The organism is Plantactinospora sp. B6F1, assembly GCF_040120695.1.
Classification (GTDB): domain Bacteria; phylum Actinomycetota; class Actinomycetes; order Mycobacteriales; family Micromonosporaceae; genus Plantactinospora.
The window spans coordinates 57,672-114,876 of sequence record NZ_JBEEAC010000020.1 but is presented as its reverse complement, the minus strand read 5'-3'; the positions used below and the strand labels follow the sequence as shown (position 1 = coordinate 114,876).

At 71.9% G+C, this 57,205-nt stretch carries 50 protein-coding genes and 1 tRNA gene (2 of these 51 only partly in view); 15 read left to right on the top strand and 36 right to left on the bottom strand.

All coding sequences use genetic code 11. The annotated features are described in order from the left end of the window. A protein-coding gene (locus tag ABNF97_RS23600; protein ID WP_349339823.1) for a DUF7873 family protein crosses the window boundary here: on the top strand, positions 1–18 show its end. The gene continues 729 nt to the left of window position 1, outside the view; 18 of the gene's 747 nt are visible here — the last part of the coding sequence; its start codon lies off the left edge, out of view; its stop codon occupies positions 16–18. 608 nt (positions 19–626) lie between these two features. Here ABNF97_RS23600 and ABNF97_RS23595 read toward each other — a convergent pair. Next, positions 627–878 (bottom strand): SCO4848 family membrane protein, encoded by a 252-nt coding sequence (locus tag ABNF97_RS23595; RefSeq protein ID WP_130460541.1) that lies wholly within the window; start codon positions 876–878, stop codon positions 627–629. Between the two features lie 281 nt (positions 879–1,159). Continuing rightward, a complete protein-coding gene (locus ABNF97_RS23590) occupies positions 1,160–1,768 on the bottom strand; it encodes a VTT domain-containing protein (RefSeq protein ID WP_207230377.1) in 609 nt (202 codons plus the stop codon). A gap of 220 nt (positions 1,769–1,988) precedes the next feature. On the opposite strand from ABNF97_RS23590, the gene ABNF97_RS23585 reads away from it, so the two are divergent. Continuing rightward, positions 1,989–2,192: a cold shock domain-containing protein gene (locus ABNF97_RS23585; RefSeq protein WP_130460543.1), complete on the top strand. Its 204-nt coding sequence runs from the start codon at positions 1,989–1,991 to the stop codon at positions 2,190–2,192. On the opposite strand, the gene ABNF97_RS23580 is transcribed toward ABNF97_RS23585, so the two are convergent. From ABNF97_RS23580 to ABNF97_RS23560, 5 genes are all read right to left on the bottom strand, one after another. Next, entirely contained in the window at positions 2,173–3,498 is a 1,326-nt protein-coding gene (locus ABNF97_RS23580) for an MFS transporter (RefSeq protein ID WP_349339822.1), read from the bottom strand. The genes ABNF97_RS23585 and ABNF97_RS23580 overlap by 20 nt on opposite strands. A gap of 78 nt (positions 3,499–3,576) precedes the next feature. Further along, positions 3,577–4,149: a helix-turn-helix domain-containing protein gene (locus ABNF97_RS23575; RefSeq protein WP_130460545.1), complete on the bottom strand. Its 573-nt coding sequence runs from the start codon at positions 4,147–4,149 to the stop codon at positions 3,577–3,579. A 405-nt stretch (positions 4,150–4,554) separates the two neighbouring features. After that, positions 4,555–5,424 (bottom strand): N-acetylmuramoyl-L-alanine amidase, encoded by an 870-nt coding sequence (locus ABNF97_RS23570; RefSeq protein WP_130460546.1) that lies wholly within the window; start codon positions 5,422–5,424, stop codon positions 4,555–4,557. Positions 5,425–5,574: 150 nt separating this feature from the next. Beyond that, positions 5,575–6,432 carry a transglycosylase SLT domain-containing protein gene (locus tag ABNF97_RS23565; protein ID WP_130460547.1) on the bottom strand — a complete coding sequence of 286 codons (858 nt, stop codon included), beginning with the start codon at positions 6,430–6,432 and terminating at the stop codon, positions 5,575–5,577. 133 nt (positions 6,433–6,565) lie between these two features. Next, a complete protein-coding gene (locus ABNF97_RS23560) occupies positions 6,566–8,047 on the bottom strand; it encodes a VTT domain-containing protein (RefSeq protein WP_130460548.1) in 1,482 nt (493 codons plus the stop codon). Between the two features lie 134 nt (positions 8,048–8,181). On the opposite strand from ABNF97_RS23560, the gene typA reads away from it, so the two are divergent. The 4 genes from typA (at position 8,182) to ABNF97_RS23540 (ending at position 13,216) form a co-directional block, all read left to right on the top strand. Beyond that, positions 8,182–10,050: a translational GTPase TypA gene (gene typA, locus ABNF97_RS23555; protein ID WP_349339821.1), complete on the top strand. Its 1,869-nt coding sequence runs from the start codon at positions 8,182–8,184 to the stop codon at positions 10,048–10,050. 21 nt (positions 10,051–10,071) lie between these two features. Beyond that, positions 10,072–10,929: a serine hydrolase gene (locus ABNF97_RS23550; protein ID WP_130460550.1), complete on the top strand. Its 858-nt coding sequence runs from the start codon at positions 10,072–10,074 to the stop codon at positions 10,927–10,929. A 24-nt stretch (positions 10,930–10,953) separates the two neighbouring features. Next, on the top strand, positions 10,954–12,048 hold the full coding sequence (locus ABNF97_RS23545; protein ID WP_349339820.1) for a mandelate racemase/muconate lactonizing enzyme family protein: 1,095 nt from the start codon (positions 10,954–10,956) through the stop codon (positions 12,046–12,048). Between the two features lie 235 nt (positions 12,049–12,283). After that, a complete protein-coding gene (locus ABNF97_RS23540; protein ID WP_349339819.1) occupies positions 12,284–13,216 on the top strand; it encodes a C40 family peptidase in 933 nt (310 codons plus the stop codon). 121 nt (positions 13,217–13,337) lie between these two features. Here the strand turns inward: ABNF97_RS23540 and ABNF97_RS23535 are convergent, their stop codons facing one another. The 3 genes from ABNF97_RS23535 to pnuC form a co-directional block, all read right to left on the bottom strand. Next, a complete protein-coding gene (locus ABNF97_RS23535; protein WP_130460553.1) occupies positions 13,338–14,336 on the bottom strand; it encodes a TerC/Alx family metal homeostasis membrane protein in 999 nt (332 codons plus the stop codon). 297 nt (positions 14,337–14,633) lie between these two features. After that, positions 14,634–15,734 (bottom strand): AAA family ATPase, encoded by a 1,101-nt coding sequence (locus ABNF97_RS23530; RefSeq protein ID WP_165436579.1) that lies wholly within the window; start codon positions 15,732–15,734, stop codon positions 14,634–14,636. Positions 15,735–15,736: 2 nt separating this feature from the next. Further along, positions 15,737–16,396: a nicotinamide riboside transporter PnuC gene (gene pnuC, locus ABNF97_RS23525; RefSeq protein WP_130460554.1), complete on the bottom strand. Its 660-nt coding sequence runs from the start codon at positions 16,394–16,396 to the stop codon at positions 15,737–15,739. Between the two features lie 106 nt (positions 16,397–16,502). On the opposite strand from pnuC, the gene ABNF97_RS23520 reads away from it, so the two are divergent. Further along, positions 16,503–16,802, top strand: coding sequence for an antibiotic biosynthesis monooxygenase family protein (locus ABNF97_RS23520; protein WP_349339818.1), 300 nt, complete (start codon positions 16,503–16,505; stop codon positions 16,800–16,802). 320 nt (positions 16,803–17,122) lie between these two features. On the opposite strand, the gene ABNF97_RS23515 is transcribed toward ABNF97_RS23520, so the two are convergent. Genes ABNF97_RS23515 through ABNF97_RS23490 form a run of 6 tightly spaced genes read right to left on the bottom strand, consistent with a single transcriptional unit; the run spans position 17,123 to position 23,719 of the window. Then, positions 17,123–18,025 (bottom strand): STM4011 family radical SAM protein, encoded by a 903-nt coding sequence (locus ABNF97_RS23515; protein WP_349339817.1) that lies wholly within the window; start codon positions 18,023–18,025, stop codon positions 17,123–17,125. Next, positions 18,022–19,407 (bottom strand): STM4012 family radical SAM protein, encoded by a 1,386-nt coding sequence (locus ABNF97_RS23510; RefSeq protein ID WP_349339816.1) that lies wholly within the window; start codon positions 19,405–19,407, stop codon positions 18,022–18,024. Before ABNF97_RS23510 ends, ABNF97_RS23515 begins: the two co-directional genes overlap by 4 nt. Beyond that, positions 19,404–20,246: an STM4013/SEN3800 family hydrolase gene (locus tag ABNF97_RS23505; RefSeq protein WP_130460557.1), complete on the bottom strand. Its 843-nt coding sequence runs from the start codon at positions 20,244–20,246 to the stop codon at positions 19,404–19,406. Before ABNF97_RS23505 ends, ABNF97_RS23510 begins: the two co-directional genes overlap by 4 nt. Next, a complete protein-coding gene (locus ABNF97_RS23500; protein ID WP_349339815.1) occupies positions 20,243–21,775 on the bottom strand; it encodes an STM4014 family protein in 1,533 nt (510 codons plus the stop codon). The genes ABNF97_RS23505 and ABNF97_RS23500 overlap by 4 nt, the downstream gene beginning before the upstream one ends. A 16-nt stretch (positions 21,776–21,791) precedes the next feature. Next, the gene (locus tag ABNF97_RS23495; RefSeq protein ID WP_130460558.1) at positions 21,792–22,793 is read right to left on the bottom strand and encodes an STM4015 family protein; all 1,002 of its coding nucleotides are present in this window, start codon (positions 22,791–22,793) and stop codon (positions 21,792–21,794) included. Continuing rightward, complete coding sequence (locus ABNF97_RS23490; RefSeq protein ID WP_349339814.1) at positions 22,790–23,719, bottom strand: STM4015 family protein; 930 nt, start codon at positions 23,717–23,719, stop codon at positions 22,790–22,792. The genes ABNF97_RS23495 and ABNF97_RS23490 overlap by 4 nt, the downstream gene beginning before the upstream one ends. 343 nt (positions 23,720–24,062) lie before the next feature. On the opposite strand from ABNF97_RS23490, the gene ABNF97_RS23485 reads away from it, so the two are divergent. Continuing rightward, the gene (locus tag ABNF97_RS23485) at positions 24,063–24,842 is read left to right on the top strand and encodes an SDR family oxidoreductase (RefSeq protein WP_130460560.1); all 780 of its coding nucleotides are present in this window, start codon (positions 24,063–24,065) and stop codon (positions 24,840–24,842) included. Positions 24,843–24,906: 64 nt separating this feature from the next. On the opposite strand, the gene uvrB is transcribed toward ABNF97_RS23485, so the two are convergent. The 3 genes from uvrB to rpsA form a co-directional block, all read right to left on the bottom strand. Continuing rightward, the gene (uvrB, locus tag ABNF97_RS23480) at positions 24,907–27,018 is read right to left on the bottom strand and encodes an excinuclease ABC subunit UvrB (protein ID WP_130460561.1); all 2,112 of its coding nucleotides are present in this window, start codon (positions 27,016–27,018) and stop codon (positions 24,907–24,909) included. Positions 27,019–27,319: 301 nt separating this feature from the next. Then, complete coding sequence (gene coaE / locus ABNF97_RS23475) at positions 27,320–28,519, bottom strand: dephospho-CoA kinase (RefSeq protein WP_130460562.1); 1,200 nt, start codon at positions 28,517–28,519, stop codon at positions 27,320–27,322. A 211-nt stretch (positions 28,520–28,730) separates the two neighbouring features. Continuing rightward, the gene (gene rpsA, locus ABNF97_RS23470; protein ID WP_130460563.1) at positions 28,731–30,239 is read right to left on the bottom strand and encodes a 30S ribosomal protein S1; all 1,509 of its coding nucleotides are present in this window, start codon (positions 30,237–30,239) and stop codon (positions 28,731–28,733) included. A 330-nt stretch (positions 30,240–30,569) separates the two neighbouring features. Here rpsA and ABNF97_RS23465 point away from each other — a divergent pair, with 330 nt between their 5' ends. Genes ABNF97_RS23465 through ABNF97_RS23450 form a run of 4 tightly spaced genes read left to right on the top strand, consistent with a single transcriptional unit; the run spans position 30,570 to position 32,622 of the window. Continuing rightward, positions 30,570–31,418 carry a class I SAM-dependent methyltransferase gene (locus ABNF97_RS23465; RefSeq protein ID WP_349339813.1) on the top strand — a complete coding sequence of 283 codons (849 nt, stop codon included), beginning with the start codon at positions 30,570–30,572 and terminating at the stop codon, positions 31,416–31,418. 28 nt (positions 31,419–31,446) lie between these two features. Next, positions 31,447–31,923, top strand: coding sequence for a Uma2 family endonuclease (locus ABNF97_RS23460; RefSeq protein ID WP_349339812.1), 477 nt, complete (start codon positions 31,447–31,449; stop codon positions 31,921–31,923). Between the two features lie 59 nt (positions 31,924–31,982). Next, a complete protein-coding gene (locus ABNF97_RS23455) occupies positions 31,983–32,195 on the top strand; it encodes an HVA1 family protein (RefSeq protein WP_130460565.1) in 213 nt (70 codons plus the stop codon). Then, positions 32,188–32,622, top strand: a complete 435-nt coding sequence (locus tag ABNF97_RS23450; protein WP_130460566.1) for a DUF3140 domain-containing protein — start codon at positions 32,188–32,190, stop codon at positions 32,620–32,622. The genes ABNF97_RS23455 and ABNF97_RS23450 overlap by 8 nt, the downstream gene beginning before the upstream one ends. A 134-nt stretch (positions 32,623–32,756) precedes the next feature. On the opposite strand, the gene polA is transcribed toward ABNF97_RS23450, so the two are convergent. The 8 genes from polA to ABNF97_RS23410 all read right to left on the bottom strand — a co-directional run bounded on the left by polA (position 32,757) and on the right by ABNF97_RS23410 (position 42,726). Further along, positions 32,757–35,444, bottom strand: coding sequence for a DNA polymerase I (polA, locus tag ABNF97_RS23445; protein WP_130460567.1), 2,688 nt, complete (start codon positions 35,442–35,444; stop codon positions 32,757–32,759). Positions 35,445–35,602: 158 nt separating this feature from the next. Beyond that, positions 35,603–36,313 carry an ATP-binding cassette domain-containing protein gene (locus ABNF97_RS23440; RefSeq protein WP_130460568.1) on the bottom strand — a complete coding sequence of 237 codons (711 nt, stop codon included), beginning with the start codon at positions 36,311–36,313 and terminating at the stop codon, positions 35,603–35,605. After that, positions 36,303–37,229, bottom strand: a complete 927-nt coding sequence (locus ABNF97_RS23435; RefSeq protein ID WP_130460569.1) for an ATP-binding cassette domain-containing protein — start codon at positions 37,227–37,229, stop codon at positions 36,303–36,305. Before ABNF97_RS23435 ends, ABNF97_RS23440 begins: the two co-directional genes overlap by 11 nt. Continuing rightward, positions 37,222–38,367, bottom strand: coding sequence for an ABC transporter permease subunit (locus ABNF97_RS23430; protein WP_130460570.1), 1,146 nt, complete (start codon positions 38,365–38,367; stop codon positions 37,222–37,224). The genes ABNF97_RS23435 and ABNF97_RS23430 overlap by 8 nt, the downstream gene beginning before the upstream one ends. Continuing rightward, entirely contained in the window at positions 38,364–39,305 is a 942-nt protein-coding gene (locus ABNF97_RS23425) for an ABC transporter permease subunit (protein WP_130460571.1), read from the bottom strand. Before ABNF97_RS23425 ends, ABNF97_RS23430 begins: the two co-directional genes overlap by 4 nt. 63 nt (positions 39,306–39,368) lie before the next feature. Then, positions 39,369–40,526 (bottom strand): ABC transporter substrate-binding protein, encoded by a 1,158-nt coding sequence (locus tag ABNF97_RS23420; RefSeq protein ID WP_130460572.1) that lies wholly within the window; start codon positions 40,524–40,526, stop codon positions 39,369–39,371. Between the two features lie 224 nt (positions 40,527–40,750). Continuing rightward, positions 40,751–42,064 carry a hypothetical protein gene (locus tag ABNF97_RS23415; RefSeq protein ID WP_349339811.1) on the bottom strand — a complete coding sequence of 438 codons (1,314 nt, stop codon included), beginning with the start codon at positions 42,062–42,064 and terminating at the stop codon, positions 40,751–40,753. A gap of 41 nt (positions 42,065–42,105) precedes the next feature. Next, positions 42,106–42,726, bottom strand: coding sequence for a response regulator (locus ABNF97_RS23410; protein ID WP_130460574.1), 621 nt, complete (start codon positions 42,724–42,726; stop codon positions 42,106–42,108). A gap of 86 nt (positions 42,727–42,812) precedes the next feature. Between ABNF97_RS23410 and ABNF97_RS23405 the strand changes: the two genes are divergently transcribed. After that, positions 42,813–42,886: transfer RNA gene (locus tag ABNF97_RS23405), tRNA-Leu, on the top strand. Between the two features lie 60 nt (positions 42,887–42,946). Here the strand turns inward: ABNF97_RS23405 and ABNF97_RS23400 are convergent. The 3 genes from ABNF97_RS23400 to ABNF97_RS23390 form a co-directional block, all read right to left on the bottom strand. Further along, complete coding sequence (locus ABNF97_RS23400) at positions 42,947–43,654, bottom strand: alpha/beta hydrolase (protein ID WP_349339810.1); 708 nt, start codon at positions 43,652–43,654, stop codon at positions 42,947–42,949. 200 nt (positions 43,655–43,854) lie between these two features. Continuing rightward, positions 43,855–45,090, bottom strand: coding sequence for an ArgE/DapE family deacylase (locus ABNF97_RS23395; RefSeq protein ID WP_207230379.1), 1,236 nt, complete (start codon positions 45,088–45,090; stop codon positions 43,855–43,857). Between the two features lie 34 nt (positions 45,091–45,124). After that, on the bottom strand, positions 45,125–46,879 hold the full coding sequence (locus ABNF97_RS23390) for a serine hydrolase (RefSeq protein WP_349339809.1): 1,755 nt from the start codon (positions 46,877–46,879) through the stop codon (positions 45,125–45,127). Between the two features lie 117 nt (positions 46,880–46,996). Here ABNF97_RS23390 and ABNF97_RS23385 point away from each other — a divergent pair, with 117 nt between their 5' ends. After that, positions 46,997–48,595, top strand: a complete 1,599-nt coding sequence (locus ABNF97_RS23385; protein WP_349339808.1) for an N-acyl-D-amino-acid deacylase family protein — start codon at positions 46,997–46,999, stop codon at positions 48,593–48,595. Positions 48,596–48,772: 177 nt separating this feature from the next. Next, the gene (locus ABNF97_RS23380; RefSeq protein ID WP_349339807.1) at positions 48,773–49,882 is read left to right on the top strand and encodes an alanine racemase; all 1,110 of its coding nucleotides are present in this window, start codon (positions 48,773–48,775) and stop codon (positions 49,880–49,882) included. A gap of 143 nt (positions 49,883–50,025) precedes the next feature. Here ABNF97_RS23380 and ABNF97_RS23375 read toward each other — a convergent pair whose 3' ends face one another. The 6 genes from ABNF97_RS23375 to ABNF97_RS23350 form a co-directional block, all read right to left on the bottom strand. After that, positions 50,026–50,763 (bottom strand): ABC transporter ATP-binding protein, encoded by a 738-nt coding sequence (locus ABNF97_RS23375; RefSeq protein WP_349339806.1) that lies wholly within the window; start codon positions 50,761–50,763, stop codon positions 50,026–50,028. Then, a complete protein-coding gene (locus ABNF97_RS23370; protein ID WP_349339805.1) occupies positions 50,760–52,658 on the bottom strand; it encodes a dipeptide/oligopeptide/nickel ABC transporter permease/ATP-binding protein in 1,899 nt (632 codons plus the stop codon). The genes ABNF97_RS23375 and ABNF97_RS23370 overlap by 4 nt, the downstream gene beginning before the upstream one ends. Then, positions 52,658–53,590 (bottom strand): ABC transporter permease, encoded by a 933-nt coding sequence (locus ABNF97_RS23365; protein WP_349339804.1) that lies wholly within the window; start codon positions 53,588–53,590, stop codon positions 52,658–52,660. The genes ABNF97_RS23370 and ABNF97_RS23365 overlap by 1 nt, the downstream gene beginning before the upstream one ends. A gap of 4 nt (positions 53,591–53,594) precedes the next feature. Then, the gene (locus ABNF97_RS23360; RefSeq protein WP_349339803.1) at positions 53,595–55,190 is read right to left on the bottom strand and encodes an ABC transporter substrate-binding protein; all 1,596 of its coding nucleotides are present in this window, start codon (positions 55,188–55,190) and stop codon (positions 53,595–53,597) included. Positions 55,191–55,313: 123 nt separating this feature from the next. Further along, entirely contained in the window at positions 55,314–56,816 is a 1,503-nt protein-coding gene (locus ABNF97_RS23355; protein WP_130460582.1) for a helix-turn-helix domain-containing protein, read from the bottom strand. 5 nt (positions 56,817–56,821) lie between these two features. Continuing rightward, positions 56,822–57,205, bottom strand: the 3' end of a protein-coding gene (locus ABNF97_RS23350) for a leucyl aminopeptidase (RefSeq protein ID WP_349339802.1). It continues 1,146 nt past the right edge of the window; 384 of the gene's 1,530 nt are visible here — the last part of the coding sequence; the start codon falls outside the window, past its right edge; its stop codon occupies positions 56,822–56,824.

Genomic DNA, 57,205 nt, shown 5'->3' with positions numbered 1-57,205 from the left:
GGCTACCTCTTCGGGTAGCCTCCCAGACACCCCCGTGGAGCGGGGGGTGGCGCGAACTGCGCCGAGACTGAGACTGACTCGTCAGACTCATCAGAGGTGGCGGTTCCAGTGGAGGTTCGAGTCCTCCCCTCGGCACTCCGAGCCGAGGTAGCCCAACCGGTAGAGGCAGACCGACACCGAGCAGGCTGAGACTATCGCTCCAGGCTCAGCACCCCCACCGATCGCCAGATCTACCGACCACGACCATCTCGACGAGATGCTGGTTCGAGTCCAGTCTGCCGCTCTACCTGCGGCGGTCGCTTAATGGCAAAGCGCGTCGACTGTAGACTGATCGTGGATCTTAAATGTCGCTGGCGTGCGAACGGGTGGAACCTCAGGACCCCCGGGGTCGGGCATACCCCGGGGGTCCGCCAAATTCTCCGAAGGCGCCGCCCGGCGGCGGAGTCGGTCAGCCTCGATGCCATCCACCGTGGACACCATGGACGCGGGCGTTGGCTGCTCGGCCGCCACTTCGATGGTGGCGGTGTGCCCGGTTCGACACCGGGGTCCATGACTCGCCGGCCGGCGGTGATGATGACGGGGGAACGCCGGCCGGCGCCACACCGCTTTCCGGCGCCGGCCCTTGTTCAGGAGCGGGGAGTCCGTGCGGTCCACCAGGCGCGCACGCCGAGTACGCCGACCGTGGTACCGATGGCCAGGGACGCCCCGATCAGCAGGGCGTGCACCCACAGGAAACTGGTCGGGCTGCCCTGCCCGATCTCCCCGGTCGACCAGGCGCGGGCGTCGTTCCAGATCGCGACGGCGAACCGCGGCCAGATCGCCCAGGTCCAGACGCCGACCAGGATCAGGAAGCCGGCCCAGCGCCGCGACAACACCATGGCAGCCCAGTATGCCAGCCAGGCCCCGGCCGGCCCGAGCCGCCAACCTCACCGGGACCGGCCCGGGCCGGCGGCCTCGCCCGGGCCGGTCCCGGCGGCCGGTCACCCCCCCCGACCGGCCGCCGGTCCGGCCCCGGTTGCGTGATCACGCCCCCGACCGGCTACTGCCCCCGACCCCGTCGGCCCCCGTGCGCGTGATCCGCGTTCCCCCCGGGTGGCGCCGGCCGGTCGCCCAGCCGCCCGGCGCCACCCGCATCCCCCGACCGCCGAGAACCGCCCGGTCAGCCCTCGACCGTCGAGGCGAGTCGGCGGCGTACGCCCAGCAGGACGAGGCCGCCGAAGAGCATCCCGAAGCCCACCGTGCCGAGCAGCGCGAACGACTCGCCGGGCAGCAGCCCGCCGACCGACCGGGCCAGGAGGCCGAGCACCATGTAGAGCCCGGCCCAGAGCACCGCGCCGACCGCAGCGAAACCCAGGAACCGCCGGTACGACATCCGCAGCCCGCCGGCGGCCAGCGGCAGCAGCGCGTTGAGCACCGGCAGGAACGGCGCCACCATCACCATCCGGCCCCCGCCACTGCCGAGCATCCGCTCGGCGGCTGCCCAGCGCTCCTGCCCGATCCACGCCCCGGTACGGCTGCGCCGCAGTCGGGCGCCGAACCGCCGGCCGGCGAGGAAGGTGAGCGACCAGCCACCGAGACAGCCGGCGATCACCGCCAGGAACGCCCCCAGGCTGGCCGGTCGACCGACTCCCACCGCGGCCAACACCGCGACGTCACCGGGCACGAGTACGCCGAGCAGCGGAATCGCGTCCAGCATCATGACCCCGCCGAGTACCGCCAGGAAGACTCCTGACGGCAGCTCCCCCACCTGAACCAGCCAGTCCGCCACGTCAGGAACGTTACGGCCGGAACCCTCCCCGGACATCCGGGTCGAGCCCTGGTAAGTGGCACGGGCAACCCTGACTGGTACTAGGGGTGGGTCCGTCGTCCGGCGTAGGCCGGAGGTTTGCACGACTCCTGGCTTCCGCCCGCGCGGAGTACCGAGGGAAGCTACTGTCGGTGACGTGCAGGGCACGCCACGCACCAGGCGCGCCGCTAAGGAGACACCCATGGCAAGCGGAACCGTCAAGTGGTTCAACTCGGAAAAGGGCTTCGGCTTCATCGAGCAGGACGGCGGAGGGCCGGACGTGTTCGTCCACTACTCCGCGATCGCGACGTCCGGCTACCGGGAGCTCAACGAGGGGCAGAAGGTCGACTTCGACGTCACCCAGGGCGAGAAGGGCCCGCAGGCGGCTAACGTTCAGCCGCACTGAGCAGCTCGCGACGCGCCGGCCGGGCCGGCAGCTCCGCGGTGTGCTTCGGCAGCTCCGCAACGCACGCCGGCACCTCTTCGGTGTGTTCCCGATCGGGCAGGTCGCGGCGCTGGCGCAGCGGGCCGATCAGCAGGATCAGCCCGCTCAGCGCCAGCCCGGCGGTGATCACCCACATCGCCGGGCGGAGGCCGAGCGTCGTACCGAGCGCGCCGCCGAGCACGGCACCGAGCGGGATGGTGCCGAGGTTGACCACCTGCATGGTCACGCTGACCCGGCCGAGCAGCCGGTGTGGCACGTACGCCTGGCGGAAGCCGGTCTTGATCACGTTGCCGGCGACCACGCCGGCGCCGATCACCACTCCGGCCAGCACCAGCAGCCCGAGCCGAGCCCCGGGGGCGGTCATCGGGATCAGCAGCCCGAACGGTTCCGCGCCGAGGGCGCAGAGCAGCAGCGCGCGGGCACTGCCGAGGCGGCGGGACAGCGCGGTGGCGATCGCGGCGCCGACGACTCCGCCGAGGCTCATCACGGCGACCAGGCCGCCGACGGTGCCCGGACCCACCCCGACCTCGCGGACCAGGAAGACGACCAGCAGCGCCTGATAGCCGATCAGGCCGAGATTGCTGACCGCACCCCAGACGGTGAGCACCCGCAGGTAGGGATCGCGGGCGGTGAACCGTACCCCCTCGGCGATCTGCCGGCCGAGGCCCGCCGCCGGATCGGCGCGGCGGCGCGGCTCACGGCGGCGGATCGACAGCAGGCAGGCGGCCGAGCCGAGGAAGCCGATCACGTCCACCAGCAGCGCGGTCGCCGCGCCGACCAGGTTGGCCAGCAGGCCGGCCATGCCCGGACCGGCCACCTGGGCCACCGCCTCGGTGCCCTGGAGCTTCGCGTTACCCTCGGCCAGGTCGGTCCGGTCCAGCAGGGTGGGCAGGTAGACCAGGTACGCGGTCTTGAAGAAGACGCTCACCGTGCCGCCGGCCAGCGCGACGGCCAGCAGGTGCCCGATGCTGAGTACGCCGAGCCAGCCGGCGACCGGCACGCTGGCGAAGAGCAGCGCGGCGGCCAGGTCGCAGGTCACCATCACCGGCCGGCAGCGCAACCGGTCCACCCAGGCGCCTGCCGGCAGACCGACCAGCAGCCAGGGCAGCCACGCGGCGGCGGTCAGCAGCGCCACCTGTAAGGTGCTGGCTCCGAGTGTGGCGACCGCCACCAGGGGCAGCGCGACACTGGTGACGCTGGCGCCGAAGGTGCTGCCGGCCTGTCCGATCCAGAGCAGCCGGAAGTCTCGTTGCCGGAGCAAACTCATCTCTTCTCCGCGTCTCGCTCGCCCGTACCGGGCCGGCTGGGCTGGCTCAGGGCTGGGCTGGCTCAGGGGTGGGCTGGTTCAGGGCTGGGCCGGGATGCTGTGGGCGAAGAAGAAGACCGGCTCGCGGGGCTGCCCGTCGTCGGGGAGCTCGCGGTCGCCCCACCGGGAGAGCAGTGCGAGCAGTTCGGTTTCGAACTCCGCCAGTTCGGCGGGGGTGAACCGCAGCCAGCGGTCGGTGGAGAACGCCGCGTCTCCCCAGATGGCCCGCTGGTCGTCGCCGGCGGCGTGCCAGTCCCGGACCAGCCCGACCTGACGGTCCAGGTTCAGCGACACGGCGGCCTGCTGTACGGCCTCCCGGGACGGGTCGTCGGCGAAGTCGGCGCTGGACCAACGCAGCCCGGCCGAGACGAGCCGCCACCACCGCTCCCGGCGGTCCCGGGCTAGTTCCGGTGCCTCCTCGACCAGGTTGGCGGCGGCGAGCACCTTCAGGTGATGGCTGACGTTCGCGACCGCCTGCCCGGTGCGCTCGGCCAGCGCGCTGGCCGTGGCCGGGCCGTAAACCTTGAACACGTCCATCAGGCGGCGGCGGAGCGGATGGGACATGGCGGCCAGCACTCGGGAGTCGGTGACCTGACGGATTTCTCTGCTCATGCGCCCACGCTGTCATACGCAACAGCAATTGCGCAAGACATGTTGCGCAATCGCCGTTGCGGATAGCTTCGCCGGTCGTTCGCCCGATCGCCGGCAAGGCGGCCATGGAGCGGGATCTGCTCGCCGCCGGGGCGGTCCTGCCGACCATCCTGCTGCGGGCCGGTGCGATCCACGGGCCGCACACCGTGCACCCCGCGAGTGACACTTCGTGAAACGCGCCCTGGACAACCGGCCGGTACGCGTGCCGCGCACGATCGGGACCGGGACCTTCCTGCCCGACCTCGCGCAGAACCACCGCACCGACTACTTCGACTGCCCGCCGAGGGCGCCTGGTTGCGCCGCCGCACCATCGGCTGACCGGGGCGCCGGGCAGCTACCGACCGCGCCGCCGGGGTGGACAGACCCTCAGGTCGCCGTGAGCTTGGCGGCCAGTTCCTCGACCCGGTCGCCGAACACCGCCCGCAGCGCGGCCGCCGCGTCGTCGAGGTCCTTGGAGCCCAGCCCGGCGAGCACCCCGTCGATGATCTCCTGCTCGTTGACCCAGTCCTTGCCGAGCATGGTCATCTGGTTCGCCTTGACCTCGGTCAGCATCCCCTCGATGTTGTAGAAGTGCTGCCGGATGTCGGTACGGCCGCTGCCGTCCGGTTTCTGCGCGCCCTGCCAGAGGATGTAGTTGACGTCCTTCGCGTACTTGAAGAGTTGCTCCTGCTCCCTGTCGGACAGTGCCGGCATGATGTTCTCCCCTCCGGACGATGCGGCGACGTCGCGCCGGAACTGGTTCATGTTGAAGCTCGGGTCCGTCTTGACGCTGGAGTGGCCGTAGCCACCCGGCTGGTGTTCCTTGTGGCCGGCGATCCCCCAACCGGTACGGTCGCGCAGCGCCGCGACGCCGCGCACGTAGGAGTCGTACTGCCGGGCGGTCCACGGCTCGCCGAGCGCGTGCTGCGCCTCGATGCCGACCAGGCCGGAGTTGCCGACCCCCTTGAACGGCCCGGCCCAGCCGACCCGGACGTGGTTGCACCGGCCGGAGGCGATCACGTGCCAGTGCCCGGTACGGGAGAGGTAGAGCTGGGCGATCGGCGGCGGTGCCGTCGCGGAGCCGTTGAGCAGGACGTAGATCTCACCGGCGTCGGTGGAGTGCAGGGAGCCGCGGGTCTCGTGGCACATGATCCCGTGTGGATCGAAGGACGTGGAGCCTCGACTTCGCCAACCGCCGACCTCGTGGACCGTCAGACCGGCGGACCGGAGCACGTCGGCGAGCCACAGCAATCGCATCGATCAGTCCCCCCTACTCGGAGGCAGGTGTTCACTACTGACCGTATCCGCGACATCGATCGGAGTCCAGTCGTCCAAGCTGCCAATCTGACCAAAAGCAATGGTCAACCCATCCGAGGTTGGGAAGGGACGGCTAGCCGGCCGACGACCTCAGAAGGCCAGACACTCACACTCCGTCATCAACGCGCGAACGTTCCGGACGTACTGCGGGTTGGGGATCTTCAACCCGTCGTCGGTCACCACCGCACCCGGCCCGAAGTTGTACGCCGAGATCACCGCGTTGAGCAGGCAGGAGTTGAGTGCGCTGCCGCAGTCCTCGGCGGAGACCCCGTAGTCGCTCTCGAAGAAGGCGTCGCCGATGTACTTGATCAGCCAGGCCAGGTAGTTCGCGCCGAGCGTGGCGTTGTCCCGATAGGCGTCGATGTCGTACGACTGGTCGAAACGCTGGTTGACGAAGGCCGCGGTGTCCGGCATGACCTGCATCAGCCCCACCCCGCCGTCGCAGGCGATGATGTTCGACTGCCAGCCGCTCTCCTGCCAGGCGGTCGCCTTGACCAGGTCGACCGGCACCCGGATGTCCGGAGCCGAGTTCGGCCAGTAGATTCGGCCGGCCGCCTCGGTCAGTGCCTGCTTGACCTGGGCCCGGCTGGCCTGGCTGCCCTCGTAGCGCGGCTTGGTGCAGCCGGCCTCGGGCTTCGGCGGCGGCGGGGGCAGCTTCGTCTCGGTCGGCGGCTTCGGGACCTTGCGCGGCCCCGGCTTCTTGCTGGGGGTGCGCTTCGGCGTCGCCGAAGGGGTCGGCCGGACGCCGAGCCCCGCCACGGCCGGCGGCTCCGGCTCGGTCGTCGGCTCGTCGGCCGCACCCGGCTGCGCGACGGCGGACGGGTCCACCTCCGCGACGACGGTGGTGCCGTCGCCGCCCGGCTCGCCGTTGGCACAGGCACCCACGGCGGCCAGCGTCAGGACCACCACCCCGGACAGCAGTCCCGTCCTGCGTAGCCAGTCAGTCATCCAGTCCCCCCAGTTTCCCGGCCGCACCATAACAGGCACGCCGGCCGCTCAGGGGACATCGACCACCACGGTGGCTCGTCCACTGGTGGCGGACCTGGCCCACGGTGGGCGGACCTAGCCCACGGTGGCGGACCTAGCCCACCGGTGACCGGGCCTCGCCCATCGGCGGCTCTGCCTCGCCCATCGGTGTCCGGGGCTCGCCCGTGGGCGTCCGGGGCTCGCCCTTCGACGGCTGGACCCGGTCTTCCTTCAGCGGCCCGGCCGAGGTCCCGGCGGCCCGCACCGCGCGGTCCCGGCTCGCCCAGGCGACGATGAAGACCGCGGTCCAGAGCACCCCGAGCAGCACCGAGGTGACCGTCTCGCTCGCCGAACTCCAGCCGACGTAGAGCCGGGCCGCACCGATGGTCACCACCCCGACCGCCGCCACCGTCCAGGCCGCCACCGCCATCGGCCAGCGGCTCTGCCGGGCCAGCAGCCAGGCGAGCGTACAGAAGCTCGCCGCGACCACCGCGTTCTGGGCCGGCAGCAGCCGGACGGGTGCGCTGCTGGTCGGCCCGGTCACGTCGGTGACCAGGACCAGCACCAGCAGCGGTACGAAGGCGCCGACCGTACCGAGCACGCTGAGCAGGTCGACCCGCCACGGTCGGGTACGCCAGCCGACCACCGCGGCGGCCAGCGCCACCACCAGGATCAGCACCGGCCCGCGCAGCGCGCCGATCGCCGCGTGCGCCAGCTCGGCCACCCCGTCGGTACGCCGGGACGCGAACCACTCCGCTATCGCGCTGTCGACCACCGACAGCCCGCTGTGCGTGATCACCAGGTCGAGCAGCCAGGCCAGGGCCAGCCCGGTGACGAAGAGCAGCGCCAACCCGGCGGCCAGGTTCGCCAGCAGCGTCCAGCCCGGCCCGATGTGCATCGACAGCACGAAGAACAGCACCCCGTACCGCCGGGCCAGCCAGCGCAGCGGCGGCCGGGCGACGGCCCGGGACAGCAGCGAGCGGACCGGATCCGGGTTGCGGCCGAGCCAGCGGCCGACCAGCACGATGGCCACGATGAAGACGATCAGCAGCAGTACGGCGCCGGTCGCCCTGCCGAGGCGCTGGGAGACCGTCTCGTAGGACTCCCCGGCCAGATAGCCGGCCAGCACCGAGCTGCCGACCCAGGTCACCACCCCGGCCAGGTTCCACGGCCCGAACCGCCGGTACGGCATCCCGGCGCTGCCGGCCAGCCGGGGCACCAGGGTCCGGGCGAAGGCGACCCAGCGGGCCGCGAAGACACCGCGCCCACCCAACCGGGCCAGCATCGCGTCGGCCCTCACCCAGCGCCGTGCCCCGATCCGGCTCCCCCAGCGGCCCGCCCGCAACCGGGGGCCGTGCCGCCGGCCGCTGCGGAACGCCAGCGTGTCGCCGAGGGCCGCTGCGACAACCATCACCACCAGCGCCGGGCCGAGCCGCAGCAGTCCGGTGTACGCGAGGAAGCCGACCAGCAGCAGGGTCGCCTCGGCCGGCATCACCAGGCCGACGATCACGGCCGTCTCGGCGGCCACCAGCAGCGCGGCGGCCAGGTAGACCAGCACCGGTGGCAACTCCCGCACCACCGTCAACACGTCATGCACGCCCGCCCCCCGAACACCACGGCCAGCATGCCAGCCACGCGGTCGGCCGGCACAGGGATTCCCGCGGAGACGGGGGTCGACTCAGGGGGAACCCGGACGTCGGCCCGGATCACGCGGGCGGGAGGATGGAGCGCATGCAGACCCGCGGGGACCTTCGTAACGTCGCAATCATCGCCCACGTCGACCACGGCAAGACCACGCTGGTCGACGCCATGCTGCGGCAGTCCGGCGCGTTCTCGGCCCGGGCCGAGCCGGCCGACCGGGTGATGGACTCCATGGACCTGGAGCGGGAGAAGGGCATCACCATCCTGGCCAAGAACACCGCCGTGCGCTACCTGCCGGCGGACGGTTCGGACCCGGTCACCATCAACATCATCGACACCCCCGGGCACGCCGACTTCGGCGGCGAGGTGGAACGCGGGCTGACCATGGTCGACGGGGTGCTGCTGCTGGTGGACGCCAGCGAGGGCCCGCTGCCGCAGACCCGGTTCGTGCTCCGCAAGGCGCTCCAGGCCCGGATGCCGATAATCCTCGTGATCAACAAGGTGGACCGGCCGGACGCCCGGATCAAGGAGGTGGTCGACGACACGTACGAGCTCTTCCTGGACCTGGACGCGGACGCCGAGCAGATCGACTTCCCGATCGTCTACGCCTGCGCCCGGGACGGGATCGCCTCGCTGACCCAGCCCGCCGACGGCACCCTGCCGGCCGACAGCAGCTCGCTGGAGCCGCTGTTCCGCAGCCTGCTCGACACCATCCCGCCACCGGCCTACGCCGAGGACGCGCCGTTGCAGGCGCACGTGACCAACCTGGACGCCTCGCCGTTCCTCGGCCGGCTGGCGCTGTGCCGGGTCCGCCAGGGCACCATCACCAAGGGCGAGACCGTGGCCTGGTGCCGCACCGACGGCACGGTGGAGCGGGTCCGGGTCTCCGAACTGCTGATGACCGAGGGGCTGGAGCGCAAGCCGGCCAACTCCGCCGGGCCCGGCGACATCATCGCGGTCGCCGGCATCCCCGAGATCATGATCGGCGAGACCCTGACCGACCTGGAGGACCCCCGGCCGCTGCCGTTGATCACCGTCGACGAGCCGGCGATCTCGATGACCATCGGGACCAACACCTCGCCGCTGGTCGGGCGGGTCAAGGGCGCCAAGGTCACCGCCCGGATGGTCAAGGACCGGCTGGACCGGGAGCTGATCGGCAACGTCTCGCTGCGGGTGCTCCCGACCGACCGGCCGGACGCCTGGGAGGTGCAGGGCCGGGGAGAGCTGGCCCTGGCCATCCTGGTCGAGCAGATGCGCCGCGAGTCCTACGAGCTGACCGTCGGCAAGCCGCAGGTGGTGACCCGGGAGATCGACGGGAAGACCTGCGAGCCGGTGGAACGGCTCACCATCGACGCCCCGGAGGAGTACCTCGGCGCCATCACCCAGCTGCTGGCCACCCGGAGGGGCCGGATGGAGCAACTGGTCAACCACGGCACCGGCTGGGTCCGGATGGAGTGGCTGGTCCCGGCCCGCGGGCTGATCGGCTTCCGCACCGAGTTCCTCACCGACACCCGGGGCACCGGCATCCTGCACCACGTCTTCGAGTCGTACGAACCCTGGTTCGGCGAGTTGCGCACCCGGAACACCGGTTCGCTGGTCGCCGACCGGCCCGGGGTGGCCACCGCGTTCGCGATGCTCAACCTCCAGGAGCGCGGCACCCTCTTCGTCGAGCCGTCCACCGAGGTGTACGAGGGCATGCTGGTCGGCGAGAACTCCCGCTCCGACGACATGGACGTCAACATCACCAAGGAGAAGAAGCTCACCAACATGCGCTCCTCGACCAGCGAGGAGACCGAGAAGCTGATCCCGCCGCGCAAGCTCTCCCTGGAGCAGGCGCTGGAGTTCTGCCGCGAGGACGAGTGCGTCGAGGTGACCCCGGTGGCGATCCGGCTGCGCAAGGTCGTACTGGACGCGCCGTCCCGGGCCCGGGCCGCCGCACGCCGCAAGCACGCCGGCTGAGTCAGGTCGTACGCTGCCCAGATGCCCTGGGAAGCACTCGACACCGAACTCGCCGCCGTCGCCGGTACCGTCTCGGTCTACGCGGGGCGGCTCGGCCGCCCGCCCGCGTACACCCGGCTGCCGGACGTTCCGCACTACGCGGCCAGCACCATGAAGGTGGCGGTACTCGCCGCGCTGTACCGGGCCGCCGAGGCCGGCGCGGTGGACCTGAACGCGGCGGTACCGGTGGTCAACGAATTCGACTCGGCCCGACCGGGTGCGGGCCGGTTCTCCTGCGCCGCGGAGTACGACAACGACGAGGCGGTCTGGGCCCGGCTCGGCGGCACCGCGCCGCTGGGCTGGCTCGCCGAACGCATGATCGTCCGGTCCAGCAACCTCGCCACCAACCTGGTGCTGGGGCAGGTCGGGCTGCCCGCCGTCGCCAAGGTCTGGGCGGACAGCGGTGCCCGGCACAGCCGCACCGAGCGGGGCATCGAGGACTTCGCCGCCCGGGACGCCGGCCTCGACAACCAGGTCACCGCCGCCGACCTGACCGGGCTGTTCGGCGGGATCGTCCGGTCCCGGCTGGCCTCCCCCGACACCTGCGCGGCGATGCTGGACGTGCTGCTCGGCCAGGAGCGCGGCGAGGACCTGGCCGCCGGGCTGCCGCCGGGGACCCGGATCGCGCACAAGAACGGCTGGGTACGCGGCGTCCGGCACGGCGCCGGAGTGGTCTTCCCGGACGACGCGCCCCCGTACGCCGTGGTGGTCTGCACCAGTGCGCCGCCGGACGGTGCCGCCGGGCCGTCCGACGACCGGGACGAGCGGGCACGCCGCCTCGTCGCCCGGGTGTCTGCCCTGGTCTGGGCGGCCCGGCACGGTCTGGGGACCGTCCGCTGATCTGACGGTCGATATGGTGCCTGCATGTCGATCGCCTCGGTACGCACCCACCGGCTCTCCGCTCCGCTGCACACGCCGTTCGTGACCGCACTGCGCCGTACCTCCACTGTAGAGACCCTGGTGGTGGAGGTGGTCGATGCCGACGGGCGGTCCGGGTTCGGCGAGGCACCGCAGGTGTGGCAGGTGACCGGGGCGTCGATCGGCGGTGCCCGGGCCTGCGTCGAGGAGGTGTTCGCCCCGCTGCTGACCCGGCGGAACCCGGACGACCTGGTGGCCCGGTGCGCGGAGGTACGGGCTGCGGTGGCCGGCAACGAGGCGGCGAAGGCTGCGGTGGACGTCGCACTGCACGACCTGGCGGCGCGGCGGCTCGGCATACCGCTGGTGCGGCTGCTCGGCGGGACGTCCCGCCGGGTCGCCACCGACGTCACCCTCTCCGCCGGGGACGCGGTCGAGTTGGCCGGCACCGCGAAGCAGCGGATCGCCGACGGCTTCGAGGTGCTGAAGGTGAAGGTCGGCACGGACCCCGCGGGTGACCTGGCCCGGGTCCGGGCGGTACGCGCCGCCGCCGGTCCGCAGGCCCGGATCCGGCTCGACGCCAACCAGGGCTGGACGCCCCGGGAGGCGGTCCGGGTGATCCGCGGTGTCTCCGACGCCGGGCTCGACGTGGAGCTGGTGGAGCAGCCGGTGCACGCCCGGGACATCGCCGGGCTGGCCTGGGTGGCCGACCGGGTGGACGTGCCGATCCTGGCCGACGAGTCGGTCTACGGGCTGCGCGACCTGGTCGAGGTGATCCAGCGCCGGGCCGCCGACCTGGTGAACGTGAAGCTGGCCAAGTGCGGTGGACTGGGGACGGCCCGGGCGCTGCTGGAGCTGGCCGCCGCGCACGGCCTCGGCACGCTGGTCGGCTCGATGATGGAGAGTCAGATCGGGATCGGCGCGGCGGCCAGCCTGGTGGCCGCGTACGGCACCAGCGCCGTGTCGGACCTGGACGCGGCCTGGTGGCTGGCCTGGACGCCGGTGCAGGGCGGTATCCGGTACGAGAACGCCACCGTGGTGCTGCCGGACGCTCCCGGTCTCGGCGTCGTCGGCCTGCACGGGACACCACCACCCACCCCCTGACGCCGCCCGTCACCCATCACCCGTCACGCCTCACCCGCACCCGTCCCGCGTCGCCCGTCACGTGTCATCCGCACCCGTCGCCCGTCACGCGTCAGCCGTCGGTCACGTCTCCCTTCTCGCGCCCGACCGCCGCGCGCCCACCGGTCATGAAGGCAACATTCAGAGGCTTGTTGCAGGGCGGCGCTTATTTTCATAGGGTTTCGGGCGGGAGCGGGCGAGGACGGGTGGTACTGACATGGCGGTGCGCTCGGGGCACGAGGCCGTTGTCCGGGTCGCCGTCGCCACCCTGTGGGCGGGCCCGGAGACTGTTCGTCCGGTGGACGCACCGGCCCTGTCCCGCCGGACCGACATCGCCGGCTGGATCTCCGGGATGAGCGCCGACCAGCGGGTCGGCGACTGCGTGCTCAGTCAGCTCCTGCTCGGCGAGCGGGTGCTGGTCGAGCAGGTCCGGCCGGACGGTTGGGTCCGGGTCGTCGCGGTGGAGCAGCCGGCGGCCAGGCTCGACCCTCGGGGTTATCCGGGCTGGCTGCCGCTGGACCAGCTCGTCGCGCCGGCCGATCCGGCACCGGCGGACCTGGTCGTCTCGGCGACGGTCACCCGGCTGCACGACGCACCGTTCGGTGCGGTGGTGCTGCCCGACGTGATCCTGGGTACCCGGCTGACCTGCGCGGGACCGGTCCGCGCCGGCTGGCGGCCGGTCCGGGTCCCCGACCAGGAGCAGCCCCTCTGGGCGCCCGACACCCACCTCGCCCCGGCGCCGAACCAGCCACCGAGCGCGACCGAGGTGCTCACGGTGGCCAGCCAACTGCGGGACGTGGTCTATCTCTGGGGCGGCGTCTCGGCGTACGGCATCGACTGCTCGGGCCTGGTGCACCTGGCCTGGCGGCGCTTCGGCGTACGCCTGCCCAGGGACGCCGACGACCAGGCGGCGGCGACGGTTCCGGTGCCGCTCGGTGCGGAACGCCCCGGCGACCTCTACTTCTTCGCCCGGCCGGGCCGGCGGGTCCACCACATCGGCATCGTCACCGCCCGTCCCGGCCCGGACGGCGACCGACGGATGCTGCACGCCTGCTACACCAAGCGGCGGGTGCTGGAGGAACCGATGCCCGCTGACCGGACCGCCACCCTGGTCGGCGCGCACCGGGTCACCGACTCACTCCCGGCCTGAGCCGCTGGCCCCGCGGCCGTGCCCTTCCCCTGCGGTCCAGACGGACCGCAGGGGGAAGGGGGAAGGCCGCACTCCTCTGAGTTGCCGCTCCGGCGCCCTACCTCAGCCGACCGCGCCCACCTCAGCCGACCGGCAGCTTCTGCGTGGTCCGGCCGTCCCGGCTGGACTTGATCAGGCTGGCCACCGTCGCGATCGCCAGGGTGCCCAGGATGACGGTGAGGGAGAGCCAGATCGGGATGTGCGGCGCCCAGCCGACCGGCTCGCCACCGTTGACGAACGGCAGATTGTTGCCGGCCAGCGCCTCCAGCACCAGTTTGACGCCGATGAAGCCGAGCACGACGGCGAGCCCGATGTTGAGGTAGACCAGCCGGTCGAGCAGTCCGCCGAGCAGGAAGTAGAGCTGCCGCAGCCCCATCAGCGCGAAGACGTTGGCGGTGAAGACCAGGTACGGCTCCTGGGTGATCCCGAAGATCGCCGGGATGGAGTCGAGCGCGAAGACCAGGTCCGTGGTGCCGATCGCGATCAGCACGATCAGCATCGGGGTGAAGAGCCGCCGGCCGTTCTCCCGCACGCTGAGCCGGGCGCCGGAGAAGTCCCGAGAGACCGGCAGCGCCCGCCGGCTCCAGCGGATCAGCACGTTCTCCTTGAAGTCCTCCTCGTCCGGCTCACCCTGCCGCAAAAAGTTGATCGCCGTGTAGATGAGGAAGGCGCCGAAGATGTAGAAGACCCAGGAGAACTGGTTGATCAGGGCCGCTCCGGCCGCGATGAAGCCACCGCGCAGCACCAGCGCCAGCACGATACCGATCAGCAGCACCTTCTGCTGGTACTGCCGGGGTACGCCGAATCGCGACATGATGATCACGAACACGAAGAGGTTGTCCACCGAGAGGCTGTACTCGGTGAGCCATCCGGTGTAGAACTCCCCGGCCACGGTGAGATTGGTGGTCAGGGCCAGGCCGACCCCGAAGACGATCGCGAGGCCGACGTAGAAGGCGACCCAGAGGCCGGACTCCCGCAGACTCGGCTCGTGCGGTCGCCGACCGACGATCACTAAATCAAGTAGTAGGACCGCGGTCAGCACGACCAGCGAGACGACCCACACCCAGGTGGACACGTTCAAGACACTCCTCCGGCAGGCACACGGCACCGCCGTCAGCACGCGAAAGACGCGCATCAGGCGATGCAGACGATGGTGACTGTCGGAGGTCTCTTCCGCCATCGCCACGCGGAGACGCCGCAACGACAACCTACGGTGCCGGGTCCTCGTAACCGGTCTGCCGGCCGACGACCGTGTTGACGACACCGTCGCGAAGGAATACTCCCCTCCTACAGGGGCCATTGTTCACCATTCCCTGCCCCGCGCGCATCTCCCCCGGTCGGGCTATCTGGATCACTGACCCTAAGCCATCCTAGGAACCTAGGTGCTATGCCGGGGCAGCAGCGGGTCGGCGAGCGGCCAACCGACCGCCAGGATCCGGTCGCAGGCCAGGATCGCCGTCCGCAGCCGGTCCGGAAGCGGACCGGTGAGTTCGATCACGGGTACGCCGGATTCGGCCAGCACCGCACGAAACCGCTCGGTCATCCAGCCGCGCAGGTGCGCCCCGTCCCGCAGGCCGTCGTCGGCGAACGGCACCCCGCGATGGTCGGTCAGCAGATAGAGATCGGGCCGACGGGCGGCGGCCCGGACCCGGGGTGAGGTCGAGCCGAGATACCGCTCCTCCCACACGGCGGTGGCCCGGGCGTCGGTGTCACAGAAGAGCAACGGCCCACTGCGCCGCGCGGCGGCGTCCTCGGCGGCCTGCTGCTCCCGCACCACCGTCTCGAAGTCCGCCCGGTCCCAACCAACGTCGAAGATCGTCGCCTCGGGCTCGGTACGGCGCAGCCGGGCCAGCTTGGCGGCGGTGAGTTCCCGGCCGTACTCCGGTACCCAGCAGGTGCGGTAGTGCCCGGCCAGCGCCCTGGCGACGGTGGTGGTACCGGTGGACTCGGCGCCCACCACGACAATCCGGCGGACGAACCAGGCCCGGACCGGCGGGCTGAGCATCGCCCAGTGCGCTACCGGATCGGCCCGCACCGCCGTGCCCGAGACCGGTACGGCGACCCGGGCCGGATCGACGGGTACGTCCACCGCGTCGAACCGGCGGGCCAACTCCGCGCCGTACGCCTCGGAGGAGAAGACCGCGTCGACCCGGGCCGGCCCGACCGCCGCCCGGAACACCGCGCAGTGCGCGTCCCAGGCAGCCGGGTCGGCGTAGTCGACCGGATGGTCGTCGTACCGGCCGACGAACCGGACGTGCCGGTCGGCGGCGTGCACCTCACGCAACCAGTCCAGCCGCAACTCCAACGGCACCGACTCCCGCCGGGACGGCGCCACCACCACGGTGACCGCGGCACACCGGCGGGCCGCCTCGGCGATCAGCGCGTGGTGCCCGGCGTGCGGCGGATAGAACTTCCCCACCACCAGGCCGTGCCCGAACTCCGGCCGGCCACCGGCGAAAAGGTCCCGACCGTCCCGCACGGTCACGGGGTGGCCGGGGCCGGACCGGGCGCTACCGGCCGGACGCCGACGGCCGCGAGCCGGCGCAGGTCGGCCCGCCAGTTCCGCAGCCCGATCACGCAGAGCCCGAGGAAGACGACGTACAGCCCGGCGGTGAGATGGAGTTCCTTGTAGACGTAGAGCGGGATGTAGACGAGATCGGCGGTGATCCAGATCCACCAGCTCTCCACCCGCTTGCGGCACTGGCCGTACGTCGCCATCAGGGAGAGCGAGGTGGTCACCGCGTCCGGCAGCGGCACGGTCGAGTCGGTCGCCCGGTCCAGCAGCAGCCAGAGCAGCAGCGTCAGTACCGCGCCGGCGCCGACCAGCAGCAGCCACTCCCGCCGACCCGTCCGGCCGACCACCAGCCGGCTCCGCTCGGCGCCGCCGAACAGCCACGCCCACCAGCCGTACAGGCCGAGTCCAACGTAGACGATCTGGAGACCGGCGTCGGCGTACAGGCCGGCGGTCCAGAAGAGCAGCATCAGCAGCAGCACGTTGGCGATGCCGACCGGCCAGTTCCAGATCTTCTGTCGGGTCAGCAGCCAGACGGTGAGTACGCCGGTCGCGAAGCCGAGCAGTTCGGCCCGGCTGGTCGGCGTGCCCGCCACGGTGAACGCGGTACCGGTGAGCCAGTCGAGCATGGCGCGCCCCCCAAAGATCCTTCGGAGTTCCCACCGTAGGTACCGGCGCTCGGGACGGGTATACCCCGATCGACCGGACCGGGCCCATCCGTGCCATCCTGCGCTGATGGTGCTGGAGGTTGCGCTGATCGAGGTGCTGGCCGGTCAGGAGGAGGCGTTCGCCGAGGCGTACGCCAAGGGTCATCAGACGCTGGCCGGCACCCCTGGATGCCGGTCGATCCGGATGACCCGGGGCATCGAGTCGCCGTCCCGGTTCGTGCTGCTGGTCGAATGGGACTCGGTCGAGGCCCACCTGGAGAACTTCCGGGCCACCGAGCGGTTCACCACCTGGCGCTCGCTGATCGGCCCGTACTTCGCCGCCCCGCCGGTGGTCGAGCACTTCACCGACGTGCCAACGCCGGCCTGACCGCCGACCCGACGAAAACTGTCGTACGCCGCGGCTAGCCTGCCGCGAGACAGGGGTCTCTCTGAGCGGCAGTTCTCGGAGACGCCGGTTCTCGGAGGCGGCAGTTCTCGGAGGCGGCGGATGTGTCGGCGCGGCGACGTCGACCGATCCGAACACCGGCACCGCCGGCCCCGGCGGGTTCGGGGCCGCCGGGTCCGGCGGGTTCGGATCGGGTTCTGCGGGTCCGGATCGGGTCCGGGTCGGGATCGGATCGGGTCCGGGTCGGGGTGGATCGGGTCCGGGTCGGGATCGGGTCGGGTCGGATGCGGATCCCGGTCGGATCATCGGACGTCGAGCCCGGCAGCCCTCGGTTCAGCCAGCGCGCCGGCCGGCACGCCCCACCGGGCCGGAATCCGTTCCAGCACTCCTTCGGCGAAGACCTCGTACAGTGGCAGGGTTCGCAGGTGGACGTACCCGATGTGGCAGTCGCAGGCGGCGTTCGGACACGGCCGGGGACGCAACGCGGCGCGGTACGACCCGTCGTAGAGATTGCCCAGCGGTGTCTCCACGAAGTGGCAGCGCCGCACGGAGCCGTCGCCACGCACCGAAATCACCGTCTCGCCGGCCCGACACGGCGCACCGGCCGACGGATGCGGCCGCACGCTGTAGCCGAACAGCGGGTCGAGGGCGGTCCAGGCCGCCTCCTCGGCAGCCGTGTAGGAATGCCCCTCGGCCGCGTTCACCCACAGATAGACGTCGGCCGGCAGCGCCGCCCGGACCGCCGCCGCCTCGGCTCGGTGCTCCGGTAGCCCGACCACGCCGACCGAGTACCGCACCCGCAGCTCGGTCAGCCGGGCACAGCGCCGCAGGAAGGTCTCCCTGCGTACCTGGCCGGGGTGGTAGGTGGCCCAGAGCGCGACCGTACGCCGGTCGGCGGCGGCCAGCCAGTCCAGCCGGCAGGCCAGGTTCGTCTGGATCGCCACCCGCTCCAGGTGCGGCAGCCGGGAGAGCGCCACCAGCGCGTCCCGGTACCAGGACCGGGCCAGTCCCTCGCCCCAGGGCGTGAAGAGCACCGACAGCCGGTCGCCGTCGGGATTGCGGGTCGCCCAGTCGACGAAGCGGCCAAGCGCGGCCCGATCGGCGGCGAGTTCGGCCCGGCTGTCCCGGCGCTTCGCGAACGGGCAGTAGGGACAGTCGTAGTTGCAACTCGCCAGCGGACCGCGGTAGAGCACCGAGAGGTTCATCGGAGCGGGTACTCGGCCATCGCCCGGCGGACCTGGCCGGAGACCAGCCACGGCCCGATCGCGTCGGAGCGTTCCAGTCCGGACTCGGTCAACCCGATCCGGGCCGGCCCCGAGGTCAGCCAGCCGCGCTCGGCGAGGCGGTCGAGCTGCGGAAAGTCGTCGTCGACCCGGCTGCCGAAGCGGTCGAGATAGCCGGCCGGATCGAACCCCTCCGCCCGGAGCAGCGACTTGACCAGCCAGCGGCGGCGCTGTTCCACCGGGTCGAGCCGGAAGCCGACCTCGGCGACCTCGAAATCGGTGGCGGGCCGGCACAGGTAGTCCTCGATGATGCTTCGGACGTGCCGGACCCCGACCGCGTAGTCGAACGAGTAGTGCAGGTCGGTCGTGTAGGACCGGGCCCCGCAGCCCAGCCCCACCATGCCGTCGTCCTGGCAACAGTAGTCCGGCCCACTCTGCTCCGTCGGGCCGGACATCGGCCCGGGCCCGTCGGCGCTGAGCCCCGGACCGTCGGAGACGCGCTCGGCACGGCGGAAGTGTCGTAGCGACAACTGCTGGTAGCCGGCGGCCCGCAGCGCGTCCCGGCCCTGCCGGTACAGCGCCAGCCGCTGCGCGTCCCAGGCCGGGTCGGCACCGCCCGCCGCGCCGGTGATCCGGCCGAGGCCGGTGAGCGGGCGGACGTAGAGCGGATAGAGAAACACCTCCTCCGGAGACCAGCACAGCGCAGCGGAGATCGACTCGGTCCAGGTCGTCGCGGTCTGCCCGGGAATCCCGTAGATCAGGTCGACGTTCAGCTCCGGGATGTCGTGCGCCCGGATGGTGTCCAGGGCCCGTTCGACCTCCACCCGGCGCTGCGGTCGCCCGGCCGCCCGCGCCTCGCTGTCCAGGAAGCTCTGCACCCCGATGCTGACCCGGGTGGTGCCACGCTCGGCCAGAACCCCGATCCGATCGGCGGTGGCGGTGGCCGGCGAGGTCTCCACCGCCACCGGCACCGTGCCGAGCCGGGCGCCGAAGCCGGCGAGCAGGTCGAAAACCGCGGTCAACTCGGCAGCGTCCAGATAGGTCGGGGTGCCGCCACCGACCGCGACCCGGGCGTACCCGACGCCGTCGCCGAGTGCCTCCCGGACCCGCTCGGCCTGCCGGGCCAACTGGTCGAGATAGCCGCGCACCTGCTCGGCGGGCGGGTTCGAGCGGGTGAAGAGGTTGCAGAAGCCGCAGCGCATCTCGCAGAACGGCAGGTGCAGATAGAGGAAGAGGGCGTCCCGCCGCTGGCCCGCCCAGACCTCACGCAGCGCCGGGCGGGGCCGCAACGGCCGGTACGCCGTCTTGTGCGGGTACGCGTACAGATAGCCCTGGTACGGCGACCCGTCCAGTGCGCCGGTCACCCCGACTGTTCCGGCCCGGGCCAGTCGCCGGGCTTGCCCCAGTCACCCGGTTCGAGAACGAACTGCCCGTACGGCACCGTCCACACCACCTCGTGACCGAGCCGGTGACCGCTGTGCCCCTCCTCGCCGTACGCGGTGCCGTGGTCGGAGCAGATCAGCACCAGGCAGGGCCGGTCTCGGGAGGTGGCGAGGGCGAAGAGCCGCCCGATGTGCCGGTCGACGTACTCCAGCGCGGCAGCGTGGCTCTCCCTGGTGTCCCGGTCCGCTCCGGGCAGGTAGTGCCGGTTCGGCTGGTGGATCGCCGCGACGTTGACGAAGAGGAAGAGCGGCCGGTCCTCCGGCGCCGTCGGCAGGACGGTGGCGATCCGATCGAGCTGTGCCTCGAAGCAGCGCGGTGCGGAGACGCCGAACTCGGGCTCCCAGTGCGCCTCCGCGAAGAGGGCGGGCAGTACGCCACCCAGCGGGGACCTGCCGTTGAAGAAGCCGACCCCGCCCACGCAGACGGTGTGGTAGCCGGCCCCGGCGAGTGCCCGGACCACGTCGGGGGCGTCGAAGGTCCAGGTCTGCTCTCCGGTCGTCTCGCTGCCGGGGAAGGCCGCCGCGAAGAGCCGGGGGTGCGGCCCGGGTGTGGTCGGGGTGGGCAGGAAGCCGGCGAAGAACGCCTGGTGCGCCGCGTAGGTGAAGCTGGCCGGGCTGTGCCGCCGCTCCCAGACCCCGCCTGGCAACGCACGGGCCAGGTTCGGTGTGCGCCCGGCGGCGGCCAGTTCCTCGGCCACGTCGTAGCGGAGTGTGTCCAGGGTGACGAACAACAGGTCGTGGCTGCCGATCATCTCCTTCATGCCGCACTCCCCACCTTTCTGTCACGTCCCGGGTTCTCATGCTGCCCGGTGCCACCGTCGTCCGCTCGCCGGGGGCCCCGCCCGGCTCGCCCGTCCCACCCGACTCGCCCGTCCCACCCGGCTGTCGACCCGGGCGCTACCCCCGCTGTCGGCCCGGGCGCTGCCACTGCTTCCGGCACCGGTGTCGGCCCGGGCGGTGTCGTCGATGCCGGCGCGGGTCCCGGCGTCGGCCCCGGCTCGCCTGCCGACTCCGGCGGCGTCGGTGCGCTGGCTCGCCACCGGGCGAACCGACCGGTCCGCAGCGCGTGCAGTTCGGCCGCGTAGCTGTCCCGGCCTGCCGGGTCGACCAGCCCCGGCAGCAGGTCGCCGAAGGCGTTCACCTCGGCCACCGCGTGCCGCCGCCAGCCCGTGCCGATCAGCAGGTCCACCCCGACGTGCAGGCTGCCCGGAAAGCAGGCGGCGGCCCGGACGCAGGTCTGCAGCGCGGCGCCGTAGGCGGGTTCGCCCATCGCCGCCCGCAGCGCGGCCAGGTCCGCCCGGGCGTTGCCGAGGTGCAGGTTGGTCAGTGGACCGGAGCTGGCCCGGACCACCACATGTTCCGGTCGACCGGCCACCACCAGCACCCGCAGGTCGATCGTCCGGTCGCTCAGCCCGGCCTTAGGAAACCAGCGCTCGACGTGCAGCCCGTCCGGGGCGAGCCGGTCGACGATCGCCGCGACCTGCCGTTCGTCGGTGTAGTCGCGGACCCGCAACGAGTTGTAGAGCCGGCCGTCGGCGGTCAACTCGACCGAGGTGGTAGCGCGGATCCGGCCCGGCGCCACCTGGAGGGCGAGCACTCCGGAGGCGGACGAGCCGTGCGCCGGCTTGACGAAAACCCGGGACCAGCCGGCGGCGCGCATCGCCGCGCGCAGCTCCGGGTAACCGCCGGAGGCACCCGTCCAGGCAGCCGATCCGGCCGGACCGGCCAATGTGGACGCCGCGGCCGAGGCAGGCGGCCCCGGTGGCGCGTGCGGCGCAGCCGGCACGGACGCCAGCTGCGGCACCGGCACCCCGGACAGCGGATGCGGCACGGACGGCCCGGACAGCGGATGCGGCACGGACAGCACCGGGGGCAGTGCCGGCGGCACCGGTACCCGGGCTGCGGCCAGCCGGGCGTGACAGGCCCGCTTGTCGAACATCGCGAGCACGTCAGCGGGATCGTTCAGCAGGGTCGCTCCGGCGGACCGGGCGGCCTGGTCGAGCCGGCCCAGGGCGGCGCGGAATCCCGCGTACCAGGCGGCGAGGCCGACGATCTCGCCGTGCTCGGCGGGCCGGTCCGCCCCGCGCAGCAGCCGGTCGACCTCGGCGTCCTCCCCTGGCGAGTCGATCCGGACCACCGCCGCCCGGGGCAGCCGGACCGGACCGGCCGCCAGCCGCCGCCAGGGCAGCACCGCCACCGGTACGGCTGCCTCGGTCGCGGCGGCCCGGAACAGCGCCACCCGGCGGTTCTCCGGGTTGCCGACGACCACCAGCGGGGCCCTGCCAGTCATCCGTCGATCATGCCAGTCACTCGTCGACGGCCACGTACCGGTCGTCGTACTCGTCGGGCAGCATGACCTCGGTGAGATCCACCTCGACGCCCGGCAACTCGGCCACCAGCCGGTCGGCCATCTCAGCACTCAGGTAATGATGATGCAGATCCAGCCGACGCAGGTGCGTCAACGGCTGCCCGGCCAACAACGCCGCCGCCCCCTCGTCGGAAAGAACCCCCAACGACAGGTCCAACTCCCGCAACCGCGCCACCACCGGCGCACCCGCCACCGCCACCGCCACCCGATCGGCAATCTCCGCATTACGCAAACCCAACGACCGCAACGACGGCAACCGCTCCCCACCCAGGATCGGCGCCAGATCCTCCACACTGGTGTCCCCGCCCCAACGGTCCGTGCCGAGCCAGAGTTCCAGGTGCGCCAGGGCCGGGAAGTCGGAGTCGGCGATGCCCCGGACGACCCCGGCCGACAGACCCGCCGACTCCACCACCAGCGTCCGGAGCGCGCCGTGCCGGACGGCATCGAAGGCCAGCCCGTTACGGCCCGCGGCGTCGGCGTCGCCGCTGCGGATCCGCAGGATCTCCAGCCCGGGGTACGCCGCCAGCAGCGCCGCGACGTCACCTTGGCAGATCCAGGACAACTCGCACTCCTCCGCCGGGATGTCGCCGAGAAAGAGCGCCCGCAACCCGGTCAGCCGGTCGGCGGCGGCGCAGAGCTGACCGATCGGTGCCGCGTTCATCGCCGCGTAGCCCCAGCTGCCGATCACCAGGGCGCGCACCCCGGCCGGATCGACCAGCTCCAGAAACTGCTCGAACGCGTGCCGGAACATCGACGAGGGGCCGTAGTCCCAGCCGTCGTCGTCCTCCCACGCCTCGATTCGCCAGGCGACCGCGCCGGGCTCGGTCGGCAGCTCCGCCTCGGGTACCAGGCGCGGCGGCTCGTCCGTCCAGCTCTGGCTCAGCCCGAAGACCGGCAGCCCGGCGAACTCGGTGGCGTGACCGGTGAAGCTCGTCCTCACTCCGACACCGCGATGTACCGGTCGTCGTCCTGGTCGGAGGGTTGTACGTCGGAGAGGTCCAGCTCGACGCCCGGCAGCTCGGCCACCAGCCGGTCGGCCATCTCAGCACTCAGGTAATGATGATGCAGATCCAGCCGACGCAGGTGCGTCAACGGCTGCCCGGCCAACAACGCCGCCGCCCCCTCGTCGGAAAGAACCCCCAACGACAGGTCCAACTCCCGCAACCGCGCCACCACCGGCGCACCCGCCACCGCCACCGCCACCCGATCGGCAATCTCCGCATTACGCAAACCCAACGACCGCAACGACGGCAACCGCTCCCCACCCAGGATCGGCGCCAGATCCTCCACAGTGGTGTCGCCACCGTACTGGTCGGTGCCGAGCCAGAGTTCCAGGTGCGCCAACGCCGGCAGGTCGCATTCGCCGATCGCCCGGACCACGTGCCCGGGCAGGCCACCGGCCTCGATCGCCAGCTCGCGCAGTGCGGTGTGCCGGGTCGGGGTGAGGGTCAGCCCCTGGGTCGCACCGCGGATGCGCAGAATCTCCAGCCCCGGGTACGCCGTCAGCAGCGGAGCGGGATCGGCCTGGGTTATCCAAGAGATCTCCGACTGCTCCGACACCATCTCACCCATGAACAGTGCCTTCAGCCCGGCAAGTCGCGGCGCCAATCCGGCCACCAGTTCGACGGGGGCGCTTTCCTCGTACGCCTCGCCCCAGTCGCCGACGATCAGCGCGGTGACCTTGGCGGGGTCGACGGCGGCCAGGAACCGCTCGACCAGGTCGGCGAAGTCTCCGTCGCGGGTCGGGAAGTCGGTGAGACTGAGCCGCCAGGCGACCGCATCCGGCGCCACGTCCGGCAGTCGGGCCGGATCGAAGTCGACCACGGGCAGGTCGGCGAACTCCGTGATGTGTGCATAGATCGTCATTGCGGCTCCGGTAGCGCTCGGGGGCGGCAGAACCCTAACAAGGCGAACCGACAACCGGTCGCCCGACGCGGCACCGACAGCCGCGACCTCCGGCACGCCGCCTACCGACCGGTCGACCTCCCGGTCGTCGTAGCCGCGCCCGCCCGTCGCACACAGCGCGCCCGGCACCCGGAGCGCCTGGCACCCGGAGCGCCCGGCGCACACAGCGCCCGGCACACGGAACGCCCGGCATGCCGTGCCGCCGCCCCGCCGCGATCAGTTCGGCCAGTTGGCGGGCGCTGCCGGCCGCCGCACCGACGATTCCCGCTCGCCGGGATCGCGCGGATCGGGTTGACTCTGCGGCATGGGGGAACGGGTCGCCTTGATAACCGGAGTCAGTCGTCGGGCGGGCATCGCCGCGGCGGTCGCCCGACGGTTCGCCGCCGCCGGCTACCGGCTACAGCTGACCGGCCTGCCCGGGTACGACGAGGCGCAGCCCTACGGCGGCGATCCCGACGGCGTCCCCGGGCTGCTCACCGAACTGGAACAGGTGACCGGCGACCCCGACACGACCCGGTACCTGGCCGCCGACCTTGCCTCGCCGACCGCTCCGGCCGAACTCGTCGAGACGGCGGTACGCGCCCACGGCCGGCTCGACGTACTGGTGGCGGCGCACGCCTACTCGACCCACACCCCGCTGGGCAAGCTCGACGCGGACGAGGTCGACCGGCACCTCGTCGTCAACGTGCGGGGGACCCTGCTGCTGGCCGAGGCGTTCGCGGCGGCGTTCCGGGCCGGCTCCGGCGGCCGGCTGGTGCTCTTCTCCAGCGGGCAACGGCTCGGCCCGATGCCGGGCGAACTCGCGTACGCGGCCAGCAAGGCCGGGGTGGAGAACCTGACCCGGCAGTTGAGCCCACTGCTGATGCCGAGGGGCATCACGGTGAACTGTGTCAACCCCGGCCCGACCGACACCGGCTGGGCCGCGCCCGAGGAGATGGCCGCGGGCGGGTACCTCTTCCCGGGCGGCGAGTGGGGCCGGCCGGACGACGCCGCCCGGCTCGTCGAGTGGCTCTGCTCGCCGGACGGTCGCTGGATCACCGGCCAGGTGATCGACTCCGAGGGCGGCTTCGACCGGTACGCCTGACCGGCGGAGCGCCCGGTAGGGCCGGCCACCGGTGGCAGCCCGACGGACCTGTCCCGACCGCTGGTCAGTTCACCCCGGCGGCGTCCATGCCGCGCAGCTCCTTCTTCAACTCGGCTACCTCGTCGCGGATCCGGGCCGCGAGTTCGAACTGCAACTCCCGGGCGGCGGCAAGCATCTGGTCGTTGAGTTCCTGGATGAGCTGAGCCAGCTCGGCCCGGGCCATCCCCTCCCGGGCCGGCGCGGCACCGACCCGGCCCCGACTGCGGGTCTCCGGGGTCGGCGCCTTGCCCCGGGACATCTGCCGCACCGCGCCGCCGACCCGGGTGGTGGCTCCCTCGGTGTCCTCGGCCTCCCGGTAGATGTCGTCCAGGATGTCGTGGATCTTCTTGCGCAGCGGCTCCGGACTGATCCCGTGCGCCTCGTTGTGCGCCACCTGCTTGGCCCGGCGCCGGTTGGTCTCCTCGATCGCCTCGGCCATGGACGGGGTCATCTTGTCCGCGTACATGTGCACCTGGCCGGAGACGTTCCGGGCGGCCCGGCCGATGGTCTGGATCAGGGACCGACCGCTGCGCAGGAAGCCCTCCTTGTCGGCGTCGAGGATCGCCACCAGCGACACCTCGGGCAGGTCCAGCCCCTCCCGCAGCAGGTTGATCCCGACAAGTACGTCGTAGTCGCCCTTGCGCAGCTCGCGCAGCAGCTCCACCCGGCGCAGCGTGTCGACCTCGGAGTGCAGGTAGCGCACCCGGATGCCGTGCTCCAGCAGATAGTCGGAGAGATCCTCGGCCATCTTCTTGGTCAGCGTGGTGACCAGCACCCGCTCGTCCCGCTCGGTACGCAGCTTAATCTCGTGCATCAGGTCGTCGATCTGCCCCTTGGTGGGCTTCACCACCACCTCCGGGTCGACCAGACCGGTCGGCCGGATCACCTGCTCGACCACCTCGCCCTGGGCCTGCTCCAGCTCCCATGGGCCGGGGGTGGCGGAGAGGAAGACCATCTGGCCGACCCGGTCCAGGAACTCGTCGAAGCGCAGCGGTCGGTTGTCGGCGGCGCTGGGCAACCGGAAGCCGTGGTCGATCAGCATCCGCTTACGCGAGGCGTCGCCCTCGTACATGCCGCCGATCTGCGGGATCGTGACGTGCGACTCGTCGACCACCGTCAGGTAGTCGTCGGGGAAGTAGTCCAGCAGGCAGTGCGGCGCGCTGCCCGGGGACCGGCCGTCGATGTGCATCGAGTAGTTCTCGATGCCGGAGCAGAAGCCGACCTGGCGCATCATCTCCACGTCGTAGCTGGTGCGCATCCGCAGCCGCTGCGCCTCCAGCAGCTTGCCCTGCCGCTCCAGCTCGGCCAGCCGTTCGGCCAGCTCGGCCTCGATGCCGGCGAGCGCCCGCTCCATCCGCTCCGGGCCGGCGGTGTAGTGGGTGGCCGGGAAGATCAGCAGGTGGTCGACCTCCCGGACCACCTCGCCGGTCAGCGGGTGCAGGTAGTAGAGCTTCTCCACCTCGTCGCCGAAGAACTCGATCCGGAGCGCCAGCTCCTCGTACGCCGGAATGATCTCCAGCGTGTCGCCCCGGACCCGGAAGGTGCCCCGGTTGAACGCCATGTCGTTGCGGGTGTACTGCACGTCGACCAGCCGGCGCAGCAGCTTGTCCCGCTCGACCTCCTGGCCGACCTGGATCCGCACCGACCGGTCCAGATATTCCTGCGGGGTGCCCAGGCCGTAGATCGCCGAGACGGTGGCGACCACCACCACGTCGCGGCGGGTCAGCAGGGACATCGTGGTCGCGTGCCGCAGCCGCTCGACCTCCTCGTTGATCGAGGAGTCCTTCTCGATGTAGGTGTCGGTCTGCGGGATGTACGCCTCGGGCTGGTAGTAGTCGTAGTACGAGACGAAGTATTCGACCGCGTTGCGTGGCAGCAGCTCGCTGAACTCCTTGGCGAGCTGGGCGCAGAGTGTCTTGTTCGGCGCCAGCACGAGGGTGGGGCGCTGCAGCCGCTCGATCAGCCAGGCCGCGGTCGCGCTCTTGCCGGTGCCGGTCGCGCCGAGCAGCACCGTGTGCCGCTCGCCCCGGCGGACCCTGCGCTCCAGGTCGTCGATGGCGGCCGGCTGGTCACCCGACGGCTGGAAATCGGAGACCACCTGGAAGCGGCCGTCGAGCCGCGGAATGTCGAGCGCCATGACCTCAACCGTACGCCGATGGTGTGACAGGCTGCCGGGCCACGGTGGGTACACGATCGGCTTCGATACGGTCATTGTGTGGCAAAGATCACCGCGCTACCGTTCTAGGGTAGGCCGCTCGCGGCGGCCGACCGGGTCTGCGACACCAACCGCCACACCGGCTGGGTCGCATCCGGCGCAGGGGTTGCAGCCCCGGCTCAGGCCGGCGAGCGCACCGATGCGGTCGCGCGAGAGCGCAGACCGGCCGCCGCGAGCGCCCTTTGCGTCTCTGCCCGGTCACCCGCTGCCCGCCTCCGCCCGCTCACGACCCCTCCTCCGGCGGTGGCCGCCAACCGCTGCCCGCCGCCCACTCCTCGGCATGGCGGTGCTCCAGATCGAACCAGGGCTCCTTCGCCTCGGCGTAGGCGGCGAGATCCGGGCCGGCCGCCGCCAGCCGCCGCTTCACGGCCAGGTAGTCGGCCCGGCGTTCCGGGTCCACCCGCAGGTGGTCACGCATCAGCAGGGCGAACCGCCAGCCGGGCGAGCCGATCTCCCGGACGTGCAGGTTGACCAGCCGGCCCGGGTCGGCGCTGCCGTGCAGGCGCTTCTCCCACCGCGAGGCCCCGCCCGGATGGCGCGGGTTGTCCCACCACTGCCCGGGACAGCGCGGGAAGCCGGCGTCGGCGAGCCGGTCGGCCAGGGCATCGGCCTCGGCCAGCGACGCGACGCCCAACTGGAGGTCGACGACGTCCTTGGCCGCCAACCCGGGCACCGAGGTCGAGCCGACGTGGTCGACACGTACCTCGGCCGGGGCGACGGCGTGCCGGATCCGGGCTGCCAGCCGCCGGTACTGGGCCGGCCAGCTCGGATCGGGCTCGACCAGGTGGGCCCGGCTCGCCCGTACCGGTCGACGCTCCCGAAGGTTCCGTTCGTACGGCGTCAGCCGGTCCCGCCACAGCGCGTCCACCTCGGCGTGCAGCCCGGCCAGCTCACCGTCGTTGTCCAGCAGTACGTCGGCGGCGGCCGCCCGTAGTTCGTCGCCTGCCTGGGCCCGGATCCGCCGCTCCGCCTGCTCGGCCGTCATGCCACGGCCCCGGACCAGCCGCTCGACCCGGGTCGCCTCGGCGGCCCGTACCACCAGCACCAGGTGGTACGTCGGGGCGAGCCCCACCTCGACCAACAGCGGTACGTCGTTGGCCACGATCGCGTCCGGAGCGGCGCCATGGATCAGTTCGGCGCTGCGCCGGCGTACCCGGGGGTGGATGATCGCCTCCAGCCTGGCCCGCGCCGACGGATCGGCAAAGACGATCTCGCCGAGCACCGCCCGGTCCAGGCTGCCGTCCTCCGTACGCACCCGGTCACCGAACGCGGCCACCACCTCGCGCAGCCCGTCGGTACCGGGCTCCACCACCTCTCGGGCGATCCGGTCGGAGTCGACCACCACCGCACCGAGGCTGGCCAGCCGGGCCGCGACGACGCTCTTCCCCGATCCGATCCCACCGGTGAGTCCAACCTTCAGCACCTGCCCAGTCAACCCGATCGACGGCCACCGGCCAAGATCTTTGGATTCCGCGACCGGTTCGGAGAGGAGAGGAGAGGCGACGCGACGCGACCACCGGGACAAGGGAGGCCGCGGCGAGCAGGGGGCCGCCGGGAAAAGGGAAAGCCCGCTTCCCCGGGCCGGGCGCGCCGGTCCTGGAAGCGGGCTTCCGCCTCGTGTTACCTCGTGTCGACTACTTGCCGCCGGCGAGCTTCTCCCGCAGTGCGGCGAGCGCCTCGTCGGTGGCGAGGGTGCCGGCCGGCTCCTCCGCCTGGCGAGCCGGCGCGGTGCTGGTGGACGAGGTACCGCCACCGCCGCCGCCACCGGTGGCGGCGGTCGCCGCCGCCGGGTTGGCCGCTGCCTCGGCGTCGGCCGCCCGGGAGTTCTGCACCTGCTTGGTGTGCGCCTCCCAGCGGTTGCGGGCCTCGGCGTACTGCTGCTCCCAGGCCTCCCGCTGCTTGTCGAAGCCCTCGAGCCACTCCCCGGTCTCCGGGTCGAAGCCCTCCGGGTAGATGTAGTTGCCCTCGTTGTCGTAGGTCGCCGTCATGCCGTAGAGGGTGGGGTCGAAGTGCTCCTCGCCCTCGACGAAGCCCTCGTTGGCCTGCTTGAGCGAGAGCGAGATCCGCCGCCGCTCCAGGTCGATGTCGATGACCTTGACCATGACGTCCGAGCCGACCTGGACGACCTGCTCCGGGATCTCCACGTGGCGCTCGGCCAGCTCGGAGATGTGCACCAGGCCCTCGATGCCGTCGTCGACCCGGACGAACGCACCGAACGGCACCAGCTTGGTGACCTTACCCGGCACGATCTGCTGGATCGCGTGGGTGCGGGCGAACTGCCGCCACGGGTCCTCCTGGGTCGCCTTCAGCGACAGCGAGACCCGCTCGCGGTCGAGGTCGACGTCCAGCACCTCGACCTCGACCTCCTGGCCGACCTCGACGACCTCGGACGGGTGGTCGATGTGCTTCCAGGAGAGTTCGGAGACGTGCACCAGGCCGTCCACGCCGCCGAGGTCGACGAAGGCGCCGAAGTTGACGATCGAGGAGACGACGCCCTTGCGGACCTGGCCCTTCTGCAGCTTGTTGAGGAACTCGGTACGCACCTCGGACTGGGTCTGCTCCAGCCAGGCCCGGCGGGACAGCACCACGTTGTTGCGGTTCTTGTCCAGCTCAATGATCTTGGCTTCGAGCTCCCGACCGACGTACGGCTGGAGGTCTCGCACCCGACGCATCTCGACCAGGGACGCGGGCAGGAAGCCACGCAGCCCGATGTCCAGGATGAGGCCGCCCTTGACCACCTCGATGACGGAACCGCGGACGACGCCGTCCTCGTCCTTGATCTTCTCGATCGTGCCCCAGGCGCGCTCGTACTGGGCCCGCTTCTTCGAGAGGATCAGCCGCCCCTCCTTGTCCTCCTTCTGGAGGACGAGGGCCTCGATGTGGTCACCGACCGACACCACCTCGGCGGGGTCGACGTCGTGCTTGATCGACAACTCGCGCGAGGGGATGACGCCCTCGGTCTTGTAGCCGATGTCGAGCAGGACCTCGTCCCGATCGACCTTGACGACGGTGCCTTCGACAATGTCGCCGTCGTTGAAGTACTTGATGGTCTCGTCGATCGCGGCGAGGAAAGCTTCCTCGGAACCGAGGTCGTCGACGGTGACCTTGGTGGCGCTCGAGGGGGCCTCGATGCTGCTCGTCATGTGGGCGGTTGCTCCGGTCGGATGGATGTCACAGCAGGTTTGTGTCGCGGTGACCCGTTTACGCCTGCGGATCCGTCGCCGGAGACTCCGGGCGGTCGCTGCGCGGACCGCTGGGAAGTATCCGGCGACCGCGGACCTGCTCCCTGCCGAGGCACACGATCCGCGAGCGCATCGAACAGCTTACCGTGCGCATTACCACAGCATGCAAGCCCTCCCCGCACGTGATGAGATCCGCTGTCCACTGCTCGGGAAGATCGCCCGGATGGCGTAGATTTCCGTGGCCGGGCCCCGGCCGGTAGCGGCGCCGGTGCCGGGCATTAGCGTGGCGGAGTGCCCGAGAACACCCTGACCGACGCGGCGGCCGAGGACGACCCGCCCGCAGTGCTGCGACGTCCGGTCAGCGACGGGGAGAGCCGGTGGGCCAACCGCCGCTGGTGGGACGCGGACGCCGACGACTACCAGGCCGAACACGGCGCCTTCCTGGGCGAGGTGGACTTCGTGTGGTGCCCGGAGGGACTGCGCGAGGCCGAGGCCCGGCTGCTCGGCGAGTTGGCCGGCCGGCGGGTGCTCGAACTCGGCTGCGGCGCCGCCGCGGCGGCCCGCTGGCTGGCCGCCGCGGGCGCCCGGCCGGTCGGGCTCGACCTCTCCGCCGGCATGTTGCGGCACGCCGCGCTCGCCGCCGCCACCTCCGGGGTACGCGTGCCGCTGGTCCAGGCCGACGCCCTCGCACTGCCGTTCCAGGCGGCCAGCTTCGACATCGTCTGTACCGCCTTCGGCGCGATCCCGTTCGTGACGGACTCGGCGGCGGCGCTGCGCGAGGTGTACCGGGTACTCCGTCCCGGCGGCCGGTGGGTGTTCTCGGTCACCCACCCGATGCGGTGGATCTTCCTGGACGACCCGGGTGAGGGCGGGCTGGTCGCCATACACTCCTACTTCGACCGCCGCCCCTACGTGGAGCAGGACCGCACCGGCACACCGACCTACGTCGAACAGCACCGGACCCTCGGCGACCGGGTACGCGAGATCGTCGGCGCCGGCTTCGTACTGCGCGACGTGCTGGAGCCGGAGTGGCCGGACGGGCACGAGCAGGTCTGGGGGCAGTGGAGCCCGCTGCGGGGCCGGCTCTTCCCGGGCACCGCCATCTTCGTCTGCGACAAACCGGACAGCAGGTCCGCCTGACGCCGGCCCGGCTCACTATGCTGACCCCGTGAGCGCCGAGCCGGTAGCCGAGATGCCCGGGCCATGGCAGCCGGACCCGGTCCGGCAGCGCCAGGCCGGCTACACGCTGGAAGACCTGCTACACCTGCCGCCGGACGCCCCCCGGGTCGAACTCGTCGACGGAGTCATCCGCGTGGTCCCCTCCCCCACCCTGGGCCATCAGAACATCGCCGGCCTGCTCTGGTCGTGGTTGCGCGCGCATGTGCCGGCACACCTGCGGGCCGCCCAGGCGGTGGGGGTGGCGCTCGGCACCGACTTCACCCGGGAAGCGGAATACGCGGCGGCCGGCATCGCCTGCTACTGGCGGGTGGAGCAGGACCCGGTCCGGGTGCACGCCTACCGGCTGGCCGACCGGCCCGGGCGCAGCGGCAACCGGGAGTACGAACTGCTCGCCGAGGCCGACGAACTGCTTGAACTGGCCCAGCCGTTCCCGATCAAGCTGGCGGTCGGCGACATCACCCCGTAAGTCCCTTTCCCTCCGGCCGCTCACCGGTTATCGCGCAGAAGCATCGGGTAGGCCGTCGTATGCCGGAGCGAAGGAAGCTACGCAGGGGCGACCGGGTCAGTTGGCGCAGTCACGGTTCGAGCGCGCACGGCACGGTCCAGGAGGAGATCACCGAACGGACGTACGCCGCGAAGCGTACGGTCGCCGCGTCGAAGGAGAATCCGCAGTACCGGGTCCGGACCGACGAAGGTCGGGACGCGGTACACAAACCGGAGGCGCTGCACGATGAGTAGCCGACCGGACGACGGCCGCGAGACCGTTCGGGAGTTCCGGGACGCGGTCAACATGAACCCTGGCGAGTTGAACCGCTGGCTGGCCACCGACGACTCGAAGGCGGCGGGCTGGCGCAGGGGCGGCAGGGGCGGCGAGTCCGTCGGACACGAGTCCGGGCGGCGGATCGTCGACCTGCTACGCAAGCGGGCGAACCAGTTCACCGACCGCGACTTCGCGCACATGCGCAAGGTCGTCGGGTACGTCCGGCGGCACATGGCTCAGCGGCCGGCCGGCGACGTACGCAACACCAGGTGGCGCTACTCGCTGATGAACTGGGGTCACGACCCGCTCAAGGCGCCGCTGCCGGCGGTCGGCGGGCCGTCCCGGAAGGCCAGGCAACGGCACCGGGACGCCGAGCACTCCTCGGGCCGGAACCAGCGCCGCTGAGACGTCGCGACACCGACCGGCGCGACCAGCGGCCGAACACGACCAGCAGCCGACGCCAGCGGGCGGCAGATCAGCGGCCGGCGCGACCAGCAGCCGGCGCGATCAGTGGTCGGCGCGACCAGCAGCCGGCGCGATCAGTGGTCGGCGCTGTTCCAGTCCGAGCCGACGCCGACGGAGACCTCCAGCGGTACGGCCAGCGGGTAGGCGCCGCCCATCTCGCGCCGGACCAGCGCCTCGAGGTCGGCCCGCTCGCCCGGGGCCACCTCGAAGACGAGCTCGTCGTGCACCTGGAGCAGCACCCGGGAGCGCAGGTCGGCGGCGCGCAGCGCGGTGTCGACGTGCAGCATCGCGATCTTGATGATGTCGGCGGCCGAGCCCTGGATCGGGGCGTTCAGCGCCATCCGCTCGGCCATCTCCCGGCGCTGCCGGTTGTCGCTGACCAGGTCGGGCAGGTAGCGCCGCCGGCCAAGGATGGTCTCGGTGTAGCCGTCCAGCACCGCCTTCCTGACCACGGTCTGCAGGTAGTCCCGGACCCCGCCGAAACGGCTGAAGTACTCCTCCATCAGGGCCCGGGCCTCGTCGGCGGCGATGCCGAGCTGCTGGCCGAGACCGAACGCGCTCAGCCCGTACGCCAGGCCGTAGTTCATCGCCTTGATCTTGCGTCGCTGATCCGGGGTCACCTCGGCCAGCGACACCCCGAAGACCGAGGACGCGGTCGCGGCGTGGAAGTCGGCGCCGGAGTTGAAGGCCTCGATCAGCGCCGTGTCGCCGGAGAGGTGCGCCATGATCCGCATCTCGATCTGGCTGTAGTCGGCGGTGAGCAGGCAGTCGTAGCCCTCCCCCACCACGAACGCCCGGCGGATCCGCCGCCCCTCCTCGGTGCGGATCGGGATGTTCTGCAGGTTGGGGTCGGTCGAGGAGAGCCGGCCGGTCGCCGCCACCGTCTGGTGGAAGGTGGTGTGGATCCGGCCGTCGTCGGAGACCGACTTGAGCAGGCCGTCGACTGTCGACTTGAGCCGCGCGACGTCCCGGTGCCGCAGCAGGTGCTCCAGCAGCGGGTGCGGCTGCTGGGCGTAGAGCCACTGCAGCGCGTCGGCGTCGGTGGTGTAGCCCGTCTTGATCTTCTTGGTCTTCGGGAGGTTGAGTTCGGTGAAGAGGATCTCCTGTAGCTGCTTCGGCGAGCCGAGGTTGAACTCCCGCCCGACCACGCCGTACGCCGCCTGGGCCACCGCCTTCACCTCACCGGCGAAGTGCGCCTCCAGCTCGGACAGGTAGTCGGTGTCGGCGGCGATGCCGGTGCGCTCCATCCCGGCCAGTACGTCGACCAGCGGCAGCTCCACCTCGGCGAGGAGCCGGGCCGACTGCTCGCCGTCCCGGGAGAGTTCGACGGCGATCGCCTCGGCGAGATCCAGGGTGGCCCGGGCCCGGAGCATGAGGTTCTGCTCCACCTCACCGTCGTCGCCGAGCCCGTCGAGGGTGAGCTGGCCGGTCTCCGGGGCGTCGGCCCGAAGCTCCCGGTGCAGGTAGCGCAGCGCCAGGTCGGCCAGGTCGTAGGAACGCTGGTCCGGCCGGGCCAGGTAAGCGGCGAGCGCGGTGTCCCGGACGACGCCGCGCAGTGCCCAACCGTGCGCGGCGAACGCCAGCAGGGCCGGCTTGCTGTCGTGCAGCACCTTGGGCCGTTCCGGATCGGCCAGCCAGGCCGCGACCGCGGCCTCGTCGGCCTGCTCCAGGCCGGTCGGGTCGAACCAGCCGGCGGTGCCGCTGCCGGTCGCCAGGGCGAGCCCGGTGAGCGCGCCGGTGCCCCGGCCGAAGGTGCCGGCCACCGCGACGCCGACCGGCGTGCCGGCCCCGGCGTGCTCGGCGAGCCAGCCGGCGACCTCACCGGTGCCGAGAACCTGTCCGGCCAGGTCGAATCCCGCCTCCGCCTCCGGCTCCACCGCTTCCAGGTATTGGTAGAGGCGGTTGCGCAGGATGCTGAACTCAAGGGTGTCGAAAACCTGGTGCACCGCCTCGCGGTCCCAACCCGGCCAGCGGGTGTCCTCCGGCCGCAGCGGCAACTCGAGATCGGACACCAAACAGTTGATCTCGTAGTTCCGGATCACGTCGGCGAGCCGCTCGCGCAGGCTCTCCCCGGCCTTGCCCTTGATCTCGTCGGCCCGGGCCACCACGCCCTCGACGCCGCCGTACAGGTTGATCCACTTGGCGGCGGTCTTCGGGCCGACCCCCGGCACACCCGGCAGGTTGTCACTGCTCTCCCCGACCAGGGCGGCCAGGTCCCGGTATCGCTCCGGGCCGACGCCGTACTTGTCGGTGACCGCCCGCGGGTCCATCCGGGCCAGGTCGGAGACGCCCTTGCGGGGGTAGAGCACGGTGATCCCGTCACCGACGAGCTGGAAGGCGTCCCGGTCACCGGTGCAGATCAGCACCTCCATCCCGGCGTCGCGGGCCTGGCAGGCGAGGGTGGCGATCACGTCGTCCGCCTCGTAGCCGGGCTTCTCCACCACCGGGACGCGCAGCGCCGCGAGGACCTCCTTGACCAGGCTCACCTGGCCCTTGAAGTCGGTTGGGGTCTCGCTGCGACCGGCCTTGTATTCCGCGTATCGGTCGGTCCGGAAGGAGTGGCGGGAGACGTCGAAGGCGACGACGATGTGGGTCGGCCGCTCGTCCCGGAGCACGTTGATCAGCATCGAGGTGAAGCCGAAGACCGCGTTGGTCGGCTGGCCGGTGGTGGTGGAGAAGTTCTCCACCGGGAGGGCGAAGAAGGCCCGATAGGCCAGGGAGTGACCGTCGAGCAGGAGCAGGCGCGGCGTGGAGGCTGTCACGATAGGCGACTCTAGTCGGCGCCACCGACAGACCGGGCATCCGCCGGTCGTACGCCGTCCTGGAACGGCCGGCCCGCGCCCCGACCGGAACCGGCCCGCGCACCAGGAAGCCCCGGTCGCCGGGCGGCCGGGGCTCCGGGTGGCTGGTTCGCCAGCGGTCAGGCGACGCCCAGGTACGCCTCCTTGACCGCCGGGTCGTGCAGCAGCTCCTGCCCGCTGCCCTCCTTGACGATCCGCCCGGTCTCCAGCACGTAGCCGCGGTGCGCCCGGGAGAGCGCCTGCTGGGCGTTCTGCTCCACCAGCAGCACGGTGGTGCCCTGCCGGTTGATCTCGGTGATGATGTCGAAGATCTGCTGGATCACCATCGGTGCCAGACCCATCGACGGCTCGTCCAGCAGCAGCAGCTTCGGCCGGCTCATCAGCGCCCGCCCCACCGCCAGCATCTGCTGCTCACCGCCGGAGAGGGTGCCGCCCTGCTGCTTGCGCCGCTCGGCGAGCCGGGGGAAGAGGCCGAAGACCCGCTCCAGGTCGGCGGCGATGCCGGCGCTGTCCCGCCGGGTGTACGCCCCCATGTCCAGGTTGTCCAGCACCGTCATGCCGGGGAAGATGCCCCGACCCTCCGGCGACTGGCAGATGCCCCGACCGACCCGCAGGTCGGCCCGGAGGTTGGTGACGTCCTCGCCGGCGAACCGGATGCGCCCCTCGGCCACCGGCCGCAGGCCGGAGATGGCCCGCATCGTGGTGGTCTTGCCGGCACCGTTGGCGCCGATCAGGGCCACGACCTCGCCCTCGTCGACGTGCATGGTGATGCCGTGCAGCGCCTCGATCCGGCCGTACCGCAGGGTCAGGTTCTCGATCTCAAGCAGCATCTGCCGGCACTCCCAGGTAAGCCGCGATCACCTTCGGGTCCTCCCGCACCTCGGCGGGCAACCCTTCGGCGATCTTCTTGCCGAACTCGAGTACGACGATCCGGTCGGTGACGCCCATCACCAGCCGCATGTCGTGCTCGATCAGCAGCACCGTGTAACCGAGGTCGCGGATGCGCTGGATGAGCTGGAGCAGCTCCTCCTTCTCCGCCGGGTTGAAGCCGGCGGCCGGCTCGTCCAGGCAGAGCAGCTTCGGCTCGGTGGCGAGCGCCCGGGCGATCTCCAGTCGCCGCTGGTAGCCGTACGGCAGGTTGCGGGCCAGCTCGTTGGCCCGGTCCTCGATGCCGACGAACCGGAGCAGCTCGTGCGCCTTGCGCTCGCCGGCCCGCTCCTCCAGCGTGTGCCGGGAGATGCCGAAGATCTTGGCGCAGGTACGCCGTACCTGCTGCCAGGCCCGGACGAGGTCGTTGTCCGAATCGACGACCGGCAGTTCCTCCGGCTTCGGCCGGATCCGGTAGAGCCGGAACAGCACCCCGGGCACGCTGGTGAAGTGCTGGGAGTCCGTGCCCACCATCACGTTCTCCAGCGCGGTCATCTCGGGGAAGAGCCGGATGTTCTGGAAGGTCCGGGCGATGCCGAGCCGGTTGATCTGGTGCGGCTTGCGACCGCTGACCCGCTGCCCGTCGAAGAGCACCTGTCCGGAGCTGGGACGGTAGACCCCGGTCATCGCGTTGAAGCAGGTGGTCTTGCCGGCCCCGTTCGGTCCGATCAGCCCGAGGATCTCACCCCGGTAGATCTGGAAGCTGACGTCGTCGAGCGCCACCACACCGCCGAAGCGCAGGGTGAGATGGTCGACGTCGACCAGTATCTCCCGCTGCCGCGGGATCGGGCCCTTGACCCTGAGCTCGTCCTCAGGCATTGACGGACGCCTCCTTCCTGCGGTCCTGCAGCTCGCGGCTGCGCCGGCGGCTGGGGATCAGACCCTGCGGCCGGAGCAGCATGATCAGCACCAGTGCCGCGCCGAAGACCAGGTAGCGGTACTCGGCGAAGTCCCGGAACCGCTCCGGCAGGTACGCCACCAGGAACGCGCCGAGCGCCACCCCGGCTGTGTTGCCGGCACCGCCGACGACCACCATCGCGACGAAGAGGATCGAGAGCAGTGCGTTGAACTGGTTGGGTTCGATGAACGCGTTACGGCTGGCGTACAGGAATCCGGACATGCCGCCGAGCGCGGCGCCCATGGCGAACGCCCAGAGCTTGTACTTGAAGCCGTAGACGCCCATCACCGCGGCCGCGTCCTCGTCCTCGCGGATCGCCACCCAGGCCCGGCCGACCCGGCTGTTCTCCAGCCCGCGCACCACGAAGACCATCGCGATGACCACGGTGAGCGCCAGCCAGTACCACGGCTTGACATCGATCAGGCCGAAGATCTTGTTGTCCGGGGAGGGCTCACCCTGCGGACCCGGAATCTCCGCGATACCCTGCGGGCCGCCGGTCCAGTCGACGTTGCGGGCAATGATCCGGATGATCTCGCCGAAGCCGAGGGTGACGATGGCCAGGTAGTCGCCGCGCAGTCGCAGCGTCGGCCAGCCGAGGATCACCCCGGAGATCATCGTCAGCGTGATCGCCAGCGGGATGCAGATCGCCCAGGCCACCGACCAGTTCTCGGAGAGCCCGAACTGGCTCTGCAGCGCCTTCACCACCGGCGACTGCTTCGAGCCGAACAATGCGACGGAGTACGCGCCGATGGCGTAGAAGCCGACGTACCCGAGGTCGAGCAGGCCGGCCAGGCCGACCACCACGTTCAGTCCGATCGCGATGAGGACGTAGATGGCGCAGGTGAAGAGCACACCGGCCCAGTTGTTGCCGTTCTCGATCGAGTCGGTACGCAGCCAGATGAGCCCGGGGATGCCGAGCAGCGGCAGGTAGTAGAGGAAGGCCACGAAGGCCAGGAAGGCCAGGACCCGCTGCCATTTGGGCATCGCGCGGAACCGGTCACCGATCTGGCCGGTCGCGCCGCTCACCCGACCCGTCAGGTTCCGGATGGTGTCGGTCATGCCCGTGCCCTCCCCAACGACTCTCCGAGCAGGCCGGTCGGCCGGAACAGCAGCACGACGACCAGGATCACGAACGCGGCGACGTCCTCCCAGTTGGAGGAGGTGAGGGTGGCCGCGTACACCTCGACCACGCCCAGCAGCAGGCCGCCGAGCAGGGCGCCGCGCAGGTTGCCGATGCCACCGAGCACCGCGGCGGTGAACGCCTTGAGGCCGAGCAGGAAGCCGACGTTGAACCGGGTGTTGCCGTACCGGATGCTGTAGAGCAGCGCCGCCGCGCCGGCCAGCACGCCGCCGACCAGGAAGATCAGCAGGATCACCCGGTCCTTGTTGACACCCATCAGCGCGGCGGTGTCCGGGTTCTGCGCGACCGCACGCACGCCTCGACCGTACCGGGTGCGGTTGATGAACTGGTCGAGCGCGGCCATCATCAGCAACGCGGCGACCACGGTGATCACCTGGGTGTTGGTGATCCGCGTGTTGCCGATCGTCAGCCAGACCTCCTGCACGATGACGGTCGGCATGCCTTTGACGATGCGGCCCTGCCAGACGCCGAACGCCTCGGAGATGACCAGCGACAGGCCGATCGCGGTGATCAGGAAGATCAGTGGTGGGGCGTTCATCCGTCGGAGCCGGCGGTAGGCCACCAGTTCCACGGCGACGGCGGTGGCGCCGGACGCCAACGCTCCGGCCGCCAGGCCGGCGAGGACCAGCAGGAGGATCATGCCGAGCGACGGCCCGTCGGTGGCGCCGAGCAGGCCCCAGACGCCGAGGACCGCGAAGGTGCCCACCATGAAGACCTCGGAGTGGGCAAAGTTGATCAGCCGAAGCACGCCGTAGACGAGGGTGTAGCCGAGCGCCACGAGCGCATAGATCGAGCCCTTTGCCAAACCGTCGACGGTGTGCTGGCCAAGATGCCCGAAGAGTTCATCGAAGTTCACGAAGTCTCCCTTGTACACCGAGTGCGGCCGGGGGATCCCCCCGGCCGCACCACGGTTGCTGGCTCAGCTGAGCTTGATCTCCTGCTGGGCCACGATCTGACCGCCCTTGACCTCGTACGCCCAGATCACCACGCGCGACCGGTCCACGTCACCGCTGGCGTCGAACTTGAGGTACTTCGAGACGCCCTGCTTGTCGTAGCCGCGGACCCACTCGATCATTTCGGCGCGGGAGCGCTTGCCGGCCGCGTAACCGTCGAGGAGGATCTTCGCGCCGTCGTAGCCCTCAGCACCGTAGGAGCCCGGGGGAATGCCGTACTCCTTCTCGTAGTCGGCGGAGAAGGTGCCGCCGGCCTTGTCGGCCGGGAGGCAGGGGCAGGTCACGATCGCGCCCTCGGCGGCGGACTGGCCGGCACCCGCCGGGAACTGGGGGTCGTAGAGACCGTCGAAGCCGAGGAACTTGGCGGTCACGCCCGCGGCCCGAGCCTGCTTGAGCAGCGGCGCGGCCTCGTTGGTGTAGCCGGCGTACGCGATCACGTCCGGGTTCGCCGACTTGATCTTCGAGATGGTGGCGTCGAAGTTCTGCTGGTCCGTCTGGACCCGGTCCTCGGCCACGACCAGCGGGCCGAGGCCCTTCTTCACCTCGTTGATGATGCCCGCGCCGTAGGTCTGGCCGTCGTCGATCGCGAAGACCTTCTTGGCCGCAAGCACGTCACGGATGTAGGTGACGGCGGCGCCGCCCTGGGTGCTGTCGTTGCCGACGACCCGGAAGAAGCTCTTGTTGCCCAGCGTGGTCAGCTCGGCGGCGGTGGCCGAGGGGCTGACCATGACCAGACCGGCCGCCTCGTAGGTGCCCATCGTCGCCTTGGTCTCGGCCGAGAAGTGGCCGCCGATCACGGAGGTGAAGGACGAGTCCTGGGCGACCTGGCTGGCGATCGGGGTCGCCTGGTCGGCGTTGCCCTGGGTGTCGAACTCCTGAAGCGTCACCTGGCAGTCGGGGTTCGCCGCGTTGTGCTCCTTGACGGCCAGCTTGGCGCCGTTCAGCGACGGGATCACCAGGCCGGCGTTCGGACCGGTGAAGGCGCCGAAGATGGCGATCTTGCCACACTGCTTGTCGTCGCCCCCTGCGGTGCTGCCGCCGCTGTCCTGGCAACCCGCTGCGGCGAGCATCGCCACCACCGCCACCGCGGCGGTACCGACGGCCCGTACATTCTTTCGCCTCACGGCTTTTGACCTCCTCCAGATGCAGGACGCGGCATCGGTGACGACAATGCGCGCACACCGCCGTCGCCCGACAACAACCGCACACCTGCGCTACGGCTCGTGATGGCGCAGCGTACTGGAGGCATAATCCGTCCCGGAAGACCAAAAGGGTGGGCTTGCCAAACCGTTACGAACAAGAGTGCAACCAGCCCGGGCGCCGTAACATCCAATGGCCCGAGCACCCCTTATCCGATCGTCACCACCGGTTCCGACCACCACAGCCGGCTCTGCTCCCCGTCGTCCACCACGAGCACCAGACGGCGTTCGTCCCCTCGCAGCACCACGTCCTGATAGACCCCGGCCGGCATCGCCACCGGCGACGACACGGCCCGCCAGGTCACCCCACCGTCATCAGATGACCACAGAGCGTGTTTGATCCCGTCGGAGGTGGCGACCAGCAGGCGACCACCGGCCACCGTGAGCGACCGGATCCGGGGAATGCCGTTCCGGTCGGCCGCGCCGAACCGCCCCACCGCGACCCAACCGGCGGACCCGCCGTCACCGGCCGACGAGGAGGCGCCCGGACCACCCGGCCCGGCGGTCGGAGCGGTCGGGTCGCCCGGGCCAACCGGCCCGGTGGTCGGAGCGGTCGGAGTGGTCGCACCGGCTCCGCGCCAGGCGCCGAAACCGGCGCCGCGCAGCCCGACCGCCACCGGCGTGCCGTCCAGCAGCACCACCCGCTGGAGTTCCTCGTACTCGGCGGTGGCCGGCGGTTCGAGTCGCCGCCAGCCCAGCCCGTCCGACGAGGTCCAGGCGAGCGGATCCCGGTCGGTACGCCCGGCGCGGACGATCCCGCCGACCAGCAGCCATCCGGACGGGGTGGCAACCCCGTCGAACGCCCACGTCTCGCCCCGGGCGTCACTGGCCAGTCCCGGGGCCGCCTCGACGATGTCGAAGCGGCCGGCGTCCGCGGACCGCCAGACGGCGGCGCCGCTCATCCGGTTGCCGGCGATCAGGAAGCCGCCCGGACCCGCCGACACCCGGGCCACGTCCACCGCCTGCGGCCCGCCGTACAGCTCGAACGGCGCGGTCACCTCGACCAGGGAGCCGTCGGAGGCCAGGTGCCACGTGCCGACCCTCGGGTTCGCGTGCGCGCCGCCCCGCTTCGCCCCGATCACCGCGACCCGGCCGTCCCGGCAGGCGACGGAGTAGAGCAGTGCGCGTTGCCCGTAGTAGGTCCGGGGCGTCAGCCGCAGCGGCGTCCAGGACAGGCCGTCGGCGCTGGTCCAGGCGGCCGGCCGGGTGTCGCCGTCCCGGACGCCCTCGGCCGGGGTGGCGAACGCGCCGACCGCGTACCAGCGACCGGCACAGGTCGCGACGTCGCGGACCACCAGCCGTCCGGTGGCGCCGGCCGGGGCCGGCAGGCTCAGCGGCTGCCACTCCGGCCGGACCGTCCGGTCGGGCTCCGGCGAGTCACAGCCGGCGAGCAGTGGCACCGCCAGCAGACCGGCGAGGAGGCGACGGCATCCCGGGGGGCCGAGCCGGCCCAAGCGCGACATGGCCCGATCCTAGGCACCGGGCGCCCGCCGGACCGGCCCGGTCAGCCGGCCTCGGTCGGCTGTTCGGCGTCGGTCCCCTCGGCCAGGATCCGCTCGGCGACCTCGCGCATCGTCATCCGGTGGTCCATCGCGGTGCGCTGGATCCACTTGAACGCCTGCGGCTCGGTCATCCCGTACGTCGTCATCAGGGCGCCCTTGGCCCGCTCCACCGTCTTGCGGATCTCCAGACGGTCGGTCAGGCCGGCCACCTCGGCCTCCAGGGCGGCGATCTCCGAGTAGCGGGACAGCGCGATCTCGATCGCCGGCACCAGGTCGCTCTTCTGGAAGGGCTTGACCAGGTACGCCATCGCACCGGCCGCCCTGGCCCGCTCGACAAGGTCACGCTGACTGAAAGCGGTCAGGATGACGACCGGGGCGATCCGACCGCCGGCGATCCGCTCCGCCGCGGCCAGCCCGTCCATGATCGGCATCTTGATGTCGAGGATGACGAGGTCGGGCTTCAACTCCTCGGCGAGGCGCACCGCGGTCTCGCCGTCGCCCGCCTCCCCCACCACGTCGTAGCCCTCCTCGACCAGCATCTCGGCCAGGTCCAGCCGGATGAGCGCCTCGTCCTCGGCGATCAACACCCGCCTACGCTCGGCACCAGCCTGAATGTCGGCCACGAGCCCCTACCCCCAACTACGTTTCCGACACCTGCCCAGCCGGGTGTCGCCGTCCTCAGCGTAGTGGGTAGTCTTATCGACGCCAGGCCCCTGTAGCCCAACCGGCAGAGGCGCGATTCTCAAAAGATCGACAGTGTGGGTTCGAATCCCACCGGGGGCACTCAGAACCACCCGAGGCACTCAGAAGGTTCCACCCAGCGTTGCCGAACGCGCCGGGCGTTCACTGCTCGATCCTCGTCGGAGACGCCGTGGCCGCGTACGCCGCCAACATGTCGGCCACCTCCCCGGGACGGCTGAGTGCCACGCAGTGGCTGCCCGCGATCTCGTCGGGGACGATACCCAGACGCTCGGGCACCAGTCGGCGGAAGAAGTCGGGCGGGAAGAAGCGGTCCTGCCTGCAGAGCACGAACCTGGTCGGCACGTTCGGCCACGCGTCCAACGGCCACGGTGCGGCCGTCGCGGCCGGCGATGGATGGTCGCGCTCCCTGCTCATCGCCTCCTCGGCGAGTTCTCGCGGTACGTCGTGGTAGAAGCTCACGTAAGGATCGGCGTTGCCGGTCACACCATCGTCACGCTTGGCCTGCTCCTGCACCGCGGCCTGGTAGCCGGTGTTGGCCCACCATTCGTCGGGCGGCTCGCCCGGCGACGGGATCATGCCGGCCAGCAGGACCAGCATGTCGACGGGAAGCCGGTCGGCGACCAGGGTGGCGGTGAAGGCACCGAAGGAGTGGCCTACCACGACCAGGTTCCGCTTCCCACCAACAGCCTCGACTACGGCGTCGGCGTAGTCGACCAGGGTCTTCGACTCGTCGTCGCCCGGAAGGTCGGGAGCCAGCACGGGGTGCCCACGCGCCCGTAGCTCGGCCTTCACCAGGTGCCACGACCATCCGACGTCTCCCGCGCCGTGGATCAACACGAAGGTACTCATCGCCCACCCCCCGGGGGTGCTCGTCGCTACTCGGTACTCATTGAACCTTTTTCAACCTCCCCTTGCGGTCCGTCGGAGCGCAAGGTCGGGCGCACCCACTCCCCCTGGCAGCCCGAGCGATCGAGATCGCCATCGACGTCGCGGCCGACCTGGCCAGGCAGATGTGACACTCCCGCCACCGCCCGGCCGTCCAGGCACCGCTACCGCGCCGCGAAGCCGCTCGCCAGCCGGGCCAGCACCCGGGTGACGACGCTCACCTCGGCCAGCGGCACGAACTCGTCCACCGCGTGCGCGTGCTCCACCGAACCCGGTCCATAAAGGACGGTAGGGATACCACGGGCCGTGTACTGGCGCATGTCGGTCCCGTACGGCACCCCCGCCAGCCGGGCCGGGACACCGGTCACCGCGCTGATCGCCGCTTGCGCCATCGCCGTGAGTGGATCGTCGATCGGCGTCTCGGCCGGCGCGAACTGCCCACCGGTCCAGGTCACCTCCGGTGCCGGCCCGTCACCGTCGGCCGCGGCCCGTACCACCCGCTCGAATTCGGCGCGCGCCTCGGCGACGGTGCGGCCGACCGGCACGCCGAGCCGACCTTCGCAGATCAGTTCGTCCGGCACCGTCGACGACCAGTCGCCGGCCTGGATCCGGCCGACGCTCAGCGGATAGGGCAGGGCCACCCGGCCCATCAGCGGGTGCGTCACGTCCCGGTTGAGCCGTTCCTCCAGCTCCGCCAGCGCCGCGTGCACCGGCAGGTAGCGGTCCACCGAGCTGACCCCCTCCAGCCGGTGGGAGGCGTGCGCGGCCCGACCGGTGATCCGCATCCGCCAGGTGAGCGCGCCCGCGGTCGTGCAGACCAGCGCCCCGGCGGTCGGTTCCGGGATGACACAGCCGGCGTACCCGGCGTCCCGGCGCAGCGTGGCGAACGCGCCGACGCCGCCGTCCTCCTCGCCGGCCACCGCGTGCAGTACCACGTCACCGGGCGGGCCACCGAGCGCGTGAACGGCGGCCAGCGCGTGCAGCGCCGCCACCACGCCACCCTTCATGTCGGCGGCACCCCGCCCGTACAGCCGGCCGTCCGAGACCCGCGGGCGAAACGGCGGGTGCGACCACGGCGCGGTGCCCGGCGGCACCACGTCGACGTGGCCGTTGAACACCAGCCGGGGCGCGTCCGGGTGCCGACCGGGCGCGGTGACGGTCAGGGTGTGCAGGCTGTCGCGTTCCACCTCCTCGCCCGGATAGCCGGGCGCGCGGCGCAACTCGGCCAGGTCCTCGGCGCGCAGGTCCACCCGCAGGCCCATCCGGTCGGCCAGGTCCGCCACCAGTCGCAGTGCCGCGTCCTCCGCCCCGCCGAGGCTCGGGCAGGCGACCAGCCTGCCGAGGTCGCCGACCACGCCGTCGTCGTCGATCGCGGCGTCCAGTTCGTCCCATCCGGTCACGCTGCCTCCTCACCACCGCCCCCAGGCGGCCAACCTACCGCCGTGCGAGGTCCCCGATCGGGGTGAGCAGCCGGCCGTCCTCGGTGAACTCGACCCGGGCACCGCCTCCGCCGATGGCGAAGACCAACCCGTGCACCGGGGTCAGGTCGACGACGTCACCCTCGACGAGCAGCAGCGTCAGCCGGCCGTCGCCGCCGCGCCGTACCTCCGCCTCCAGCGGGCCGAGCCGGTAGTCACCGGTGAGGCCGTCCAGTACCGCGTCGGTCAGGTGGGCGGTCTCCGGTACCCGGGTGAACCGGACCGCCTCGACCGCCGGCTCCGCCGCCAGGAGGGCGGCACTGACGTCGCCGTGCACGTCGTGCTGGAACTGCACCGGCAGCAGCGTGCACTCCCCGCCCAGGTGCAGCACCAGGTTGAACACCTCCAGGTGCCGGTGCGTCAGCGGGCCGGCCAGCCCCCGGTAGGTGGCGGCCAGGCCGTTGCCGTCGGCGGTCACGGTCAGCTTCCCGTACCCGGGGTGCCGGTAGTCGCCGACGTAGTCGGTCAGCGGCCGGACCGGTGGCAGGCCGGGCCGGGGCGCCGCGGTGCGCTCCCGGGCCTGGACCCGGCCCCGGTCGAGCGCGGTCTGCCGGGCCAGCGCCGTTTCGCCGTGCGGCCGGGGCGGCAGGTCGAGCAGCCGGTCGTAGATCAGGCACGGCAGCGCGTCGCGCAGCGCCGAACCGTCCCGGTTGGTCAGCACCACGACCCCGCAGCCGGCCTCCGGAATCGTGCTGACCTGGCTGGCGAAGCCGTCGATGTTGCCGCCGTGGTGGGTCAGCCGGTGGCCGCGGTAGTCCTCCACGATCAGCCCCAGGCCGTAGCCGACGGGCCGGCCGACCGCGAGCGAGGAGCGGTCCGGCAGCGGTACCGCCGGGGTGCGCATCCGGGCCAGCGCGCTCGGCGGCAGCAGCGGATCATGTCCGTCGACGCGGGTGCCGAGCAGGGTCGGCAGCCACCGGGCGAGGTCGGTCAGGCAGGAGTTGAGGCCGCCGGCCGGAGCGATCAGGTCCAGCCGGGTGTACGGCACCGGCCCGAGCGGTCCGTCCGGCCCGGCTGTCGCGTACGGCTGGGCGGCGTCCTCGTCGGCGGCCAGGTCATCGATGGCGAACGTGCTCCGGTGCATGCCCAACGGATCGAGTAGCAACTCGCGTACCGCCGCCTCGTAGGACCGGCCGGCCGCCCGCGCGGCCGCCTCCCCGGCGGCGGCGTAGAGCAGGTTGTTGTACCGCCACGCGTGGCGCAGCCCGCCGGCCGGGTCCAGGTGACGTAACGCGGCCAGCATGTCGACGCGGCCGGCCTCCTCCCGGGCGGCGTACCAGAGGATGTCGTGGCGGGGCAGGCCGGACCGGTGACTGAGCAGGTCGGCGAGGGTGACCTGGGCGGTGGCGATCTGGTCGTGCAGCCGGAAGTCGGGCAGGTGGTCGCGCACCGGCTGGTCCCAGGAGAGCAGGCCCCGGTCGACCAGCAGCGCGCAGAGCGCCGCGGTGAAGGTCTTCGTCGCCGAGGCGATCGGGAACAGGGTGTCCGGCGTGACCGGCCGGCGGCTCGCCAGGTCGCGGACGCCGAAGCCGGCGTTGAGCACGACCCGGCCGCCCGCCACCACCAGTACGGCGCAGCCCGGCACCCCGAACCGGGCCCGCTCGGCCTCGACCAGCTCGGACAGCTCGGCAGGCAGCCCCGGCGGCACCCGGACGGCGCCGCGCGGATCGCCGGTCGTCCCGCGCCGCTCCGCTCCCAGATCGCTGCTCATGGTCTCACCCCAACCCACCGGTGGGTCCCGGCGCATCGTCGTTGCCGACGAGAGTACGGCGACCGGTTAGGCCGACCCGACGATGAGACCGGCCGGCCCCGGCGCCACGCTGACCGGATGAGTCTTTCCTGGGTGGTGCGCGGCGGGACCGTCTACGACGGCACCGGCGCGCCGGGGATTCCCGCCGACGTGCTGGTGGCCGACGACAAGGTGGTCGGTGTCGGGTCGGCGCCCGCCGAGCACGGCGGGCGGGTGCTGGACGTGACCGGTCTGGCCGTGGTCCCGGGATTCATCAACGTGCTCAGCCACGCCTGGGCGGCGATGCGGATCGACGGGCGGGCCGAGTCGGAGCTGCGGCAGGGTGTCACGACCGAGGTGTTCGGCGAGGCCGATTCGCCCGGCCCGGCCGACGCCCGGTACGGCGAGTACCTGCGGGACGTCTACGAGACGACCCTGTCGGCGGAGTTTCCCCGGCTCGGCGACGGGCTGGACGCCATCGTCCGCGGCGGTGTCGCGCCGAACGTCGCCAGCTTCGTCGGCGGCGCCAACCTGCGCTATCTCGGTGCCGGCTTCGCGGACCGCCCGCTGACCGCCGCCGAGCTCGACCGGGTACGTGGGGCGCTGGCCGAGGAGTTGCAGGACGGTGCCCTCGGCGTCGGCACCGCGCTGATCTACCCACCCGGCCGGTTCGCCGACACCGACGAGTTGGCCGCGCTCTGCGAGGTGATCGCCGCCCACGACGGGCTGTACATCTCGCACCTGCGCAGCGAGGGCGACCGGCTGCTGGAGGCACTCGACGAGTTGGTGACGCTGACCGGACGGACCGGGGTGCGCGCCGAGGTGTACCACCTCAAGGCCGCAGGCCGGGCGAACTGGCCGAAGATGCGTTCGGCGATCGAGCGGATCCAGGCGGCCCGGGACGCCGGCCGGCGGGTCAGCGCGAACATGTACCCGTACGAGGCGGGTGGCAACCCGCTCGGCTCGTGCATCCCGCCCCGGTTCCACGAGGGCGGACCGGCCGCGCTCGCCGAGCGGCTGGCCGATCCCGGGCAGCGGGCGGAGATGGCGGCGGAGATGCGGGCGCCGTCCAGGGACTTCGAGAACCTCTTCCTCGCCGCCGGTGGCGGTGCCGGCGTGCTGATCCTGCGCGACCTCTGCGACGGTACGCCGGCGAAGGGCCGCCGGTTGTCCGAGGTCGCCGCCACGTTCGGGCTCGGCGACGCCGAGGCGCTGCTGGAGATCATCGCCCGTGACCCGTGGATCCCGGCGGTGCTGTTCTTCGTCGACCCGGCGAACATCGAGCTCGGGCTGCGCCAGCCCTGGGTGTCGATCGGCTCGGACGCCTCGGCGCACCCGGCGGTGCCGCCGTGGTCGGAGCAGGCCACCCATCCGCGAACATACGGTACGTTCGCCCGGGTCCTCGGGTACTACTGCCGGGAGCGGAGGCTGTTCGACCTCGCCACCGCGGTCCACCGGATGACCGGGCTGCCCGCCGAGACGCTGCGGCTGCCCGGCCGGGGCCGGATCGCCGTCGGCGGCTACGCCGACCTCGCCGTGCTCGACCCGGCGACCGTCCTCGATGCCGCCACCTGGGACGACCCGCACCGGTACGCGACCGGCGTGCGGCATGTGATGGTCAACGGTGTGCTGGCCCTGCGCAGCGGTGAACCGACCGGGGCCCTGCCGGGCCGCCGCCTGCGTCGCGGCGTGGCCTGACACCGACCCCGGGGGGTGCCGATCGGCCGACCTCCTCCTCGGTCCCACCACCGTTCGCCGGCCGGGGTGCCGGATCGGCTGGACGGGCCGGGCCGATGGAAGAGGGACCAATCCGCCGCGAGGCATCTTGGTGCGGGCGCCAATGCGCTCCGATCGCCGGGCGGGGATTCTCACAGAGTGGATCAGCGGATGCGGGTGCGGATGGCGCCGATCGAGCTGCCGGTGGACGTCGACACCCCGGCACTGGTGGTGGACCGCGAGCGGATGACGGCCAACGTCGAACGGATGGCAACGCTCGCCCGGAACGCCGGGGTGGCGCTGCGGCCGCACGCCAAGACGCACAAGTCCCCGCCGATCGGCTGCCAACAGGTGGCGCACGGCGCCGCCGGACTCACCGTGGCGACGCTTGCCGAGGCGGAGGCGTTCGCCGCCGGCGGCTGCGACGACCTGTTCATCGCCTATCCGATGTGGGCGGGGCACGGCCGCGCAGCCCGGGTCCGCGCGCTGCACGAGCGGATCCGGCTCGCGATCGGGGTGGACAGCACGGCCGGTGCCGACGCGTTGGCCCGGGCGGTACGGGGTGCCCCGGACCCGCTGGACGTGCTGGTCGAACTGGACTGTGGGGGGCGGCGGACCGGTATCGACGCGGCGGCGGCCGGTGAGCTGGCCGGGTACTGCCTGCGGCTCGGGCTGAACGTGCGGGGCGCGTTCACCCACCCCGGGCACGCCTACGCCCATCCCGCCGCCACCCCGGCCGCCGCGGCCGACGAACGGGATGCGCTGGCCACGGCCGGTGCCGCTCTCACCCGGCTGCTGGGCCGTCCGCCGGTGCTCAGCGGCGGCTCCACGCCGACCACGGTCGACGGGGTCGACGCACCGTTGACCGAGATCCGCCCCGGCACCTACGTCTTCGGCGACCGGCAGCAGACCGTGCTGACCGGGCTGCCGGTGGAGCAGATCGCGCTGGTCGTCGCGGCCCGGGTGGTGAGCGTGCCCCGCCCCGGGGAGGCGGTGCTGGATGCCGGCTCGAAGGCGCTCTCCGGTGATCGTCCGGAGTGGCTGTCCGGGTACGGTCTGCTGCCGCAGGCGCCCGGGGCGACGATCGACGCGATCACCGAGGAGCACGCCGTGGTACGCGGGCTGGAGCGGCCGGTCGCGGTCGGCGACCTGGTCGGGGTGGTGCCGAACCACGTCTGCTCGGCGGTCAACCTGGGCCGGGAGATCCTCGTGGTCTCCGCCGGCGTGCTCGTCGACACCTGGCCGATCGCCTCCCGCACCGCCCGCTGAGCCGTGGCGCAGCCACCCGCCGAGCCGTGGCGCCACCCAAACCCGCCGAGCCGTGGCGCCAGCCACCCGCCGAGGCGCCACCCCGCCGCTTGCGGCTACTCGACCTGGCAGGCGGGCGCTACGTCGGCCTCGCTGCCGGGCCGCTAGGTCGGCCTGACCGGCGGGTGCCGGTGGCCGTGCCCGGTCAGTCGCTCGCCGATCGTCGGCACCGCGGCCATCAGCGCCCTGGTGTACTCCTCGCGCGGCGCGGTGACCACCTCGTCGACCGGGCCGGCCTCGATCAGCCTGCCGTCGCGCAGCACCGCCACCAGGTCGCAGACATACCGGACCACGGCCAGGTTGTGCGAGATGAACAGCACCGAGAGCCCGAGCCGGGCGCGCAGGTCGCGGACCAGGTTGAGTACCGTGCCCTGCACGGAGACGTCCAGCGCCGAGGTGATCTCGTCGGCGATCAGCAGCTCCGGTCGGGCGCCCAGGGCGCGCGCGATCGCCACTCGCTGGCGCTGCCCGCCGGAGAGCTGCGCGGGATAGCGGCCGGCGACCGCCGGGGGGAGGCTGACCAGCTCGAGCAGCCGCGCCACCTCGGTGGCCCGCTCGGCACGTGGCAGCCGCAGCCCTTCGGCCACGCTCGCGCCGACCGTCATTCGCGGGTTCAGCGAGCCGTACGGGTTCTGGAACACCATCTGCCGCCGCTGTGGCGGTGGCCCGATGATCGTGCCGGCGGTCACCGGGGCCAGCCCGACCAGCGCCCGGGCGATCGTCGACTTGCCGGAACCGGACTCGCCGACCAGGCCGACGATGCTGCCGGGCGGGATCTCCAGACTCACCCGGTCCACGGCGGTGAACGGGCCGTACCGCACCGTCAGGTCGGTGATCCTCACGCGTCGGCTCCTTCCCGGACCGGTCCCGACACCGGGTTCCAGCAGGCCAGTCGTCGCCCTCCGGGGCCCGGGGTCAGCACCGGCCGCTGCTGCCGGCACCGGTCGGTGGCGTAATCGCAGCGCGGCGCGAAGGCGCAGCCGGTGTCCGGCTCGGTCGGCGCCGGCGGGCGGCCCGGGACGGTGGCCAGCGGCTGGTCCCGGTCGGTACGCATGTCCGGCAGGCAGGCCACCAGCGCTCGGGTGTACGGGTGGGCGGCCTCGCTCACCAGGTCCGCCACCGGCAGTTCCTCCACCACCCGGCCGGCGTACATCACCACCACCCGGTGGCAGATCTGCGAGATCACCGCCATGTCGTGCGAGATGAAGAGCGCACCGGCGCCGGTACGGTCGATGACCTCGGTGAGCAGTTCCAGGATCTGCCGCTGCACGGTGACGTCCAGCGCGGTGGTCGGCTCGTCGGCGATCAGCAGTCGGGGCGTACCCATCAGGCCCATCGCGATGGTCGCCCGCTGGCGCATGCCCCCCGAGAACTCGTGCGGGCGCTGCCGGGCCCGCCGGCCCGGTTCACCGATGCCGACCTGGCCGAGCCGGTCCACGGCCCGCCGCCAGGCCGGCCGCCGGGACAGCCGCTCGTGCACGATCGGCACCTCGGCCAGTTGCGAGCCGACCCGCAGCGCCGGGTTCAGCGCGGCCATCGGATCCTGGAAGACCATCGCCAGCGAGGTACCGAGCAGCCGGCGCCGGGCGGCCGGGGCGAGCCGGGTCAGGTCGCTGCCGTCCAGGGTCAGCCGGGCGGTGCGGACGGTACCGGGGTACGGCACCAGACCGCCGACGGCCATGGCGGTCAGGCTCTTGCCGCTGCCGGATTCCCCGACGATGCCGACGATCTCGCGGGAGTTCACCGTCAGGGAGACGCCGCGCACGCAGGCGGCGCCGCCGGGAAAGGTCACCCACAGGTCGCGCAGGTCCAGCACGTCGCCCGGACCGTCCGGCACCGGGTCGGCGGCGGCCGGTGTCGGGGAGGCCGGCGATGAGACGTCCGGCCCGGCCGGGGACGCCGACGAGGTGTCGGGTGCGCCGGGCGGGGCCTGCCGGGCCGCGATCCGGGCCAGGCTCTCGCCGAACAGGTGGAAGCCAAGACCGGCGACCATGATGGCCGCCGCCGGGCCGACCGCCACCTCCGGGTGCACGTACACCCGCTCCAGGCCCTCGTTCAGCAGTCGGCCCCAGTCGTAGTCGGGTGCCTGCACGCCGAGCCCGAGGAAGGAGAGCCCGGCCAGGCCGAGCAGCGCCGAGCCGAGGAACATGGCGATGTTCAGGATGATCGGCTCGGCCACGTTCGGCAGGATGTGCCGGGCCATGATCCACCGACGCGGCACCCGCAGTAGCCGGGCCGCGGCGACGTAGTCGGAGCCGGCGACCGAGGCGGTCAGCGTGTACGTCAGCCGGGCCAGTGCCGGAGCCGTCGCCAGCCCGATGCCGAAGACCGCGCCCCGGGCCCCCAACCCGAGCACGATCGTGGTGAACATCGCCAGCAGCAGGCCGGGGAACGCCACCAGCGAGTTGACCAGGCCGACCACGAACCGGCCGGCCCGGCGGGGCAGCACGGCGGGCAGCACGCCCAGCGGCACCCCGATGACCACCCCGATCAGCACGGCGAGCGCGGCCAGCACCAGGGAGAGCCGGCTGGCCACCAGCACCCGGGCCAGCACGTCCCGGCCGAGGCTGTCGGTGCCGAGCGGGTGCGCGTCGCCGCGGCCCTGGAGGATCTCCCCGGCGTTGATCCGGGCCGCCTCGTCGTCCCACAACGGCGGGCCGATCACCGCCAGCACCACACAGGCCAGCACCAGCAACAGGCCGGTCAGCCCGGCGGGTGAGCGCAGCAGCCGGCCCATCAGCCGTTCCTGATCTCAGAGCGCGGGTCGAGGACGGCCAGCGCCAGGTCCACCACCAGATTGACGACGAGCACGATCGCTCCGTAGACGAGGATCGCCGCCTGGGCGACCGGGTAGTCCTTGTCCGTGATCGACTCGACGATCCGTGAGCCGAGGCCGGGCCAGGCGAAGACGTACTCGACGATCACCGTGCCGGTGACCAGCGAGCTGAGCAGCAGGCCGCCGACGGTCAGGGTGGCGGTGAGGGTGTTCGGCAGCAGGTGCCGTAGCTGGACCCGCCACGCCGGCAGCCGCTTGGCCCGAGCCATCCGTACGTAGTCGGTGCCGAGCTCGCGCAGCGCCTCCACCCGGACCAGCCGGGCCAGCACCGCCGCCGGCCCGACCGCCAGCGCGATGATCGGCAGCAGATACGACTCCGGCCCGCCCTTGCCGGCCGGCGGCAGCCAGGCCAGGTTCACCGCGAAGACCACCACCAGGCCGACCGCGAGCAGGAAGTCCGGGATCGTGGCGAGCACGCCGGTCACCGAGGTGAAGACCAGTTCACTGGCGCGGTTGCGGCCGTTCTCGGTACGCGTCGCGAGCAGCATGCCGATCGGGATCGCGATCAGCATCGCGACCAGGGTGGCCAGGGCGGCCAGTTCGAGGGTGCTCAGCAGGCGCGCCCCGATGATCTCCGCCACCGGCTGCCGGGACACGAAGGACGTGCCCAGGTCGCCGGTGAAGACGTCCCGCAGGTAGCGCCCGAACTGGACCGCGATCGGATCGTCCAGGCCAAGTTCGGAGCGCCGCTGCTGGACCAGTTCGGCCGGTGCGGTCGGGCCGAGCGCGGCCCGGACCGGGTCGCCCGGGATGAGGTGGATCATGGCGAACGACGCCACCAGCAGGAGCACCATCGATGCCGCGAACCGCATCACCCGGGCGAGCACCTTCATCAGGTCAGTCCTTCAACATCCGGATCGACGTCGGCTGGGCCAGCCCGCCCGGAACGAAGATCTCGGCGTTCTTCATCGCCAGGACCTGGGTCTTGTCGATGAACGGCACCACATCGACGTTGTCGAAGAGCGCCGACTCGGCCTCCGCCCAGACCTTGCAGCCGCCCTCCAGGTCCGGCACCGCCGACGCCTTGGCCACCAGCTCGGTGTACCGGGTGTTCTGGATGTTGGCGAAGTTCGAGCCGTCCGGTACGGCCTTGCCGGACAGGTATCCGGTCAGCTGCGACGGCAGGCTCACCCCGATGCCGACCGCCGCGACGTCCCAGTCACCGGTCTTGAACAGCGCGTCGCTCCACGCGCCGCTGGCCTGGCCCTTCAGCTCGACCGCAACGCCGATCTTCCGCCAGGCGTCGGCCTGGTACTCCGCCCCGGCCTGCTCACCGGCACCGAAGTCGGTGTTGTAGAGAATCGTGACCGCCAGCTTCTTGCCGTCCTTGACCCGTACGCCGTCCGGACCGGCCCGCCAGCCCGCCGCGTCCAGCGCGGCCTTGGCCGCCTCCACGTCGTGCGCGAGCACATGGCCGGTGACGCTGTCGACCCGGCACGGGCGCGGCGACAGGGTGGTCATCCCGGTCATCTTCACCCCGGTGCCCTGGGTGCTCACCTTGCCCAGCTCGTCCAGGTTCAGCGCCATGGTCAGCGCTCGGCGTACCGCCGGGTCGGCGCCGGGACGGGCCGGGTCCTGGTTGTAGAAGAACTCGCCGGGCCCGGCGGGGAGCACGTCGTGGGTGATCCCGCGCGCCGCCGTCACCCGGGTCCGGTCCGCGCCCGTGAAGTGCGCGGCGTTGAGCTCGCCGGCAAGCAGCAGGTTCGCCGCCGTCGACTCGCTGCTGACCACCTTGAGCACGACCGTCTCGGGCATGCCCTTGGCGTCGCTGCTGGCACCGCCCGGTCCCCAGGTGTAGCCCTGGCGCTTCTTCAGCGTGTAGTGGTCGTTCGCCACCGACTCGACCAGCTCGTACGGCCCCGAACCGGAGGTGGTCTTGGCCAGCGTCGACGGGTCGGCCAGTCCCTTGCCGCAGGTGATGAAGATGGCCACCGTGCTGTGCAGCAGGAACTGGTTCGGCTCCGGCGTCCGCATCGTCACCGTGCCGGCCGCCTCGTCCGCCTCTGCCTTGACCCCGGTCGGGATCAGCACCCCGAGCAGCGGGGACTTGGTCTTCGGGTCGGCCACCCGATTGATGCTGTTGGCCACCTCCGCCGGGCCGACCGGGGAACCGTCGGAGCAGGTCACGTTCTTGCGCAGGGTGAAGTGCACGGCCGACGCCTCGACCGTCCACTTCTCGGCCAGCCCGCCGACCAGGCCACCGTCCCGGTCGATGTATGTCAGCGTGTCGTACGCGAAGGAGAGCAGCAGGTTCGTGCTGCCCTGCACCGCCGTGGCCGGGTCGAGTGCCCCCGGGTCGCTCTCGAAGCCCATCGTGAAGGTGCCGCCGTCGGCGTACCTGTCGTCGCCGGTGGCCTGATTCGACGCCCCGGAGCACGCGGTCAGGGCCAGCACACCGGAGCTGAGGACGGCTATGAATGCGGATCTTCTCATGTCACTCCCATACCGGCAGGACCTCGAATCGGTTCCGGACAGCATGTTCTGCCTCGTCCCGGGTGTCTTTGGCGTGGCGGCACCAACCCGCAGCGGAGGCATTGTGAGCTTCGCCAAGGGCGCTCAGTCGAAATCGGCCAGGCGTAGCTGCAGATGCAACAGCAGGCGCTCGTCGGCGCTGTCCGGCCGCAGGCCGAACAGGGTGCCCGCCCGGGTCATCCGGTATCGGAACGTGTTCGCGTGCACATGCAGCCGGTCCGCGGCAGCGGCCACGTCCCCGCCCGCCTCGAACCAGGCCCGCAGCGTCGGGACGTACGCGGTGCCGTGCTCGCGATCGTAGCTCGCGATCTTGCAGGCCACCCCGGAGCGCATCGCCGGGACCTCGCGTACCGCCTCGGCCACCTCGGCGAGCAGGAGCGCGTCCCGCTCGTCCTCGACGTAGGCGATATCGCCGGCCGCCGCTCCGGAGCGGGCCCGCAACGCCAGCAGCCGGTCGACCTGCTGACGGGCCTGGGGCAGCGCCGCGACCTCGTCCAGCGCCGGGCCGACCGCGAGCAGCCCACCGGCCGGAGCGATCCGGGCGATCATGGCCCAGAGCTGCGCGCCGAGCCGGGCTCGGGTGGCGGCCGGCAGCAGCGCGTAGACCCGGCCGTCGATCGCGGCGGCCAGCCCGAGCCCTTGGAACCGCTGGGCATGCAGGCTGAAAACGTCGGAGAGCCGGGTGTCGAGCAGTTCCCGGTCGTCGCCGGCCCGCTCGGCGCGGGCGAACGCGACCAGCACGGTCGCCCCGGGCAGCGCGTACCCGGGAACGGTGCCGCCGGGGACACCGCCGAGCAACTGGCGCAGGATCTGCCCCCGTGCCTCTCGCCCGCGCGAGGCGAAATGGTCCTGGTGGGCCAGGCAGATCGCCACCACCCCGACCGCCCGTCGCAGGATCTCGTCGGCGTCGGGGCTGAGTGACTCCCGGGCGCCGACCACCCAGATCGAGCCCAGCGGCTCGGCGCCGGACCGGATGGCGACCGCCGTCCGGGACGTGCTCTCCGTACCGCCGGTGAACTCCAGCACCCCGGTCTCGCGCCACAGCCGGGCGTACCACTGCTCCCGCTCGACGTGGTCGGGCACGGTGCGGTCGAGGATGCCCTGCCGGCGCACGTCGTCGATCGACTGGCCGGGGATGGTGCTGAACGCCACCACCCGCCGGTTGGCGTCCTCGATGCTGACCGCGCCGCCGAGCGCGGTGGCCAGCGCGTCGGCGAGCTGGAAGGCGTCGTGCACGGCGAGCTGGCCGAGCGAGTCCCGCAGGGCCCAGCGCACCCGGTCGTACAGGTCGCTCCACCGGGCCGCGTCGGGCGCGCTGAACACCGCGGTCGTCGGCGGCACCCGTTCCAGCGCCGCGGCGATCTGACCCGCGCGGACCACCACGGCGATGCTGGCCGGCGGCGGCATCCCGTCGGGCGCCGCGCAGAGCGCCAGCAGGTCCGGCTCCGGCACCGGGTCGCCGGGCGCGTGGATCACCACGCCCCGCACCACCGGCGCCGGCTCCGGCAGGCGCACCGGGTGCAGCGCCGCACCCCCGAGCGCCGCGATCAGCTCATCCACCGGGATCCCCCGGAAGGATTCGATCATGCTACTCATGATAGATCCGCGCTGGTCAGACCGTCGATCAGGTGTACGAGAGTACGCACTGCGGCGCCCGTTCCACCGGTCGGTGTGTAGCCGTACGGCTCCCCGTCGTGGTACGCAGGGCCGGCAATGTCCAGGTGTGCCCAGGGCAGGTCGAACGGGACGAATTCGCGCAGGAACATGCCTGCCACCAGCATCCCGCCCGCCCCCGGGTCCCGGTTCGCCAGGTCGGCGATGGTCGAGTCCAGCCGGGGGCGCAGGTGCTCCGGCAGCGGCATCGCCCAGGCCGGCTCGCCCGCCCGCCGCGCGGCCGCCAGTACCGCCGCACGCAGCCGGTCGTCGTTGCCCATCACCCCGATGATCCGGTGCCCGAGTGCGATGATCTGGGCGCT

Bases quoted from the DNA above. Each gene is read 5' to 3' on its own strand.
- ABNF97_RS23595 (WP_130460541.1), bottom strand. From the start codon at position 878: ATGGTGTTGTCGCGGCGCTGGGCCGGCTTCCTGATCCTGGTCGGCGTC.
- ABNF97_RS23585 (WP_130460543.1), top strand. From the start codon at position 1,989: ATGGCAAGCGGAACCGTCAAGTGGTTCAACTCGGAAAAGGGCTTCGGC.
- ABNF97_RS23580 (WP_349339822.1), bottom strand. From the start codon at position 3,498: ATGAGTTTGCTCCGGCAACGAGACTTCCGGCTGCTCTGGATCGGACAG.
- ABNF97_RS23575 (WP_130460545.1), bottom strand. From the start codon at position 4,149: ATGAGCAGAGAAATCCGTCAGGTCACCGACTCCCGAGTGCTGGCCGCC.
- ABNF97_RS23570 (WP_130460546.1), bottom strand. From the start codon at position 5,424: ATGCGATTGCTGTGGCTCGCCGACGTGCTCCGGTCCGCCGGTCTGACG.
- ABNF97_RS23565 (WP_130460547.1), bottom strand. From the start codon at position 6,432: ATGACTGACTGGCTACGCAGGACGGGACTGCTGTCCGGGGTGGTGGTC.
- typA (WP_349339821.1), top strand. From the start codon at position 8,182: ATGCAGACCCGCGGGGACCTTCGTAACGTCGCAATCATCGCCCACGTC.
- ABNF97_RS23550 (WP_130460550.1), top strand. From the start codon at position 10,072: ATGCCCTGGGAAGCACTCGACACCGAACTCGCCGCCGTCGCCGGTACC.
- ABNF97_RS23545 (WP_349339820.1), top strand. From the start codon at position 10,954: ATGTCGATCGCCTCGGTACGCACCCACCGGCTCTCCGCTCCGCTGCAC.
- ABNF97_RS23540 (WP_349339819.1), top strand. From the start codon at position 12,284: ATGGCGGTGCGCTCGGGGCACGAGGCCGTTGTCCGGGTCGCCGTCGCC.
- pnuC (WP_130460554.1), bottom strand. From the start codon at position 16,396: ATGCTCGACTGGCTCACCGGTACCGCGTTCACCGTGGCGGGCACGCCG.
- ABNF97_RS23520 (WP_349339818.1), top strand. From the start codon at position 16,503: ATGGTGCTGGAGGTTGCGCTGATCGAGGTGCTGGCCGGTCAGGAGGAG.
- ABNF97_RS23515 (WP_349339817.1), bottom strand. From the start codon at position 18,025: ATGAACCTCTCGGTGCTCTACCGCGGTCCGCTGGCGAGTTGCAACTAC.
- ABNF97_RS23505 (WP_130460557.1), bottom strand. From the start codon at position 20,246: ATGAAGGAGATGATCGGCAGCCACGACCTGTTGTTCGTCACCCTGGAC.
- ABNF97_RS23500 (WP_349339815.1), bottom strand. From the start codon at position 21,775: ATGACTGGCAGGGCCCCGCTGGTGGTCGTCGGCAACCCGGAGAACCGC.
- ABNF97_RS23490 (WP_349339814.1), bottom strand. From the start codon at position 23,719: ATGACGATCTATGCACACATCACGGAGTTCGCCGACCTGCCCGTGGTC.
- ABNF97_RS23485 (WP_130460560.1), top strand. From the start codon at position 24,063: ATGGGGGAACGGGTCGCCTTGATAACCGGAGTCAGTCGTCGGGCGGGC.
- uvrB (WP_130460561.1), bottom strand. From the start codon at position 27,018: ATGGCGCTCGACATTCCGCGGCTCGACGGCCGCTTCCAGGTGGTCTCC.
- rpsA (WP_130460563.1), bottom strand. From the start codon at position 30,239: ATGACGAGCAGCATCGAGGCCCCCTCGAGCGCCACCAAGGTCACCGTC.
- ABNF97_RS23455 (WP_130460565.1), top strand. From the start codon at position 31,983: ATGCCGGAGCGAAGGAAGCTACGCAGGGGCGACCGGGTCAGTTGGCGC.
- ABNF97_RS23450 (WP_130460566.1), top strand. From the start codon at position 32,188: ATGAGTAGCCGACCGGACGACGGCCGCGAGACCGTTCGGGAGTTCCGG.
- ABNF97_RS23440 (WP_130460568.1), bottom strand. From the start codon at position 36,313: ATGCTGCTTGAGATCGAGAACCTGACCCTGCGGTACGGCCGGATCGAG.
- ABNF97_RS23435 (WP_130460569.1), bottom strand. From the start codon at position 37,229: ATGCCTGAGGACGAGCTCAGGGTCAAGGGCCCGATCCCGCGGCAGCGG.
- ABNF97_RS23430 (WP_130460570.1), bottom strand. From the start codon at position 38,367: ATGACCGACACCATCCGGAACCTGACGGGTCGGGTGAGCGGCGCGACC.
- ABNF97_RS23415 (WP_349339811.1), bottom strand. From the start codon at position 42,064: ATGTCGCGCTTGGGCCGGCTCGGCCCCCCGGGATGCCGTCGCCTCCTC.
- ABNF97_RS23400 (WP_349339810.1), bottom strand. From the start codon at position 43,654: ATGAGTACCTTCGTGTTGATCCACGGCGCGGGAGACGTCGGATGGTCG.
- ABNF97_RS23390 (WP_349339809.1), bottom strand. From the start codon at position 46,879: ATGAGCAGCGATCTGGGAGCGGAGCGGCGCGGGACGACCGGCGATCCG.
- ABNF97_RS23385 (WP_349339808.1), top strand. From the start codon at position 46,997: ATGAGTCTTTCCTGGGTGGTGCGCGGCGGGACCGTCTACGACGGCACC.
- ABNF97_RS23370 (WP_349339805.1), bottom strand. From the start codon at position 52,658: ATGGGCCGGCTGCTGCGCTCACCCGCCGGGCTGACCGGCCTGTTGCTG.
- ABNF97_RS23365 (WP_349339804.1), bottom strand. From the start codon at position 53,590: ATGAAGGTGCTCGCCCGGGTGATGCGGTTCGCGGCATCGATGGTGCTC.
- ABNF97_RS23360 (WP_349339803.1), bottom strand. From the start codon at position 55,190: ATGAGAAGATCCGCATTCATAGCCGTCCTCAGCTCCGGTGTGCTGGCC.
- ABNF97_RS23355 (WP_130460582.1), bottom strand. From the start codon at position 56,816: ATGATCGAATCCTTCCGGGGGATCCCGGTGGATGAGCTGATCGCGGCG.